This is a genomic window from Verrucomicrobiia bacterium (genome assembly GCA_035574275.1).
GTDB lineage: Bacteria > Zixibacteria > MSB-5A5 > DSPP01 > DSPP01 > DSPP01.
Genome location: DATLYY010000017.1, coordinates 1 through 57,671, shown reverse-complemented (window position 1 = coordinate 57,671; position 57,671 = coordinate 1). Strand labels below are relative to the sequence as shown.

Sequence of the window (57,671 nt, the reverse complement as noted above, 5' to 3'; positions counted from 1 at the left end):
AGACGAAGAAATCCATCACCGGCATCGGTTTTTTTGAGACGACCAAAATATCCAAATCGCCGATGGTTTCCTTGCGGCGGCGCAAAGACCCGGCCAGAGTAACCCGCTCCACCTCCTCCAGCCCCTTCAAGCGCGCCTCGATTTTCCTTCCGATGGGCAGGGCCATTCCCAAAAGAAAGCGGCCCGTGGCTTTTTTCAAAAACTCGAGTCCTTTAAGAATGTTTTCCTCCGATTTGGCGCCGAAGTGTTCTAATTTGGAAATTTTCCCTGCTTTAGCCGCTTTCTCCAAGTCGGCAACCGTTCTGACCCCCAGCTTTTCGTACAATTTTTTGATAGACTTCGGCCCCAGTCCTTCTATTTTGCGCAGGCCCGACAAATCGACCGGAATTTTCTTTTTCAGTTCGTCGTAATATTTGAGACGGCCGGTCTTGAGCAGCTCCTCGATTTTTTTGGCGATTGAGGTCCCCACGCCGGGGATTTGTTCGAGGGCCTTAAGCCCGCCGGTTTGATACAGTTCAGAAAGGGACTGATCTAAATCGCCAACTACCTGGGCCGCTTTTTCGTAGGCCCGGGGTTTAAAGGGAACCCCTTCCATATCCAGATATTCGCCGATTTCGGCGATGATGCGAGCTACTTCCTGATTGGAGATTCGTTTCATCGGCAACGAAATATAAGCAAAGAAACAATTGATTCAGCTCAAAATAATTGCTCATGAAGATAGCCAATAAATCCGCTAAGGGAATCATTTGATAATGTGAAAACACTTACTAATATGATATAAGTCAAATTTTTTCAATAAGTTATATGATTTTAGATTTTTTTCTTGACAAAAGCGAAACTTTCAATAGATTAAAGCGTAATTTATGACTGACGGTCAGTCATTGGTTCTGAAGGGTTGACCTAAATGAAGGAGCTGGAATGGGAATAACCGAACGAAAAGAAAGAGAAAAGCTTCACCGAAAAGAGGAGATTCTGAACGCGGCGGAAACGGTGTTTTTTGAAAAGGGGCTGGCCATATCCACGATGGATGAAATAGCCGAGCGGGCCGAGCTTTCCAAAGGAACCCTCTACCTTTACTACAAAAGCAAAGAGGATTTGTATATGGCCATCATCTGCCGGGGGCATCAAATCCTTTTGAAAATGTTCCAAGAGGCGGCCGCAACCGGCGAAAGTTCCGTCAAGCTTTTGGAAAATTTGGGGCAGGCCTATTACGCCTTCTACAAGCGCCATCACGATTACTTCAAAATGTTTTCCTTTTCCGAAAACACCCAGTTGCACGCCCAGGTTTCGGAGGAGATGAAAAAAGCCTGTGCCGAGTCCGGGCAGTGCTTGGGCGGGGTGGTGCAGGAAGTGATACGCAAAGGAATTGAAGACGGCAGTTTCCGGAGGGAGACAAACCCGGTGGAGATGTCCATCATTCTCTGGGCCCATTGCCGGGGGGTTATGGAAATCATCGACCATCTTTCGAGCCGCGAGGTATCGACCGGCAAGCCGTGGGAAGGTTTGGACTTTGAGAAAATGTACCGGAGATCGACCGCAATGCTGATATCCGCCATTTTGACCGACGAGGCGCGCAAAAACTTCAATCTGGAACTGTAGAGAACAAACCGGGCCAATCAGGGGCAAAAGGAGTGTGGGTAGGTGAAAGACAAAGTTAAGGGACTCTTTATAATACAGACCATAATAATTTTCTCTTTCCTTTTGGGAAGGGAACAGGTCTTGGCCCAGCCGCAGCTTTTGGAAACCAACCCGGACAGCGCGTTGGCTTTGACCTTGGCGCAATTTGAAGGAAGCTTTATCTCGATGGAGGAAGCCAAAGCGGAAGCGATGAAGCACGCCACCTCCCTGCAGGAAGCCAGGGCCGCACTCAAGGCGGCTGGCGGCGTCCATCGCCGCGAAAAAGGGGCTTTCGACCCAGAGCTTTTTGCCGAAGGAGAGAAATCGAGATTTCGTCAGCCCTCCGCCTTCGCCGTGCCCGGCGTCGGTTCTTTTGCCATCGTGCAGGAGGATGAACGGCTTACCGGCTCGGCCGGCCTGCGGTTGAAGTCGCCCCTCGGCACGCAACTGGAGACCTCCGTAAACACCACTCGGCTGGAAAGCAATTCCCCCTACACGGCGCTGAAGTCGCAATACACCAACTTTGGGAAAATTGAAATAACCCAGCCGATTCTTTCCGGCTTCGGCCCGGGGACGGCCTCGAATTTGAGCTCCGCCCGGCGTGGTCTGGAAGCGGCCCAGGCGCGCTATGCGGATGCCGTTTTATCTCTTAATGCCGAAGTGGAGCAAACCTACTGGGATTTGTATGCCGCCGAGCGGGATTTGGCCGTGCAGATTTTAATCCGCGACCGGGCGGCTGCTTTTTTGAAAGAGACGGAGTTGAAAGCCGCCGTCGGCCGCGTCGGGCCGAACCAGGTGGCGAACGCCAAGGTCTTTTTGGCCGAGCAGGAGCAGGCCGTTTTGGATAGGGAAGAAAATTTGGACAAAATTTCCGACCAGCTCGCAACCTTGCTGGGACAGCGTTCCTCTTCTGTACGCTACCGCCCTTCCGATACCCCCCCTTCCGATTTTCCGGTGGAAGACCCGGACAGTTTGGTTCAAAAGGCGCTGGAGGAAAACCGCAATCTTAAAGTGGCGGAAAAAAACTGGGCGGCGGCCCGTTCCTTAGCCAAGGGGGCCGGTTGGAATGCTTTGCCCAAATTGGACCTGTACGGTATCTTGGGAGCCAACGGACTTTCCGGAACAGACACCTTGGGCGGCCCCTTCGCTGGCAGCGCCGACCGCGCCTGGACGCAGGTTTTTCAACGAGATTATCCCACTTGGAACGTCGGTTTCCGTTTCTCCTTGCCGATTGGACTCCGCTCCGGTTTGGGAGAACGCCAGCGTTTGAATGGCGAGGCGGAGCGGGCTTACCAGCAGTATATCGCCGCCAAGAGGGGACTGGAAGAGGATGTGCGCGCCAGTTACCGGGAATTGTTGCATGCCAAAAAACGACTGGAGGCGGCCCGCACGGGCGTGGAGGCCTCCGCCGAGCAGGTCAGAATCGGAATGCTGGAATATCAGGTTGGCCGTACGACGGCTTTCGAGTTGGTTCGCTTGAGCGCGGACTTGGCCACCGCCCAGCAGCGTTATTCGCAGGCCCTGGTGCGGGCGGCCAAGGCGGCGGCGGAATTGAAAAAGCTTACGACAAGTGTAATCGAAACGGAAACCAATAACTGACGCGAGGAAAAGATGAAAATAAATAATCGCTGGGGAATAGATTTGGGCTGGGTGATTGCCCTAATTCTGGTTTTCCTGTTAATCACCGGCTGCGCCAAGAACAAGGGGAACGGTTTTTCCCCGCCGCCGATGCCGGTGGAGGTCGCCACGGTCACGGCCGGGACGGTCTCCGACAAATTTGAGGCGGTCGGCACGTTGGAAGCGTTGGAGGCCATCACCGTGGTGGCCCAAATCGACGCCCAGGTCATCGACATCCCCTACAAGGAAGGTTCGGTGATTGAAAAAGGGGAATTGATTGCCCAACTGGATGATGAGCAGTTGAAAGCCGAAGAAGACCGTGCCGAAGCCCTGCGCGACCAGCGGAAAATCAGCTACGAACGGGTGAAATCAATCGTCGAGCAGAAGGCTGGTGCGCCGCAGGATTTGGACGACGCCGCCGCCGCTTTAAAAATGGCCGAAGCGGATTGGGCCTTGGCCAAGGCCCGCTTGGCCAAAACAAAAATCACCGCCCCCTTTTCCGGCTTGGTCGGCGCACGCCGGATTTCCCCAGGGGCCTTCGTCCGCACCGGGGACGTAATTACCGATTTGGCCAAAATCGACGAACTGCGAATCATCTTCTACGCCCCCGAACGGTATTTATCCGAGCTCAAGTCCGGCGCCTCCGTTACCGTTTCCGCCCCTGCCTTTCCGGGTCATGAGTTGAAAGGCAGAATCAGCGTGATAGAGCCGGTGGTCAACCCGGAATCCCGCACGGTCAAAATTCTGGCGCGGGTCCCCAACCCGGCCCGCAAGTTCCGTCCCGGCATGTCGGCCAACGTATCGGCCGTTTTGAGCGAACGCAAGAACGCCCTCACCGTGCCGGACGAGGCGGTCTTTGCCGAGGGGGATAAAAATTTGGTGTACGTGATCCAAAAAGACAGCACGGTGGTTCCCACGCCGATTGTCTGCGGCACCCGGCAGAAGGCCTCCGTGGAGGTTTTAAGCGGGCTGGCCCCGGGCACGCAGGTGGTCAAAGCCGGGCATCAAAAGCTCTTCCCCGGCGCCAAGGTCTTTCCGGTGCCGGATTCGGGAACGCCGCAAGCGGCGGGAGGTAAATCATGAAGCTAAGCGAACTTTCCATCAAGCGCCCCGTTTTCGCCTCGGTGATGAGCTTGGTCATCCTCCTTTTCGGGGTGATCGCCTTCACCCGGCTGCCGGTGCGGGAATATCCGGATATCGACCCGCCGGTCGTCTCCATCACCACCTTTTACCGCGGTGCCAGCCCGAGCGTGGTGGAAACCGAAATAACGGACATTCTGGAAGAGCAGCTCTCCACGCTCGAAGGGGTGAAAACCATCAAGTCCTCCAGCGTGGAGCAAGGATCGGTTATTTCCGTCGAGTTTGAACTGAACCGGGATGTCAACGAGGCGGCCAATGACGTGCGCGACCGGGTCACCCGCATTCGCGGCGAGCTGCCAGCCGAGGCGGATGATCCCATCATTGAAAAACTGGATGTCAACGCCCAGCCCTTTTTGTGGCTGGCCCTCTCCTCGACCCGCCATTCCGATTTGGAGGTTTCCGAAATCGCCGACCGGATTTTAAAAGAAAAGTTGCAGCGCCTGCCGGGGGTGGGGCTGGTCTTCATCGGCGGGGAACGGAAATACGCCATGCGGGTCTGGCTGGACGCCCAGCGAATGGCCGCCTTTGGGTTGACCACTCAAGATGTGGAAAATGCCATCCGCCGGGGGAACGCCGAAATTCCCGGCGGCCGGGTGGAGGGAGCGGGGCGGGAGTTCGCCGTGCGCACGCTCGGCAAGCTGGCCACCCCGGAGGAGTTCGCCGGACTCATCGTCAAACAGGATGGCGATCAAATCGTCCGACTGGGACAAGTGGCGGAAGTGACCTTGGGGGCCGAGGATGAGCGCACAGTGGTGCGCTACAACGGCCATCCCGCCGTCGGCGTCGGCATTGGCAAACAGAACAAGGCCTCCACCATCGAGGTTTCCAAAACGGTGATGGCCGCCCTCCCCCAACTGGCCAAGGAGCTGCCGAAAGGGATGAATTTGGAGGTCGCCTACAACGCCGCCGACTTCATTCAAGATTCCATAAACGAGGTGCAGGAGACCCTGTTCATTGCCTTCTGTTTGGTAATTTTGGTCATTCTGGCCTTTTTGAAAAGCTTCCGCGCCACCGTGATTCCTACTCTCGCCATCCCGGTTTCCATCTTTGGAAGTTTTGCCGTCGCCTACTTCCTCGGCTTCACACTGAACATTCTGACCCTTTTGGCCTTGGTTTTGGCCATCGGCTTGGTGGTGGATGACGCCATCGTCGTTTTGGAAAACGTTTACCGCCATATGCAGATGGGAAAGGATAGGAGAAAGGCGGCCTTCGACGCCTCCAAGGAGATAGGCTTTGCCGTTATTGCCATCACCATAACGCTGGTGGCGGTTTTCATCCCCCTTTCCTTTTTGACCGGCAACGTCGGCAAGCTCTTCCGGGAGTTCGGCCTTTCCGTGGCCGCCGCCGTTCTGATTTCCGGTTTCACCGCGCTTACGCTGACGCCGATGCTCACCTCCCGGATTCTAAAGCCGCTTTACGGCGTCGGCCACAATTGGGCCACCAAGAGCTTCGATGCTTTCTTTGCCTGGCTGGATTCGACCTACACCCGAATTCTGGCTTGGGCTTTGAAAAATCGGCTGAAGGTGTTTGCCGGCGCAACCGTTCTGGTTTTGCTTTCCCTCTCCCTGTTTAAGTTCCTCCCCTCCGAACTGGTGCCGGTGGAGGACCGCGGCATCGGCTTCGGCGTCGTGATTGCCCCGGAAGGGGCCACGCTGGACTACACGGATCGCTATATGCACCAGGTGGAAAACATCTTGATGAACCTGCCGGAGCGCCAGGGGCTTTTCACCGCGGTCGGCCTGGGGTTCGCCGGGCCGGGGCGGGTGACCAACGGGGTTCTGTTTTTACGTTTGAAACCGCGCGGGGAACGGGACCGCTCCCAGCAGGAAATCGTGCAGTCCCTCTTCCCGCAGTTGATGTCGATTCCCGGCGTTCTGGCCTTTGTCATCAACCCTCCCAGCTTGGGGGCCGATTTCACCTCCAGCCCGGTGGAGTACGTCTTGCAGGGAGACACCTACGAGGAACTGCAGCAAGCGGTCGGAATTATGATGGGCAAGGCCCAGCAGCTGGGCTACCTCTATAACCTTGACACCGATTTGCGCCTGAACAAGCCGCAACTGAACATCCAGATTGACCGCGAGCGCTCCGCCGGGCTCGGCGTTTCCGTGGCAGACATCGGCGCGACGTTGGAAACCTTCCTGGGCGGCCGGGTGGTCACCAATTTCAAGCGGGGGGCCAAGCAGTACGACGTCATTTTGCAGATGAAGCCCGCCGACCGGGCCACCCCCCGGACGATTGAAGACCTCTACGTCCGCACCCGTGGCGGGTTGGTGCAGCTCGCCAACGTGGTGCAGTTGAAGGAGACCGTGGCCCCCAAGGAGCTGAACCATTACAACCGTATCCGCTCCGCCACCATCACCGCCAGCATGCTTCCCGGCGTCAGCTTGGGGAAGGCCTTGGATGATCTCGACCAAATTCGCCAAAACGATCTGCCCCCGGGCATCAAGCGGGAGCTGGCCGGCCAGTCGCGCGAATTCCGCGAATCAAGCAGCGCCCTCTATTTCGTCTTTTTGCTGGCGGTGGTTTTCATTTACCTCGTTCTCTCCGCGCAGTTTGAGAGCTTCATTCATCCCTTGACCATTCTTTTGGCCGTGCCGCTCGCTCTGGTCGGGGCCTTGGTCTCCTTGTTCATCTTCCGCCAGAGCTTGAACATCTATTCCCAAATCGGGCTGGTTATGCTAATCGGTTTGGTGACAAAGAACTCTATTCTGATTGTGGAGTTCGCCAACCAATTGCGGGAACGGGGCGTGGCGCTATTTGACGCCGTGACGCAGGCCGCCCGCACCCGCTTGCGGCCGATTTTGATGACCTCCTTGACCGTGGTATTCGGCGTTTTGCCGATTGCCATCGGCCTCGGCGCGGGAGGCGAAGCCCGCCGCCCGCTCGGGATTTCGGTGGTGGGTGGAATGCTTTTTTCCACGTTTTTGACTTTGGTTCTGGTGCCGGTGGTTTATACCCTAATGGCCCGCTTTACCAAGCAGGAAGAAACTGCCGCGGAGACGGCGGCCGCCGTTGAGGGAGGTGACGGAAAAGAGCCGGTAAGCGCGGAATTTCCGGCCATTGTGCCGGCCACGGTGCGAGGCACGACCGAATAAGTTTACCGTACCAGACGAGAGGGAACCTTTCCTGCGCCTCCCGGTTCCCTCTCGTTTTTTATTTGGCGACAGTCGTATCGGCGATTCAGTCCCGGCCTTGTCACAGTTGACTTAAGTCAGCCCGAAAAGTATAGTGGCCGTGAACCAAAGGAGAAAAAAATGCCCTGGCTGGTAAAAAAGGAAGAAGCGTTTTTCGACATGTTCGAGCGCGCCACCAAAAATCTGTCCGCCTCGGTGGACGTTTTTTTGGAAATGATAAAGGATTTTTCCAAGCTGGAAAAAGGGGTGCAGAAATTGGACGAGCTGGAGCACGAGGGGGACATCATCACCCACGAGATTATGGACCGGCTGAACCGCACATTTATTACCCCCATCGACCGAGATGACATACACGCCATCGCCGCGGGGATCGACGACGTTTTGGATTTGACCGAGGAAGTGGCAGACCGGATTTTCCTGTACAAACTGGAAAAACCGACGCAGAACCTGGTTCAAATGGCCCAGATTCTCCACCAGTCGGTGATGGAGGTTGCCAAGGCCATCACTTCCCTTCGGGACTTAAAGCGTCCGCGCCGGATTCTGGATTATGCCATCGAAATCAACCGGCTGGAAAACGAGGCGGATATGCTTTTGAAAATGACGATGGTAGAGCTTTTTGAGCGCGCCCCCTCGCCTTTGGAAGTCATCAAGTGGAAGGAGGTGTACGAGAGTCTGGAAAAAGCGATCGACAAATGCGAAGATATGGCCGTGGTAATTGAATCGGTGGTGGTGAAAAACGCCTAAGGCCTTCCTTCCGGATGGATAGTTTTTCCCTCTTAATCGTCGTCATCGTCCTGGCGGTAGCTTTCGATTTGATGAACGGCTTCCACGACGCCGCCAACGCCATTGCCACCTCTGTTTCCACCCGGGTTTTGACGCCGCGCGCCGCCATCGCCATGGCCGCCGTTTTGAACTTCGTGGGGGCCTTGACCGGCACGGCTGTCGCCGCCACTGTCGGCAAGGGATTGGTGGATCCGCAGGCGATGTCCCAACTGGCGATTGGCTGCGCCCTCCTTTCCGCCTTTCTTTGGGATTTGCTGACTTGGTATTTCGGGCTTCCCACTTCCTCGAGTCACGCTTTGATGGCTTCCATCATCGGGGCCGGATATGCCATGGGGGGCTCGGAGGTTCTGGTCACTTCGGGGATCACAACCAAAGTGATTTTACCTCTGTTTTTGTCTCCGCTCCTTGCTTTCGGCTTTGGCTGGCTTTTGACCAATCTGCTCTTCTTTTTTTTCCAAAAATCCCATCCGGGGCGGGTCGGCACGCTGTTCAGCCGGCTGCAGATTGTTTCCGCCGCCTGGATGGCCTACAGCCACGGTTCCAACGATGCCCAGAAGACGATGGGAATTATCACGATGGCCTTGGTGAGTTACTATCAGTTCTCCGATTTTCATATCCCCCTCTGGGTGATTTTACTCTGCGCCGTGGCGATGGCGGCGGGCACGGCGATGGGAGGGTGGCGGATTATCAAAACGATGGGGATGCGTATCGTACACTTGACCCCCTTCCACGGTTTTTCGGCGGAAGCAGGCGCCGGGACCTTGATTGAAATCGCCTCGCGCATCGGCGTTCCCCTTTCCACCACACACGTCATCAGCTCGACGATTATGGGAGTGGGGGCTTCACAAAAGTTTTCCGCCGTCCGCTGGGGGGTGGCGGGAAACATCGTTCTGGCCTGGATTTTGACTTTGCCCGGCTGCGCCCTGATGGGGTACGGTTTTGCCCGGTTGGCTCATTTATTGGCGGACTGAACTAAATCCGAAAAAGCGGGACGCTACTCGGCGGCGTGGTGACGGACGTCGCGCCCTTCCACGTAGTAGATGGCGTCTTCGGCGATGTTGGTGGCGTGGTCGGCAATCCGTTCGAGATGGCGAGAGATCAAGATGAGTTCGATGGCCCGCTCAATCGATTTGGGGTCGGAGAACATATAGGTTAAAAGCTCGCGGAAAATCTGATCCTTATAGGCGTCCACTTCGTTGTCCCGCTCCAGCACCTGCCGGGCCAACGCCGGATCTTTTTTCACAAAGGAATCCAAGCTATCCTTCACCATTCCGGCCGCCACTGTGGCCATGCGGGGGATGTCGATAAGCGGTTTTAGCTCCGGCTTTTCAATCAACACCAAGGCCGCCTGAGTGATGTTGACCGCCTGGTCGGCAATCCGTTCCAGCTCTCCGGTGATGCGCAGGGTGGCCACCAGGAAGCGCAAATCGGTGGCCATCGGCTGGTGGAGGGCCAGAAGTTTCAGGCAATCCTCATCAATATCCAGCTGCTTTGAATTCACTTCCTTCTCATCCGGCCAGATTTCTTCCGCCAGTTTCGAATCCCGCTCAACCAAAACTTGCACGGCACGGGAAATCATCCCCTCCGCCAACCCGGCCATCTCGGCCAGCTTTTTTTTGATGAGCCCCAGTTCCTCGTCAAAGTGCCTTTGCATTATCCGAACCTTCCGGTGATGTAATCTTCCGTACGCTTGTCAGCCGGGTTGGTGAACAATTTCCGGGTGTCGTCGAACTCCACCAGTTGTCCAAGGAGGAAAAAGCCGGTAAAGTCGGAAACGCGGGCTGCCTGCTGCATATTGTGGGTGACCAGAACGATGGTGTAGCGGCTCTTTAAATTGAGCAGGAGTTCTTCGATTTTGGCGGTCGAAATCGGATCCAGCTGCGAGCAGGGTTCGTCCAGAAGCAAAACCTCCGGCCGGACGGCCAAAGCCCTTGCGATGCAGAGCCGCTGCTGCTGGCCGCCGGAAAGAGCCAAAGCCGAACGCTCCAACTTATCCTTAACCTCCTCCCACAAAGCCGCCTGCTTCAAGCTCTCTTCCACGGCGGCGGAAAGCTTTTCGGCGTTGCTTTCCCCGGCTATGCGCAGCCCGAAGGCCACGTTTTCAAAAATCGATTTGGGGAAGGGGTTCGATTTCTGGAAAACCATCCCCACCTTCCGGCGGAGCGCGGTAAAATCCGGCTTGGGGCGGGAGATTTCCTCCTCCTCCAAAAAGATTTTTCCCTCCCAGCGGGTGTGGGGAATCAAATCGTTCATCCGGTTCAAACAGCGCAGAAAGGTGGACTTGCCGCAGCCGGAGGGGCCGATATAAGCGGTGATGCGGTGCTCGTAAATTTTGCTGGTGATGTCGTCCAAGGCCTTTGTTTTTCCGTACCAGAAGGAAAAATTCTCTATCCGAATCTTTTCCCGCTCGGCCGGGACGGTTTCCGGCCGGCCGATGGCGTCCAGCCGGAATTGGGGCAGTTTGGTCACCGTTTCAATTTCCTCGTTTACCAGTTCCATCAGCGTCCCTCGGCAAATCGTTTGCGCAGCCGCGCCCGCAAGTATATGGCCAAAAGGTTCAAAAGGAAAGTCAAAGCTAAAAGCACCAACACGGTGGAATACAAAATCGGCTTGGTTGCCTCCACGTCCGGCGACTGGGTGGCCATCACGTAGACGTGGTAGCCGAGTTCCATAAACTGGTCGTTCGGCTTGGTAGGCAGATAGGGAAGAAAATAGGCCGCGCCGGTGAACATAATCGGGGCCACCTCCCCGGCGCCGCGGGAAACCGCCAGAATGCCGCCGGTCAGAATACCGGGGAGGGCGGAGGGTATGATGATGCGTCGGAGGTTCTGAAGGCGGGTGGCGCCGAGCGCCAGGCCCCCTTCTTTTATTTCGCGCGGCACGGCGCGCAGCGCTTCCGAAGTGGTGACGATCACCACCGGCAGAGTCAAAAGGGCCAGCGTAGCGGCCGCCCAGATAATCGCCGGCTGACCGTAGTAGAGTTCGCCACCGAAAAACAACCCATCCACACCCCGGCCGACGAAGTTGACGAAAAACCCCAAACCGAAAAGGCCGAAAACAATGGACGGGACGCCGGCCAGATTGGCGACCGCCTGCTGGACGAGTTTGACCATTTTGGAATCGGCCCGGGCGTACTCTTCAAGGTAAACGGCGGTCAGAACGCCGGCCGGCATCACGGCGATCGACATCAAGAAAACCAGAGCGACCGTGCCGAAGATGGCGGGGAAAATTCCCCCTTCGGTCATTCCCATCGTCGGTTTGGCGGAGATGAATTCCCAGGAGAGCATATCCTTGCCGAACCAGAAAATGTTACCGAGAATGACGGCCAGCATCGCCAAAATGACCAGCATGGCGGCGGCCGAGAGGCCGACGAAAAGCTTGTCTTTCACGCCGCCCCCAAAAGCCGTTTTTTAACCCGCTGGATGTACCAGCTGCCGACCAGATTCAAAACGAAGGTGAAGGAAAAAAGCATCACCCCGAGGCCGAACAGGAGTCGGTAATGCCCGTCGCCGAAGACCACTTCGGCCAGCTCCGCCGCGATGGTTGCGGACAGAGTGCGGATGGAGTCCCCCAAGTTGGCGCTGACAATCGAGGCATTCCCGGAGGCCATCAAGACAATCATCGTCTCCCCCACCGCCCGGCCGAACCCCAAAACCAAGGCGGCGAAAATCCCCGGCAGGGCGGCCGGTAAAACCACTTTGAAGGCGGTCTGCCACGGCGTGGCACCGAGGGACAAGGAGGCCTCGCGAAACGCTTTCGGCACGGTGGCCAAGGCATCTTCCGTCACGGTGTAAATGATGGGGAGTACCGCGAGCCCCAAAGCGATGCCGGCGGCGGTGGCGTTCAACCGCATGGTGAAACCGAAAAGCCCCTGCACCCAGGTAGCCAAAACAACCAAAGCAAAGAATCCCAAAACGACAGACGGAATGCCGGCCAAAAGCTCAACGGCCGGTTTGATGGCCCGTCCCAAACGGGGAGGGGCGAACTCGGAAGTAAAAATGGCGGCCAGAATGGCCAGCGGGGTGGCAAAAAGCATTGCCACGAAAGAGGCTTTCAAAGTGCCGATGAAAAGCGGAATCAGGCCGAACTTCGGTACATCCGAAACCGGCTGCCAGACAGAGGTCCAGAGCTGGGAAAGGTGGACTTCCTCCCGCATCCGGGGGTCGGTTAAAAGGGGAAAGGCCTCCTTGCCGATGAAAATGAATAGGAAGACGATCCCCAAAATGGAAACCCAGGAGGAAAGATAGACCAGAAGCTCCACCCCGAGCTCAACGAGTTTTTTTTTGTCCATCTTTCCTCCAAGGTATATCTTCTCCCGGAGAGAATCAAGCGGAACTATTTTTCCGCATCCGCCGAGGGTTTGGTGCTTTTGACCGGGAAGTAGCCGACTTCGGAAACGACCTTCTGGCCTTCCGGCGATAGTACCCAGTCCACCAGTTTTTTGACGTCGCCGGCCGGCTTGGTGCGGAAATACCAGTACAGGTCGCGGGCCAAAGGATACTTGCCGCTCTGCACGTTTTCGAGCGTCGGGCCGTAGGCCGGGGCACCCGCTTTTTCCGCCAAGGCGCACTCCTTGATCCCCTTGGCGTAAGCGGCACCGCCATAGCCGATGCCATTTTTGTCTTTCGAAACGGCGTTCACGACGGCCGCCGTGCCAGGCAAAGTGGCGGTCTGCGGGGCGAAATCGGCCCCCATCAAAACGTTGTCTTTGAAGAACACATAGGTGCCGGAGTTGTTTTCCCGGCCGTACAGGATGATTTTGGCATCCGGCCCGCCGAGTTCCTTCCAGTTGGTGATTTTGCCGGTGTAAATCAACTTTACCTGCTCTATAGTCAGCTTGTCCACCGGGTTGGACTCGTGCACGTAAACGGCCAACCCGTCCTTAGCCACCGGAATTTCAATTCCCTGCGTGAAGTAGCGCTCCTTCATTTTGTTCTTTTCGGACGGTTTGATGGGGCGGGAGGACTGGCAGATGTCGGTGGTGCCGTTGATGAGGGCTGCAATGCCAGTGCCGCTGCCGCCGCCGGTAACCTGAATCACGGCGCCGGGGGTTTTCTGCATATACTGCTCGGCCCAGCGCTGACCCAAGATCACCATCGTGTCCGAGCCCTTCATCGTGATCATCTTGCCGGCCAGTCCCAGCCCAATCGAGCCGAAACTGAATCCCAGCGCAATCAGAAGGGGTGCGAGTATTCTTTTCATTTCTCCTCCTTTTTGGTTTTGTTTTAGAACGTGTAGACCCATTCCAAAGTCAGAATGTTGTCCTTTTCATCTTCTTTTACCCCGTTCACGGTAACCGTACCGGAGCGGCTGTTGACGAACGATTTGGGCAGTTCGTATACCAGCTTCAGTTTGCTGGCGCCGTCCCAGAAATATATCAGTCCGAAGCCGTAGGTGATGAAGTGATCTTCGTCGATGTCCCGATCCGGGTCGTAAAAGTCCACGCGGGAAATCCACTGGAATTTTTCCTTCAGATTCTGCGCCCAAACGGCGTGGAGGCCGGCGGCGTTGCGGGTGGAGTCCAACGAGCGGAACGGCTTGGACTGGTTTTTCGGCTCCTCGGCCAAAACCCCCTCCGCTTTCAGTACCCCGCCTCCCAAAACCGGCAGCTCATAGAAGAACTGGGCGTCCGCCCCGTAGCGGATTTTGTCAGAGGTAGAAGGACGCTGGACGGGAATGGCCGAGTCGCTTGGGTTGAACTGCTTTCCCCAGTAGCCGGAGAGCCCGAAATCCAGATGCCCCAGACCGAAAGCGGCCCGGGCGATGAAATCCTTCCACTTGTTCGGGTCTCGAACTCCAAAACCGACGTCCTCGATGCCGTTGCCGTTGTACACTCCGGCTTGAAGCGTAAGGTTGTATTTTCCCATCAAAAGAAACGGACGCTCCAGCTTGATGCCCCGATCCCGTTCCCCCGGGAAGAGCGTGCGGGACCAGCGGGCCCGCTCCGGAAACTCCCGCTTGGAAGATGAAAACGAGATTTCATAGCCGAAAAGCCAGTTGAACTGCCCCAGCGTCGCGGTAACTTTGGAACGGGGTTCCGTTACGGCCACGTAGGCCTCTTTGAGCGAAACCCCGGAGGCGGAACCGTCGAAATAAACCACTCCCAAGGCGTTGGGGGTCGCCTGATACGTGGTTTTGACCCGGCCCCGCCGAATAAAGAATCGGTTCAAAAGCTTGCCTTGGTTACTTGACGAGGTTGACACCGTCCCCTGCAGCGGGGCGCTGGACGCGTCATCATGGTACTCGTAGCGGGCCTGCACGTAGCCGGAAATCTTCAGTTTCTTCAACCCGGCGATGTCGGTTTCCGCAATCCCCAAGCGCTCTTCGATCCCGGCGATTTTGTCGGCCGTTTCGCTCATCCGCTCCTTCAGGCTGTCCGTGGCCGCATCCTGCGCCCAAAGACTCGTCGGAGCCAGCAATACCGCTGTTAACACAGCTTTTAGCAGTCCTCTCATATTTTGCTCCTCTCCACTGTCATAGATACACCTTTCATGTTGCCGCCAAATTACTTTAATGTTAAATCGGCGTTAACAAAAAAGCCGGCCCGCAAAGCGGACCGGCTTTACCTTCGACAGGCTCGTCTTGGAGAGGAGCAAGTCGAGAGGCGCCAACCAAAAGGCATTAGATGCAGGGCAGAGGAGACCCGCCGAATACCAGATTGAGTTCGTTAACCACGTCGGCGGGCGTAAGCTGGCCGTCGCAATTTGTGTCCGCCTGGCAGTAATCCTTCAGCAAGCCGCCAAAAACCGTGTTCAACTGGGTCACCACGTCGGCCGGGGAGAAACTGCCGTTGTTGTCCAGATCTCCGCGCCGCAGGGTCAAAAATCCGTACTGGGCCAAGGCGGTCCAGCCGCAGAGCCAGTTACCGTCCGGGTTGGTGGTAACATCGTTGACCGGAAAGGCGCCGGCATAGGTGACCGAAGTAAACCACGGGTCGGAAAGGGACGGGTCCGGATAGCCGCTGGCGGCCGGGCTGCCGATTTGCGGGCGGGGGTCCAGAACCCGGGCGTTATAAACGTGCGGGCGGCCGATGGCGGTCAGCATCGGGTCCACTTCGTCGTTGTTGTTGGCCGGATTGGTCAGATAAGCGGAAATCCCCTGCGCGCCGGGATCGACGACGCAAGAGGCCAACCCTAGGGCTCCCGCCGCGCCGCCGTTGCAGCCGAAGCGCCACCAGATGTTGTCGGTCATTATATAATCGGTCCCCACCACCGGCAGGGTGTTGGTGGCTTCGTACGCCAATGCCAACTCGTCGAATTCTGTGATGATGCTGTTGCGCAACCGGGGGGCGGCGTTGTCGCGGATGTGAAACGCCCGGTCGTTGGCGTTGTTCACCGCCCCCAGCCCCGAACCGATGAAAGTGAAGTTTCGCCAGTCATAATTGGTAAAGGGGGTCGTGGTAATCGGGTTTTCGGCGCCATCGTTTTCGCTGCCGTTGTTCCCCACCAAATCGCTCATATAGCGGAGCCCAAACTGAACCCGTCCCCGATACCCCTCGTCTGTGTCGTACTCATCATCGTCCCCATAGGAAGCGACCATATACTTGATGTTCACTGTGCCGCCAAACCATTCGAAACCGTCGTCGGCGCAGCCGAAGGACTCCACATGGTCGATAACCGTCCGCCGGCCAATCCCGCCGAACATCAAGCCATTAAGCTCAACGTTAGCCAGAAGCACACTTCCGCTGTGGCGTACAGAGATGTAACGCAAAACCCCCGAGCTGTCGTCATCGTTAAAGAGGGTGGTGTCTCCGCCGGGGGCACCGTAGAGGGAGCGGGGGTCGGGCTGGCCGCCTACCAAGGGAAGCCCTTCGACCACGTCTTCAAACTTGCCGTCTGAGATGCGGGCCTGGCCGCAAAGCACCAAGCCGCCCCACAGCCCCCTGTCATCCACCAATAGGTCGGTCTGGGAATCGACCGTGTCTAGTGCAGTAGTGAAGACGATCGGGTTGGCCCGCGTTCCTTGAGCATCAATCTTGGCGCCCCGGCAGATGACCAGGGCCTTCACATTTTCCGCCCGACCCGTATCCCCTTTGATAATCGTTCCTGGGAGGATGGTCAGTTTGCCACCTGACTCCAAGTAAACGAGGTTTTTGAGATTGTAAACCGTATCCGGATACCAAGTAACGTTGCTCGACCCCGTCAAATCCGCATCAAAAACCGGCTTGACCGGTTTGCCGGTGTCGGTGGGACGGGCCCCAGCGGCAGCCGCCAAAAGCGCAACCGCAAAAACCGACAACAGAAATCTGCGAAGCATTTATTCCTCCTTGTGAGTGATTTTAAGTTCACAACAAAACCATGCCTTTTCCTCGGGCTGCCGGCCCGACTTTTTTAGGTGGAAGTGTTTTTCACGGCGGAAAGTCAGGATTGAGCCGAACGGTCCTGACTTTCCAATCTTTCCCCTCCTTTCCTGCAAACATTCATTCCAATCCATCTGTAAACTGCGAGGCAGACCCAACTTAAAAAACCGATGTTTCGTATCTATGGCGATTGTATGACAAATTGGTCATTTTGAGAGAAGTGGAAATCGCCCGTCTTTGACTAAAGAAAAAGCCAACCCCTTGCAGGGGGTTGGCTTGTGGCGAAAACTTAGCGTGCGGTCTTAGGAAAAGCTCCTAATCGATAGCCCAACTGAAGCCAGCGGAAAAGACGCGTCCTTTTTTGTAAACCAAGGCCGGGTATTCCTGGCCTTTGAAGGTGTAGACCTTCTTATACTCCGAATCCAAGAGATTCTTGGCCGAGGCCTTGAAAGTGACAGCATTCCAAATCCGCTGGGAAAGGGTGAAGTCTAACTGTCCGCGGGCCGCCTCGAACACGTTGGGAGCTCCGCCCTTGCTTACTTCCGCCAACCGTTTGCCAAAAACGTTATACAGCGCACTGGCCGTGGTACCCGTTTTGTAGTTGCTGTAGGACACGTCCAAGTTTAAGATGAAGGGGGATTGCCCCTGCAGTTCCCGGGTGGTCTTGGGATTCGGGTCGTATCCCTGAATAATCCTTAACTCCAACGAATCAATATCCACCGTGGAATGAACCAAAGTTAAGTTGGTCCCCACTTGGAAGTGCGCCAGAAACGGAGCTACGTTGTCCAGCCGCTTGCGGACTTCCAATTCCAGTCCGTACACATTCGCTTCCGGAACGTTGCGGGAACTTACCCCCAACTCGCCGGTGACTTTGACCCGCTCAATCGCACCGATGAACCGTTTGTAAAAACCGCTGATTGAATAAAGCTCGCCGGGACGCTCGAACCATTCCCAGCGCAAATCGTAGTTGTGAATCAGCGTCCGTTTGAGGTCTTGGTAGCCGACGTAGACGTAATCCCCCACGAAATCAAAGCTGGAATAGGGGGCCAGCTCCCGGAATTCCGGCCGGGCCAGCGTGCGGGAATAAGAAGCCCGCAAATTCATATCGGGGCGCAATTGATAAATCAAGTTGGCAGAAGGGAGCCAGTCGTTGTTGAAAAGATGGGCTTTGGCCAGGGAGGTGTCCTTGCTGGTCAGATTCATCCGGGTGGCTTCCAAGCGGATGCCGCCGGCAAAGCGGAGCCGGCGCAGAATGGGAAAGTCAAGCATTCCGAAAAGGGCCGAAATTTTTTGGTCTGAATCGTAATTGCTGCGGCCGGTGTTATCCTGAACGATATAGTTTCCAAACCGGGTGATTCCTCCGCCACTGTACTGCTCGTTTATCCCCACCACCGTGTCGGAGAAATAGGTTTCCGGATCCCCCTCATAGAAGGAAATGTCCTGCTCGTAAATAAACCGCCTTTCCCGGAAGGCGCGCTCCTTACTCAGTAGGTATCCTCCCAGTTTAAGCTTGCCGCCGAGGCCCTTCCACTGTTTGAACGGGATGGAAAAATCCATATTGAATTCAGCGTTGTCCTCGTTCAAATTGCGGTAATTGCGGGTCGGCAGGTCATACGCATTGGTGCGGGTGTCGTAGGTCGTATCGGGCGTTCCGGCGCTGCTGTCCACGGTGTAATGGTTGGAAAAATAGCGCAAGTCCGGTTCATCCTGCTTCGATTTAACCAGCGAGCCGCTCCAGTTTAAATCCATTCTCAGAAGGGGTTGCAGGGCGTGGCGCCCGGAAAGCTGAAAGGAACCCAAAGCCCTTTCCGTATACTGCAAAACTCTGGTTTCCATCACGTCGCTTGGACCCAATCCGCCCCCTTGGAGCATCGTGCCGTACAAGTAACGGGCCACCGACTCCCCGCTGCGGTTGTACATATAGGTGGTTTTAAACTCGTGTTTTGGGTGGGGCTGGTAAGTAAGATTGGCCAAAGCCCCCCAGATCACCTCATCGGAGCTTTTGGAGTCATTAAAAATATAATTCGCCGCCAAGGAGTCGGCATTGTTGACATTGTCCAAGAGTTCCCAGCGGGCGGCCGTGCCGCCGGTGTAGGAATTAAAGCCGCGGGTATAGCTCAAACTTCCCAAAAAACCGAGCGGGCGTCCCAAAACCTGCACCTGATCCCCCAGCGAAAAGGCAAAATTCCGGTTCAAGGGAGCCATCTTTTTGATGGGAGCCATATTGGAGTTGAACGATTTGGACAAAAAGTCAAGCCGGTTGGCGGCGGCGGTGTCCCGGCGGGTTGTGGTGATGTGGGGAATCGCCACATTCGGGTCGTTTAAGGGGTCGGGAAGATCCCGAGTGCCGTCATCCATCCCCAGCCAGTCGGTATGGCCGCCCGGATAGGTCAAAAGCCCTTCCTGCAAGCTGAATTGAGTATTGTAGGCGCTGGAAAGGGAAAAGTTGGCATTGAAATGGTCGGGATAGGACTTCGTGACCATGTTGACGCTGCCGCCGGTGAAATTCCCGGGCTTGTCCGGGGTGTAGGATTTCACCGTGACGATGTTTTCAATCAGGTTGGAGGCGAAAAGGTCCAGATGCACGGCCCGTTTGTTCGGGTCGGTGGAGGGGAGTTCGGCGCCGTTCAACTGGGTGGTGCTGTAGCGCTCCCCCAGCCCGCGAACGTAGACGTATTTGCCGTCCACGATGGTGGTGCCGGTCACCTTGCTCATCGCCTGGGCGGCGTTGCCGCTTCCGGTGCGGGACATTTCCTCGGCGCCGATGGCATCCGAGAAGGCAGCCGCTTTTTGCCGGTCCTTCAAAAGCCCCGCCGCGCTGCGGCGGGAGACCTTGGCAATTACTTCCACCACATCCCCCTCGATTTGTTTGATTTCCGGTTTTAAGGAGAAATCCTCCTGCCTGGTTTCATTTTCCCCCAGGGCCAAGCCGGTGATTACCACTTTGGCGTACTCGGGAGAAGTGACCACGATTGTGTGATTGCCGGGCGGGACGTTTCTCAAGGTGTAGTTACCGTTCAAATCGGAAAGGGCGCCGATGGTGGGAGCGCTTCCCTCAATGAAGACCCGCGCGCCGATAATCGGTTCACCGGTTTCCCCGTCCACCACCTTGCCGGAAATCCGGCCGGTGGGGGGGTGTGGGCCGCCGTTTTGGGCCAGGGCCGGGGAATCGGCCGCCGGCAATTCCTGCGAAAAAACAGGCAGGTAAGGCATCATTAAAAGTATCACGAGTGTTGCGAGTATTCGTTTCATTTCATCCTCCCATTGCTTGGTAAAATTTCCGGGCTTCCGTTCCGCAATTCCGATGGGGAACCGAGCGTCCGGGCGCAGGGGAAGTGCAACAGCACATATTCCCCGTTCAAAATTTTGGTCACGACCTTCAAAAACTTTTCCGGCGAGAGTTCCTGCAGCCCATGGGTAAACCAGTAATCCTTGACGGGCCGGACCGGTTTGAGTTCAATCCTTTTCATAACTTTTTTCCTTTCCAGTCCGATTTTTATCAGGAAAGAGAACCGTTCTCCCCTTTTTCCGGAGGAGCCGTGAACCGATACCCCGCACCACGCACGGTTTTGATGTAGCGGTCTTCCCCCAGCACCCGGCGCAGGGTTTGGCGCAGGCGTTTGATTTGGGCATCCACCACCCGGTCGGTCAAAACGGCGTCAAATCCCCAGACCCGGTCCAATAGTTCGCTTCGGGACATCACCCGCCCTTTTTGGCTGGCCAAGACATAGAGCAACCGGAACTGGATGGGGGTCAAAAAGAGCGATTTGCCTCCCCGGGCAACGGAAAGCTGGCGAGAGTCGATTTCCAGGTCGGCCGCCTTCAGTTTTCCGGCGTCGCTCTGGTAGCGGCGGCGGAAAATGGAGCGGACCCGGGCCGAAAGCTCGCGGATGGAAAACGGTTTGGTGACATAATCGTCGGCCCCCAACTCCAACCCTTTCAGCTTGTCCTCTTCCGTCCCCTTGGCGGTAAGCATTAAAATGGGAATGGCCTTGGTCTCCTCCCGGCTTTTCAAATAGCGGCAGACCGAAAAGCCGTCGAGCTTGGGCAAAAGCAGGTCCAGAAGAATCAAATCCGGCGAGAAACGGAAGGTTTTTTCCACCCCTTCCTCCCCGTCAGCGGCGGTTTCCACCAAAAATCCTTCCCGGGTGAAGGAGGAGGACAAAAGACGCGACAGGTCGGCTTCGTCCTCGACGATTAAAAGCTTTTCTTGTCCCACGCTGCTATTCTCGTCAACGGCTGTTTCGGTTGTGTGATCCCAATGTTAAATCGGTGTTACATAACCGTGACAACAAAAACTCTCCCCGGAAGAATAACGGCCAAAATCCTAATAAGCTGCTGTCCGGGAACGGACTATAAATAGTTTGAGCGGGTATTGCTTGAAGCGCAGGCTATATGGGAAGACGGAGCTGAAACGGGAATTTCAGAGATGATTGAATATTCTCGTGAAGGATAAAAGGTTTGCAAATTTAGCGTTCCGGAGGTTTCACATTAAAACAAAAAGGGACCTCGGTGGAGGCGGGTCCCTTTATTAAAACCCCTTTTAACGGCTTGATGCGAAATAAGCGACTCGTTGCCCCAAATGTTAAACCATCGGCGTGGCGTGCCTGTGACCACCTGGTGATATTTTCGTCTTTTTACGGACAGCAAGCGGGATTTCCGATACGTTCCAGTCGAGCTGCCTGCAACAGGGAAGGTGGTTTGATCAACCGGGAATCACCAATGTGAAGCGACTGCCCTTGCCCACTTCGCTTTCCACCTCCACCCGGCCGCCGTGGGCCTCCGCGATGTGTTTGACGATGGACAAGCCCAATCCTGTTCCCCCCTCTTCTTTCGAGCGGGATTTCTCCACCCGGTAGAAACGTTCGAAGATGCGTCCCAAATCCTGCGAAGGGATGCCGATTCCGGTATCGGTGACGGAAATTTCCACCGCACCCTCTTTTTTGGCCGCCGTGGCCGTGATTTCGCCCCCTTCGCCGGTGTAATGGATGGCGTTTTCCAGAATATTTTTCAGCGCCACTTCCAGCTCCTGCCGATCACCCGTCACGTGGAGTCCGGAAGAAATCTTCAGGGAAAGTTGTTGTTTTTTGGCTTCGGCCTGTGGTATTAAAGCGGTGAGCGCCGCCTGAACGACTTCGAGAACGGCAAGTTTTTCCGGTTTCAGAGTGAATTCCGGTGATTCCAGCTTGGAAAGGTGCAGGAGGTCATCGATTAAATTTCCCATCCGGCGGACGTTGTCGTTCAGGGTATGGAAAACCTGTTTTTTTTCCGCTTCCGCCACCAGCCCGTCTTCCAGCGTTTCGAGGTAGCCCCGGATTACCGCAAGGGGGGTGCGCAGTTCGTGGGAGGCGTTGGCCACGAAATCCTTGCGCACCTGCTCCAAGCGGTACGCTTGGGTCGAGTCCTGAAAGACCACCACCACGCGGGCGCGCCGGGTCCGGGGTGGGGCCAACAGATAAACATCCACGACCTTATGGGTGGGAAAGGCCTCTTTGATTTGAACTTTTTCGTTCCCCCCCTCCCGCAGCACTTTTTCAAAGGCGGCCAGGAGTGTCGGCTGGCGGAAAACGAGATGGAAGGGCTGGCCGACCGGCTCGGCGGAAAGGGCGAAAATGGAGCGGATGGTGGGGTTGGCAAAGAGGATTTTTCCCTCGGCGTCGGCCGCCAGAACCCCTTCCGAAAGGGTCTCCATCGTGGCGTTCTGCACCAGTTCTCGTTCTTTCATCTCATCAAACTCTTTTTGCAGCCCCTCGGCCAGTTCGTTTACCTTTTGGCCCAAAGGGGCCAGCCCATCCTCCGCGGGGAGCGAGACCCGCGCGGAAAAATCCCCGCATTTCATTTTTTCGGCGGCGGCGGCAAGAGTCTCGGCCGAGCGGGATTTGGGACGCAGAAACCAAAAACCGATCCCACCGGCGAGAAGGAAAAAAACGCTGAAAAGAAAAAGCCGCCCGCGGGACGCGCCGGCTTCCCCGCCGGCGAAGAGAAGGAGAGTGAAAAGAATAAAAAGCAATACAAGAAACCGAGATCCGAACCTCACGGCGCTTTCTCCTCCAGCCGATAGCCGTACGATTTTACGGTGACGAGGGCTTTTTCCAAAAGGGGTATTTTTTCCCGGAGCCGGCGGATGTGCACATCCACCGTGCGCGGGCCGCCAGAAAAGTCGGCCCCCCAGACCCGCGCCAGAATCCGGTCGCGGGAAAGCAGCTTTCCCCGGTTTTCCAAAAACAGCTTAAGCAACCCGAACTCCTTGGCGGTCAGCTCCAGCTCCTCTTTTTTGTAAAATACCTTGTGTCCCTCGGCATCCAGCCGAAGAGACCCGTAGGCGAGCTCGCCGGCCGCTTCGGCCGGTTTTTCGGAGGGAACCGCACGGCGCAAAAGTGCTTTTACGCGGGCCGCCACCTCGCGCGGGGAGAAGGGCTTGGCAACGTAGTCGTCGGCCCCCAGTTCGAGCCCGACCACCCGGTCGGCCTCGTCCCCTTTGGCCGTCAAGATTAATACCGGAATGGAAGAGAGTTCCTGCTTGCCGCGAAGTTCCTTCAAAACCGAAAGTCCGTCCCGGCGGGGGAGCATCAGATCCAGAATTATCACATCCGGCTTTTGCGCCTCCGCAGCTTCCAACCCTTCCTCGCCATCCTTGGCCAAAATGACTTTGTACTTTTCCTTTTCCAGATAACGCCACAACAGCTGACGGATGTCGGCATCATCCTCCACCACCAAAATCGATTTTGGCTTCACGCCGGAAAGATGGCAGGAAATATTTTTTTTACAAGCGGTTTGAGGGTGGGTGGATTTTTTATTTTGCTTTCGACCCTCAACCCAAAAACCTTTTCCAGGCTTGGTTTGCATTGAGGAACGGGAATCATATATTTCCCAGCATGAAATGCCTTCGACGAATTCTCCCGTGCGAACAGAACTATGATTGAGGAGGAAACCCTATCCGCGCGGTAGTAACAGGGGGGGCAGGTTTTATCGGTTCCCATGTCGTTGATGCCCTGCTCAAAAAGGGGCATTCGGTCGTTATTCTGGACAATTTTTCTTCCGGCCGGAGGGAGAATCTGGCCGGGCTGGAGCCGGTGGAAGTTGTTGAAGGGGACGTGCGGGATTTTGAGAAGCTTTGCGGTCTTTTGGAAGGAACCGGCGTCGTTTTTCATTTGGCCGCCGTGGTTTCAGTTTTGACTTCGCTGGAAGAGCCGCAGACCACCTGGGAAGTGAATTTGAAAGGAACCTACAACGTTTTAGAAGCGACCCGGCGGGCAAAAGTCAAACGAGTGGTTTTCATTTCCTCCTCAGCGGTCTACGGGGAATATCCCAAGCTGCCGTTTAAAGAAAGCTATCCACCCCAGCCGGAATCCCCATATGCTTTGTCCAAGCTTGCCGGGGAGCAGCTCTGTTCGCTTTATTGGCGGTTGTATGGGCTGGAGACGGTGGCTTTGCGCCTTTTCAACGTGTACGGCCCGCGGCAGAATCCTTTTTCGCAGTATGCCAACGCCATCCCGAATTTTACTCGCAAACTTCTTACCGGGCAGACGCCGACGATTTACGGCGATGGCAATCAGACGCGTGATTTCGTTTATGTGGGGGACGTGGTTCGGGCGGCCGAACGGGCCGCCCGTTCGAAAAAAGCGGTCGGCGGCGTTTTCAACGTCGGCTCCGGAAGGCGGGTTTCGGTGAACAAGCTCTTTGCCGAAATTCAGAAGATTCTTAACACCAAATCAACACCGGAGTTCTCTCCGCGCAAACAAGGGGATGTGCTACATACCTGGGCGAATGTCCAGCGGAGCCGGAAGGTGCTGGGCTTTGCACCGAAGGCCGATTTTTCCCGCTCCCTGCGGGAAACCGTGCTCTGGTTCAAGAACTCGGGCATTTTTAATCAATGACCATTCGTTCCAAATTGACGCTAAGTTACCTTCTTTTGTTTTTGGTCGTTTTGGCTATCGGAGCAGCCGCCTTTTGGGCCTCCGGGCGCTGGCGGAGCGCGGCAGCCGAGCTTTCGCGGGCCTACAACCAGGGAATCGCCGCCGAGCGGCTGCGGGCCGACATCTACCGCCAGATTTCATCCGGCAGCGATTTTCTTTCCGGCGACCGGGAGGCCGAGGCGGACTTCTGGGATATTCAAAAACGGGTGGCCGGCCAGATGGGAAAATTGAAAGCAGCCGCCAAAAGCGAAGAAGAAACCGACCATCTCGAGGCGCTGGAGGAGACCCAGCGTGAATTGGTTTACGTGGCGCAAAACGTTTTCCGGCCCTCCGGCGCGGGGATGCGCAATCCGAAGGAGCGGCCGGCGGAAAAGCTGGAGGAAATCGGCGACGAGGTGACCTCCGATGTGGCGGTGTTAAATCAATATTATCAGGGACTGGAAAACGTGGCCCTTGCGGCGGCCGCCGGTTCGGGCAATCTCATCGCCTATCTGGTGGGAGGCGCGGCGCTTTTGGCGTTGGTCCAGCTTGTCGCCACCGTTTTTTTGCTGCAGCATTGGCTGGCGGGCCCGATAGCGGAGGTGGGTCAGGTTACGACCAAAATTAGTCAGGGAAACTTTGAGGCCAGAGTGGCAATCGGCAGCCGGGATGAATGGGGAGAACTGGCAGGTGCCATCAACCGGATGGCGGAAGCGTTGAAAGGGTATGAGCAAAAGTTGCGGGCGCAAGAGCGTCTGGCGGCTTTGGGTGAATTGGCCTCCTTTGCCACCCACAACATCCGCAACCCCTTGGCCAGCATCCGGGCTGCCTCGCAAGTGATGCTGGCGGAAAACGCAGACCAACCGGCCATCAAGGACTCGCTTTCGGACATCATTCAGTCCGTGGACAAGCTCGATATGTGGATACAGCGACTTTTGGGATTCGCCAAGCCGCTCGATCTGCAGCCGACTAAAACAGAGCTGCCGCAGTTGGTATACGAAGCGCTTGGCTTACATGAGGCGCTCTTGGAATCCAAAAGAATCAGCCGAGCCATTCGCCTTGAGCCGCTCCCCCCGATATTGGCTGATCCGGTTTTGTTGGAGCAGGTGCTTTCGGCCTTGATTGTCAACGCTGCCGAAGCGATGGAGACCGGCGGAACTTTGACCATTGAGGCCTCCGCCGGCAGCCGCGAGGCGATCCTGCGGGTCACCGACACCGGCAAGGGAATCTCTCCTGCTTTTATTGAGAAGGTTTTCAAGCCGTTCGTAACCGACAAGCCGGGCGGCACCGGTCTGGGTCTGGCACAAGCCAAAAAAATTCTGGATTTGCACGGCGGTTCCATTAAAGTGGAGAGCACATCTGGGGCCGGAACCACGGTAACCCTCACCTTGCCCTTATTTTGGGAGGAAGGTTAAGTGGCGCAGATTTTAATCATCGATGACGAGATTCTTTTGGGACGTTCCCTTGCGCGCGCCCTGGCCCAACGGGGGCATGAGGCCTCCGCCGTCGGCACCGCCGAAGAGGGACTTTCCCTTCTAGACAAGCTTTTGCCCGACATCGTGCTTTTGGATATGCAGCTGCCCGGGCTTTCCGGCTTGGAGGCCTTGAAAAAAATCCGCGAGTCCGATCCCAACATCTTGGTCATCATTGTCACGGCCTACGGCACCATCGCCTTGGCGGTGGAAGCAATGAAGCTCGGGGCCATTGATTTCCTGCGCAAGCCGTTGGACACGGACGAAGTGGCAATTGCCATCGAGCGGGCCTTGGCGCACGCCCGGCTGGCGCGCACGGTTTCCTTTTACCAAAAACGGGAGGCGGAGCGGCTTTCAGAAGAAGAATTTTTGGGAGAAAGCTCAAAGGCGCGCGAGGTACGGGATTTCATCCAAAAACTTTCCGGCTTATCCGTCGCAAAAGTTTCCGAATTGCCGCCGGTTTTGATTCTGGGGGAAACCGGCACGGGGAAGGATTTGGTCGCCCGGCTCTTGCATTTCAAAAGCGCTTTTGCTGCCGCTCCGTTTATCGAAGTGAACTGCCCCACCCTCCCGCGCGGTTTGGAAGAGGGGGAGCTTTTTGGCTATGAAAAGGGGGCCTTTACCGACGCCCGGCAGTCGAAACGGGGATTGGCGGAGGTGGCGGAAGGCGGAACTCTTTTTTTGAACGAAATTGGGGAGCTGCAACTGGAGTCGCAGGCCAAGCTTTTACGCTTGATTGAGCAGAAAAAACTGCGGCATGTGGGCGGGCTTAGGGATTTGTCCATCGACGTGCGCATCATCGCCGCCACGAACCGGAATTTGGAGCAGACGGTCAAAACCGGCCAGTTCCGGCAGGATCTTTTCTTCCGGCTAAACCACGTCACTCTTACACTGCCCCCTTTGCGGGAAAGAAAAGAAGACATTTTGCTTTTGGCGGAGCATTTTCTGCATAGAACCTCCGGCCAGAAAGCGGGTCCGGAAAAACCGAAAAAATTGGGAGAGGCGGCCCAAAGGGCGCTATTGTCCTACCCCTGGCCGGGGAACGTGCGGGAGCTGCGGCAGCTTTTGGAGCGGGCCGCCCTGTTTACGGCGGGCGAGACGATTGAACCGGCCGAGCTGCGGCTGCAGGCCGAAGCAGCTTCCGCCGTGGCGGTCGGTTCAAACTCCGAAGTGAAAGTGAATTTCGGGCCGGACGGCATCGACATTGAAGCAGTGGAAAAACAGTTGATCATCCGCGCCTTGGAGGAATCGTCCGGCAACGTTTCCGAAGCGGCCCGAAAATTGAAGCTGACCCGCGAAGCGCTGCGTTACCGGGTGCAGAAATTCGGCCTCAAGTATTGATTGGTTGAAATCAACCGACCGGTTGAAATAAACCAGACCTGCGGGGGATTAGAACACCCCGTTTTTTCTCGTAATTGCCTGTCAATCTTCAAGTTGGCAATTTGCCGTTACCCCGGCATCCGATTTGATACTCCTCTCTTGCAATGCGCGGATGCAGGTTGATTTTTCTTCAAAAAACCAAGTGCCCGGCCCTGCTTTGCCCATTGCCTGGTTGACAAACAGCCGAGCGGTTGGTATTCTTTTGACTGTTAGTAGAGTCAATCGCTCCATCGATGAACTAATGTGCGGCCACCCGGTCCTCTTCCCGCGTAGGAAAAGCGGCCCGCCAAGGATGGGAAATTGAAACGCACGCCCGCCAAACCGGCTGAAGTCTTCGAGGAAAAGGGGCTTTCGCACGGGCTGGCGACCGAGTCCGGCCTACCCGTTTATCCCCCCACTGGTCTGCGGGTGGCCGTTGTCGGCGGCGGGTTTGTGGGGCTGGTGGCGGCGGCTGGTTTTGCCCAATTCGGCCATACCGTTTCACTCGTCGAAAAAGATTCGCAAAAATTGGATGAATTGCGCGCCGGGAAGGTGCGCATCTACGAGCGCGGCTTGCCGGAGTTGATTGCCGCGAATTTGCGTCGGCAGCGGTTGTCGTTTCGTTCGGAACTGGCGGAAGCAGTTAAAGGGGCGCAAGCCATCTTCCTGGCTGTGGGAACCCCTTCCCTTTCCTCCGGCGAGGCGGATTTGTCGGCTGTTTTTGAAGTGATTGAAAATTTAATTTCCCTGCTGGAGCCTAGGCAGATAGTTGTTTTGAAATCGACCGTGCCCGTTGGCACCGCTTCGCAGGTGCGAAACTTGTTGTTCCGAAACGGAGCCGAAAAAAAACAAACTGCGGTCGTTTCCAATCCGGAATTCTTGCGGGAGGGGACGGCGGTTTTGGATTTTTTCCGGCCGCAGCGGATTGTCATCGGCGGGGACCGCCCGAAGGCGATCGAGACGGTCGCCCAGCTTTACCGGGTCGGGATGATGGATGCCTGCCCCATCGTGGTCACCAACAACGAAACGGCGGAGATGATCAAGTACGCCTCCAATCTTTTTCTGGCGACCAAGGTGACGTTTACCAACGAACTGGCCAATCTGTGCGACGCGGCCGGAATCAATGTCACCGAGGTGACCCGCGGGATGGGGTTGGATTCCCGCATCAGCCCGGAGTTTTTAAGCCCCGGTCCCGGCTTCGGCGGCTCCTGCCTGCCGAAGGATTTGGAAGCGATTTTGAATTTAGCTCAAAAAAATGGGGTGCAACTTTCCATTGCCGAGGCGGTGAAAGAAGCCAACCGCCGTCAACCGGATAAAGTTGTGGAGAAACTGGAGAGCTTGCTCGGGAACTTGAAAGGAAAAACGATCGGTATTCTGGGTCTGGCTTTTAAGGCCCACACCAACGACTTGCGCAGTTCACCGGCCTTGGAAGTGATGAAACGGCTGGCGGCCAAAGGGGCATTTTTGCAGGCCTATGACCCGGTGGCGGAAGCGGAGGCGAAGAGGCTCTGGCCGGAGTTAAAACTTTCTCCCAAACCGGAAGAGGCGGCCCAAGGAGCGGATGCTTTAGCAATCCTGACCGAATGGCCGGAGTTTATGGCGTTGGACTGGGAAGCCGTCGGGGAGCGGATGAAGGCTAAAAATATTGTGGATGCCCGCAATCTGCTGGTACCTGAAATTTTGACCCGCCATGGGTTTGCCTATCTTGGAATGGGGCAGAAACCGGGAGAAGTATGAAATTTAAGTCCGTCCCCGACGTACCGGTCACCGGCGCCGAAAAAACGGCCGAAACTCCCCGGTTCTTAATCTATTCCCACGACACCTTCGGTTTGGGACATTTCCGGCGCTGTTTGAAAATCGCCCAGGCGTTTGCGTCCTCCTATCTCCAAAGCTCGATTTTAATCGTGACCGGACAGCCGCAGGCAGAGCGCTACCGGCTGCCGGAAAGGACCGATTTTATCAAGCTGCCGGCGGTGGTGAAAGTGGGGGAAAACCGTTATCAACCCCGCTCGCTGGGAAGCTCCTTCCAGAGAATTTTCGAACTGCGACGGAATTTGATTGTTGAGGCGGTTCGCACCTTTCAACCCCACATCTTTCTGGTGGACCATGCTCCCCTCGGGATGAAAGGGGAAATTAGAAGTACCCTCGAGGAACTGAAAAACAGAAGTGATGCTCCGGCGCTAGTTTTGGGCTTACGGGACATTTTGGATGAGCCGGAAAAAGTTTGCGAAACCTGGACAACGGAAGGGGTTTATCCCATTCTGGATGAAGTGTACGACCGCATTTTCATCTACGGCACGCCGAAGTTTTTTGACCCGGTCTCCTCCTATCATTTTGGACAGGCCGCGAAGGATAAAACCAGCTTTTCCGGATTTATCGCCGACTCCGCCCGTCTGTCCGCCTCGGCTAATGTTGCCAACGGCGACACCAGGAAAATTTTGTTGACCATCGGCGGCGGAGAGGATGGGGCCGAAATTGTCGCCGCCTACATTGAAATGCTTCTGGCCTACGGGGAGCGGCTCGCCGTCGAAACCACGGCCGTATTGGGCCCGTTTATGCCTGAGAACAAACGAAAGGCGTTCACCGTCCAGGCCCAGGATCTTTCACTACGCTTTGAGGAATTTGTGCCGGAGCTTCACAGCCGCCTGGCAGAAGCGGACTTGGTGATTTCGATGGGGGGCTACAACACGACAGTTGAAATATTAGGCGCGGCGCGCAGGGCGCTGATTATACCCCGGATTTATCCGCGCAGGGAGCAGCTCCTGCGCGCCCGCCGACTTTTTGAAATGGGGCTCGTGGATTATATTTCACCGGAGGAACTAACGCCGGATCGGCTGTATCAAACGGTTATGTCCAATTTGGCCAACCCCAAAAACCCACTTACCGAAGCCCGAGAAAAAAATCTTTTGCCTTTGGACGGGGCATGCAAACTGGCTGAACTCTGTCGGCCGCTTCTCGCACAAAAAGGGGCCTTGAAATGAATCCACTCAAAGTCGGTTACTTCGTCAAAATGTACCCCCGGCTTTCGGAGACCTTCATTTTGAACGAAATTCTGGAGCTGGAGCGCCGGGGAGTGGAGGTCACCATTTTTTCCTTGAAAAAGCCGAACGAAGGACGGTTTCATCCACAGACCGCCGAAATCAAAGCGCCGGTTTACTATCTGGACGAACTTGAGCCCAAAAAAGGGTGGGCCGTTTTGGCTGAAAACTGGCCCACCCTTTCTCCCTGTCGTGCCGAGCTTTGGAAACTTTTGGAGACGCTGATTCCCCAAAACGATCCCCAGCTTATGGAACTCTTTTTCGGCACCGCCTGGGCGGCCGCTATCGCCGTAAAGAGCGGGCTGGGGCACCTGCACGCCCATTTTGCCAGCCTGCCTTCAACGGCGGCCTACTTTACGAGCCGGATTTCCGGGTTGCCTTTCAGCTTTACCGCCCACGCCAAGGATATTTTTCAGGACTCCGTCAACCAGAAAATGCTGAAGGAAAAGCTTAAAGCCGCCGGTTTTGTAATTACGGTCACAGAGTTCAACCGCCGTTACTTGACATCGACTTATCCTTCGGTTCCGGCGGAAAAAATCAAGGTTTTATACAACGGCATCAATTTGGATTTTTTCAATTATGAACCGGATCTGCAAAGAGAAAAAAATCTTATCCTTTCCATCGGCCGGCTGGTACCCAAAAAGGGCTTTCCCGACCTTTTGGAAGCCTGCGCCATTTTGAAACAAAAGAGAATCCCCTTCCGCTGCGTTATTATCGGCCAGGGGGAACAAGCGAGTTCACTTGAAGCCAGAAACCGTGAATTGGGTTTGGACGGTCTCGTTTGCTTTGCGGGCCCCAAGACCCAGGCCGAGGTGCTTCCCCATTTAAAGCGGGCGTCGCTTTTGGCCCTTCCCTGCACGGTGGATGCCGACGGCAATCAGGATGCTCTGCCGACCGTGCTTTTGGAAGCGCTGGGAACCGGCTGTCCAGTCGTTTCCACCACCGTTTCCGGGATACCGGAAATTGTGAATGACGGAAAAAATGGGCTTTTGGTGCCGCCGAACAATCCGGCGGCTTTGGCCGAAGCCATCGAGAAAACACTTTCCTCTCCTGATTGGGCGGCCCGTTTGGCACGGGAAGGAAGAAAGAAGGCAGAAGAGCGGTTTGATTTGAAAAAAAGCGCGGCGACTTTGGAGAGCTATTACCGGCAGTCAGTGGAAAACAGCTTGCCGGGCATTCACGCCGAAACGCCCGCTGCCTCGCTGGCTGGGAAAGACGTATGAAGATTCTGTACTTGTCATTTGACTCCGGCATTCCATACTGGGGAACGAAGGGGGCTTCCATCCACATCCGGGAATTTACCAAAGCGCTCAAGGAAACGGGGTATAAAGTGACGACGGTTGTAGCTCGACTCGGCGATTCAAATAAGAAGGCCAAAGATATTTTTGAGCTGCCGAAAGTAGAAGCGGACTTTTTCCACCAGGAAAACTCAAAAGAATTTCATCTTCTGGCTGAAAGCAAGGCGTTTGCGCAAAACTTTGGCTTGCGGAAGCTTTTGAAGCAGGTAAAAACCAAAAAGTTTGATTTGGTGTATGAGCGCTATTCGCTTTTCGGCATTGCCGGGCTTTCCTTTTCAAAGGAAAGCCGGCTCCCCTTTGTTCTGGAAGTCAACTCCCCCTTGGTGGAGGAGGCGAAGACCAACCGACAGTTGGCGCTGGAACCGCTGGCCAAGGCGGTAGAGGCATATCTTTTTTCCAACGCCGGCCATCTTGTGGCCGTTTCCGATGCGGTCAAGGATTACATTCATTCCGTTGCGCCCAAGGCGGCTGTTACGGTTGTGCCGAACGGTGTCGACGTCAGGCCCTTTCTTAAAGTTCGGGCCTCGAACGGAAAACCAGAAAAGAGTAGGAAGAAGAAGTTCACTGTCGGATTTGTCGGCAGCTTGAAGCCGTGGCATGGGCTGGAGTTTTTGCTGGAGGCGTTCCGACGGTTGCCGGAAAGCGAGGGTTTTGAACTGAAAATCGTCGGTGAAGGGCCTTTGCGCCCCTCTTTGGAGAAATTGTCCCAAAAGCTGAATCTTCAACGCCGGGTCGCTTTCACCGGCGCGGTCGATTTTGAACAGATTCCAAAAACACTAAAAATGCTGGACGCCTTGGTCGCACCCTATCCGCGGATGGACGGCTTCTATTTCTCCCCGCTCAAGATTTTTGAGTATATGGCGGCGGGACGCCCGATTGTGGCTTCCCGAATCGGGCAGGTGGCAGAAATTTTAGAGGACGGCAAGAACGCCCTTTTGGTTCCGCCGGAAAACCCGGAAGCGTTGGTCTCCGCTCTGCTTCGCTTAAAAAGCGAACGAAAGTTGGGAGAACAGTTGGGAAAACAGGCACAAAAAGCTGCCTGTGAAAAGCATAGCTGGAAAAATCGTTTGAAGAATGTCGAAGCGATTTTCAAATCGCTGGTGGATAAAAGATAATATGGCCTTCAAATTCAAATCCCCATTTGCGCGAGTGGACTGGGCCGGACTTTCCCGGATTTTCCACCATTTCGGCAAACACCTAAAGCCGCATAAAAAAAGCTTGGCGTTGGGCGGACTTTCGCTTTTGGGTCTGGCTTTGGTGGAGCTGGCCCGCCCCTGGCCGCTGAAGATTGTTTTCGACTACATCTTGATTCCTTCCCGTGCGCACAAGGATTGGAGCTTTTTGGCTCCACTTTCCCAATGGGACCCGATGGCGGTTTTGACTCTGGCGGCCGGCGGAGTGATTCTATTGGCCCTCTTGGGGGCGCTTTTCTCCTACGCCCAGAACGTTTTGTTTGCCTCCGTCGGCCAGAAACTCTCCGGTGCCATCCGGCTGGAGCTTTTTTCCCACATCCAGCGCCTGCCGCAAAGCTACCACGATTACCGCCAGACCGGCGAGCTTTTGATGCGGCTGACCGGGGACATCAATCTATTGAAAGAGCTTTTGACTTCGATTTTCATCACCTTGGGGAGCCGGATTTTCATCGTTTTGGGAATGCTTGGGCTGATGGTTTATATGAACTGGAAACTGACGCTTCTGGCCTTTGCCGTGATGCCCTTTCTTTTTTTGACGACTTTCCGCTTTTCTGGAAAAATCAAGGAGGCCTCCCGCCGAGCGCGCAAAAAGGAAGGGCAGCTTTCCGCTGCCGCCTACGAGGGAGTTTCCGGCATCAGCGTGACCAAGGTTTTCGGCCGGGAAAAATGGCACGAAAAATTGTTGGGGAAATCGGTTTCCTCCGACGTCAAAGCGGGGCTCAAGGCGACCAAGCTGGAAGCGGCCTATTCCCGCTGGGTGGATGTTTTGACTGCTTTGGGAACGGTCTTAGTTTTATTTTTCGGTGTCAAGCAGGTTCTGGCCGGACAGCTTACCGCCGGTAATCTATTGATTTTTCTTTCCTATTTACGGACTTCCTACAAGCCGTTACGAGACGTGGCACAGCTTTCAGCCCGCACTGCCAAGGCCACCGTTTGCGGGGAGCGGATTTTGGAAATTCTGCACATTCAGCCGGAAGTCATCGATCGGCCGGAGGGGATTTCCGCCCGGGATATCAGAGGTGAAATTCGCTTCGACAAGGTGCGCTTCGCCTATCAGCCGGGACAACCGGCATTGGAAGAGGTGAGCTTTACATTGCCGGCCGGCAAGACCACCGCCATCATCGGGCCGAGCGGCGCGGGGAAGTCGACCATCGCCAAGCTCATCTTGCGGCTGTACGACCCCTCCAGGGGGAGTATTTATCTGGACGGGCTGCCAATCGGGGAGTACCGCATCAAATCCTTGCGCAAGCAAATCACTTCACTCTCACAGGAGGCGTTTTTATTCCGCACCTCCATTATGGAAAACATCGCCTTCGGTAATCCGAAGGCGGGTTTTGACGAAATCATAGCGGCCGCCCGCAAAGTGGGGGCGGACGAGTTTATCCATAACTTGCCGGAGGGGTATAACACCCTGGTGGGAGAAGGCGGCCAGACCCTTTCCGGCGGGCAGCGCCAGCGCATCACCTTCGCCCGTGCCGCCCTGCGGGATTCGCGCATCATGATTTTTGACGAACCGGCCACCGGGCTGGACCCGCAGGCGGAAAAGGTGGCCCAGGAGGCGCTTTCGGCCTTGAAGGAGGGACGCACCCTGCTTTTGATAACCCACCGACTCAATTTTTTGAATTTAGCCAACCAGGTGGTCTACCTCGAAGCCGGACGGGTTGCGGAACAGGGAACGGTTGAGGAATTGCTTGACAAAAAAGGGAAATTTTTTGCTTTCTACCAGGAATGGCTTGGTCAAAATGAAAAGCGAAATCTATTCGAGTCCGCCGTCGCCGGTGAGTAAAATTCCTCTGCCGCCGGAGGAGGTTTTGACCGGCCTGCCGTTCGTTATGGATGCGGCGAAAGCCCGCGAAGCGCTTGGGGATTCCGGCGTCGAAGTGGAAGGGGGCCGCATTTTCTATGTGCGTTACAAACCGAAAACAAGCTGCCTTGCGGCCTATGAGTTTGAACGAAAAAATCCGGAAACGGGAGGGCGCAAGCCGGTTGTTTTCTACGCCAAGGGGATGACGACCAACGGATATCTTTTGGCCGCCACCAAGGCTGAAAACCACCGCTGGGTGGACGTTCCCTATGCCCCCTCCGTGATGCGCTGGGATGCCGCCGCGGCTTTGCTTTTTGCCTTTCCGAACGACGCCCTCTTGGACGGGTTGCGCATTTTGGAGGAGCCAAAGAAATTTCAACGTTTTTTGTATGAACATCTCACGTCCTATCCTGCCGAAATCTGGCGGCTTTCCGACAAACGGCTGAAGACGGAACTGGTTCGCTATAAGCCGGAGCGCCGGGCGGTTTTCCGTTCGGAAACGAAGGCCATTCATCACCAAACGGAGGAAAAGCGAAAAATCGAAGTGTTTTGGCGAGTGTACGGGGAAAGACAGGGGGAAGAGGTCTTCCGACGGATGCAGTTTTTGAAGAAGAGTTTGTCCAAGGAAACCCTCCTGACCACACCCACTCCCTATGGCTATGAGCCGGAGCACCAAATCTTATTGATGGAAGCACTGCACGGCAAACCGCTTCTTGAGTTGCTCGTAACAGCGGCAACTTCACAGGCCCTTGAGCGAACGGCCGCCGCATTGGCCGCTCTGCACGCACTATCTGATGAAAAGCTCTCCGTTTGGCGGCCCGCAGACTTTTTGGCCGAAGCCAACGAGACCCAAAAAATGCTGGCGGCACTTCTGCCCGAACAAACATCTTTAATCGAAAAAGTATATGTAAAACTCGAGGAACAAACACCGGACTCCCAATTCGCCGCCGCTTTTGTTCACGGTGATTTCCATTACGGGCAGGTGCTCATCGACGGGGAAAAGGTCAGTTTTGTGGATTTCGACCGCAGCCATGCTGGAAACCCCTTGGCCGACGTGGGAAATTTTGCGGCCCATTTGCGATTGCTTGAACTGGAAGGCCGTTTGCAAAACGGTCTGGAGTTGACGCAGCGCTGGGCGGAAGCGTATGCGGACTGGGCCAAGGCCGAAATCGAACCGAAAGAACTTGACTGGTGGACGGCACTTTCGCTTTTCTTCCTGGCCGTTTCCCCCTTCCGCCACCTGGAAGCCGAATGGGCGAAAAAAACAAAGGAGATTTTACGGGCGCTTGAGGAACTTTTATGCTGAAAACAAGCCCGGCCTATTCCTATCTCGCATCCGCCACCAACGAGGCGGAAATGCAATCAATTTTTCAGACCCACCTAACCCGGCTCTGGGGCCGTCCGGTTGCGATAGAAAATTTCCATATTCCCCGGGTCATTCCCAAGCGGGAAGGAAAATTTCTTGTTCAGTATCGTTTCTCGACCGTGGATGAGGACGGCAGCCAACCCCGGATTTTCTTCGGCCGCCTTTTATCCCCTGCCGATATGATTCCGGCCTATGCCAAGGAGCCAAACGCCTTTTTTGTATCTGATATTCGGCTGGTGGTGCCGATCTTTCCTTTCGACTCGAAGTTGAAAATGCTGGCGCAATTCTTTGATTCAGCCTCCGGCCCCCGTCTTTTGCAACCCCTGGCCGGAGCCATTGGCCTGAACGGCACGGCGCAACTGGCGAAAGTGGAGGTTTTGGGCTACCGATTGGAACGGCGCGGGACTCTGAGCGTGAGCGTACAAGAGCGAACTCGAACCGTTTCCTTGGTGGCCAAGCTGGTGCGACCTGAAAAGGCTGCTGGGCTTTTCGAAGAATTGCAAGCGCTCGAGAAAAACGGTTTTGGTGCCACAAGCGACAATAACATCCGAGTTCCGCATCCGCTTGCCGTCACGCCGGAAGGGGTATTGTGGCTGGAGGCAGTTTTTGATCTCTCCCTGCATGATTTGGTCGGGACGGGGCCCTACGTTTCCGCCTGCCGCTCGACCGGGCTCGTGCTGCAACGGCTGCATAGAGCAAAACTACCCAACCTTCCAACGTTTTCGGTTGAGGAGGCGCAGGCACAGTTGAAAACACTCGCCCTGGAAACGGCCCAAATCTATCCGGTCTTGCGCGAGAGTATTGAGGGCGTTTGGCAACAGCTGGAGACCCGCACTCCCGCCGTGGCGGAAAAAGAGACCGTGCTCGTACACCGTGATTTTTACGACAAACAGCTTTTGGTCGGCGCCAACCGCATCACCCTTTTGGATACGGACACGTTGGCTTTGGGCGATCCAGCCGTGGATGTTGGAAATTTTTTGGCCCATCTCGTTTTGCGGGGCAAACAGAACGCCCTTCCCGAAAAGACGACCGGAGAGGCCCGGGCGAATTTTCTTGAAGCATACCGGTCGTGCCAGCAGGTAGGTGTGAGTGAGGCGTTTCAGAAAAGAACTGTCTGGTGGGAGGCCGCCACTCTTCTGCGGCTGGCCTGCCTGTATTCCCTGCGCCCGCGCTGGAAAAAACTGGCGTTACCCCTTTTGGAACAGTCGGAAAAAAACCTGCGAGGAGAAGATTATGCGTAAGAAGTTTTTTGTAGTCCCGTCGCTTTTGCTCTTTTTAATCGCCCCGGCTGCGGCCTCCCCCAAGCCGGAGTATATGAAGCTGAAAGTGGGGGACGCCGTGGAGGTGGACGGCGAATGGGACAAAAAAGCCGGTGTTTTCACAGCCGACGACATTGAAAAGCTGCCGGATCCCCGCCGCCCCAAGCTGCGCGGGGCCATCTTCAAGCTTTTGCCGCAGGAAAAAAGTTTTGTCCTCTTCGGAATGAAAATCAAGGTGGACGACAAAACCGAATTTATGGACAACGGCGGCCAGGCCATGCGTTTCGAAAACTTGAAAGTAAAAATGCGCTTGGAGGTCACCTCGCGGGTGGACGAGAACGGAAACTGGATTGCCCGGAAAATCGAAATCGGCAAACTGAAGGCCTCGGACAAGGTGAAAGGGACAGTGACCCGTCTGGCCTTCGATGGCACCCCGCCGGACACCTTTGAAATTTCGGGCCTTAAAATTTTGGTCGTGGAGGGGACGGACCTTTTCGGGCCGTGGGGAACGGAGTCCCCCACATTTACTCCTGGAGCGGCGGAAAAAGCCGCCGCCGTTTCGACCGGAGTCAAATATCAGGCGGTTAAAAATCTTAACAGGAGGGACTGATGTTGAGTAGAATCTGGATGGTGCCGGGGCTTTTTGCCTTTGCCCTGACGCTTGGGGGAATCAAGAGCACGGAAGCCGGGCCCTATACCAAGCTGAAAGAAGGGGATGGCGTGGAGGTTTCCGGCAGCTGGAACAAGGGCATCTTTGACGCCAAGTCGGTGGAAAAACTGGCGGAAGCCCGCCGGCCCAAGCTGCGCGGCGCCATCGAAAAGTTGAACAAAGCCGATTCCTCCTTCCTTCTCTTCGGATTAAAAATCAAAGTGGATGCCAAAACCCTTTTCCCGGCAAGGGGGGAAAGCGCCGGCGGGCTGGAAAATTTGAAGGAGGGAATGCGGCTGGAAGTTACCTGCAACGTGAGCAAATCTGGCGCTTGGGCGGCGGACAAAATCGACTGGAACGAAATCAAGGCGTCGGACAAAATTAAGGGGACGATAACCCGAATGGCTTTCGACAGCAAACCGCCGGACACCATCGAGATTTCCGGCCTGAAAATTCTGGTGACCGAGGAAACCGACCTGTATGGCTCGGCCCGCTATCTGGAAGAGGAACTTTTCGGCAACCTGACCGCCGACGAAGGGAGCGCCAACGTTCCCCACATTCGCGTGGGGGAACGGATGCTTTTCTCCGGCGATTACCGCCAGACCACGCGCTTGGAAAAAAGTTACACCCTTTCCGACGTGCAGGAGGATGATTATCAGGATACCGAACCGGCCCTGCGGCTGGAGGCGGCAGGCAACTGGGCACCGGAGGTGCAAAGCTTCTTTCAGCTGCGGCTGCGGAAAAAATACACCTTCGGTACCTTTCCGAACCGCCCCTCCACGGCGGAGTCCACCCGGTTTGAATTTCAAGCCATTCAGGCCTACCTGCTCTTGCGCGCCCCGGCGGGACGAAAGGCGGCTTTGATGGTCGGCAAACAGCGCGTGCGGGATAAACGGGAGTGGCTTTTTGACGAATATCTGGATGCCGTACGGCTTTATGTTTATGAAACCCAGCCGGTGGTTTTGGAGGCCTCTTTTCTTCCCTCCCTTTTTCCTTTTAAGAACGAGAAATACCGCACGTGGGATGATTTGCTCTTCCGGGTTCGATTTATTCCTGATGGAAAAAACGAGGCGAACGTGTATATGCTGAAACGCTGGGACTCCGACCTCCGCAACCGGGAGCCGGTCTATTGGGGGCTTTCCTATTACGGCCGCCCGAAGAAATTTGTAACTGGCTGGGTGCAGGCCTCGCTTTTGCGCGGTACCGACAAGCAGCGGGATCAGGAGGCGTATGCCTTTGATGCGGGAGCCACCTTTGCCGCGACGAATTTTTCCTTTCGGCCCAGCTTGACTTTGGGATATGCTTTGGGCTCCGGCGACAAGAGCAGCAGTGATACCATTTCACAGGAGTTTCGCCAGACCGGCTACGAGGACAACTCCGGGCGCTTCGGCGGGTTTGCCAATTTTCAATACTACGGCGAGGTTTTGGACCCCGAGCTGGCCAATTTGCAGGTTCTGACCGCCGCCGCGGGCTTCCGCCCCCACAAGCAGGTCTCAGTCGATGCGGTCTTTCACACCTACCGCCAGCACCGGCTGGACAACAACGTCCGTTCCAATTTAATCACGCCGCCGGTCGTCCCTAACGCCGTGTCCAAGGATCTGGGCTGGGAAATCGATTTTATTATTGGTGTAGAAAAAATTTGGCGGCGCTTTAATATAGGTTACAGTTTTGGGCTGTTCAATCCAGGTGACGCTTTTGCGCCCCGTATTGACAACGCCGTTTTAAACCGGCTCAATGTGCGCGTGGAATTCTGAAAATGTCCAAATTTTGTCCCGTTCTCTTCCTGGGAATGTCCTTCGCCCTACTAACCGTAATCCCCAAGAAAAGCTTTTGCCAGTGTCCGCAGGTTTGTGCTCCCCCTCAACTCACTATACAGGGGCGCGTAGTGGATGCCAATGGCAAACCAGTGCGGAAAGTTGATTTGGATTTCTTCTTACTGGGGTTCAAAATGCCCTACGTTTGCGATAACACCGATTCTTCGGGCTATTATAGCGTTTGCGTCAGCACACCCGGCACATATCGGATTACTTATGATCCGCTCTATCCGTATAACACAAATTTGGTTGCAAAGGAAACTTTAAGCGTCCCACTTTTTTCATCGCGCGTCCTGCCGGACATACGTCTTGGATTTGGCTGGGCCGTCGCTGGACAGGCGACCGACACGGCGGGAAAGCCGATCGACTCCATCAATTTGGCGGTGGACGACTGGGTCAGCAAGAAACGTCTTTTCACCCCCGGCGACAAGACCGACAGTTTGGGCAACTATAGAATCGTCATTCCCAACGGCGCCTACCGCTTCCGCTACGCCCCGGCCCCGGGACGGAGACAGGTGGGGCTACAGTTGGATACGGTGAAAATTTCCGGCCGCGATACGGTCATTAACGTCACCATTCGCTCCGGCTTTTTTGTTTCCGCTACGACTATCGATACGACGTTTAATCCAGCCAGAACGCCGATTGCCGGCGTGGATTTGGATTTAGAAGACACGTTGGGGAACAAAATCTTTCTTCCCCGCAACACGAGCGATTCGCTGGGCAAACTGACCGTGGTAGCCCCAGGCAACATGTATGATTTTCTTTTCGTACCGCCGCGAGATTCTCACTTTGTAGCCAAGAAAGTGCGCTCTTTTGCGCTGACTTCGGATACCTCCATCACCCAAACGCTTAACCGAGGCGTCCTTCTGACCGTGCGTGTCGTTGACTCTCTAAATAAACCGGTGCCTTTTGCTGATTTGGACGTGATTCGCGAATTTCCTCCTCCCTCGAATGAAATGTTCACCCCAACCGACAACGCCGACCAATTTGGGGTAATCAAAGTCGCCGTCCCTCCGGACAGTTACACGATTGTTATCAATCCGCCGGCCGGCGCGACCAACTTCCTCGCCGACACGCTGCCAGGGTTGGTGCAGGTATTGAACGACACCACCATTGACGTTACGCTCCCCGGCCAGCCGGTGCGGATTACCCCCCCCGGCGAGGAGCGGATTCTGGATGCTTATCCCAACCCCTTTCGTCCGGCGGTAAACTCCTTCATATACTTTCCGGTTGATTTGACTGCTCTGTCCGGCAATTGGAAGGCATTGCTCACTATCTTCACCCCAGCGGGGGAAATCGTTTTTAAGGAGGAAAAAAAACTTTCTGGCGGCCAGATAAACGGGCGCGAACTGTTTTGGAACGGACACAACGACAACGGCGAACCGGCCGCATCCGGGGTTTACTTCTGCAAAATAATCCTGCGGGAAACGAGCGGTTTGCAACGAATGGAGAAAGTCTTAAAGGCGGCCTTGATTCGCTGACAACGGGGCTTTTCATCAGAGGAGGCAATATGTTCGGGCGTTTGGTTTGGAGTATCGTTTTGATTTTGGGGCTGGCATCCGGAACGCAGGCCCAGTTTACCCTGTCCGGAAAAATCACCGATCCCAACGGGACAGGGATTGCAAACGTTGATGTAGATTTATATGACATCAATGGCAATCCCGTGGGGATTTTGACTGACAAAACAGACGCTTTGGGAAACTACAATTTGAACCAGCCCTTTGGCCTGCCCGCGGGCACCTACGATGTTGCCTTTACGCCGCCAGCGGTCAGCAATCTGGCACCCGTTTACAACACGGGCTACCTGCTTTCCGGCAACCAGGTGTTCAACGACACCGTGCCGCTCGGCTTCACCCTTTCCGGCTTCGTGCGGGATACGGCCGGGGTGGGTCAGCCGGATATTGATTTGAATGTCACCGATGAGTTGACGGGACAGTTGGTCTACACGCCCAACCCGACCGACAACACCGATCCGTTCGGTTTTTACTCATTGGTGCTTCCCGCGAATGGAGTTTACACGTTGACCTATCGCCCCGTCGCCGCCCAAAAACTGGTGGCAGCAGAATTCAAGGGGATAATCTTCAACTCCAACCAGACACGGGACGTGGTGTTGCAAGCCGGCTTTTTCGTTTCCGGCACGGTCGTCGACAATAACAGCCAGCCGGTTCGGGATGCCGATATGGACTTTGATGTTTCCGCCACCCAGGCCCGCATCCCCACGCCAAACGACAATACAGACAACAACGGTTTTTATCAGGTGGTGGTGGGAGCCGGGACTTACGACATAACCGTGGAGCCCTTGGTGGATGACAAATTGATAGCCGGGCTGAAATTTTCTGTGCCTGTAACCAAGGATACGTCGATTGACTTCGTCTTGCAACCCGGATTGTATCTTTCCGGATTCGTCCGTCGCGCCAGCGACAACGCCGGGGTGGCCAACGTCGATATCGACGTGCACGACACGCTGACCAACACCAAAATCCCCACCCCGTTCGATTTCACGGATGGCACCGGCTTTTATCAAATCGTGGTGCCTGCGGGGGCCTACGATGTCACCTTCCAGCCGCCTGTGGTTTCCGGTCTGGCACCGGTGGAAAGCTTGCACGTGGCAGTAGCCGCCGACCGAACATTAAACGCCACCGTTCTGGCCGGATTCACCCTTTCCGGTAATGTGCAGCGCGCGGGCGGTGGCGGGCTTTCCAACATAAACATAAAATTTGTAAATTCGGCGACCGGCGCCAAGGTGCCTTTAGCCAATCACTTTACCAACGCGTTGGGGAATTACTCGGTGGTGGCCGTGCCAGGCAGCTACACGGTCGAATTCGAACCGCCCAAATCCATCCGCCGGGCGGCCAAAGATTTCCCCAATTTTGCGCTCAATTCCAATATGACCCTGAATGTTACGCTCGATTCCGGGCGGGTTGTTTCGGGATTCATCAGGGATTCGTCGAACATTCCAATCTTCGAGGTGGATTTCGACGCTTTCATCACCTCGTCCGGAAACGAACTATACACTCCTTCCGATAACACCGATTCAACCGGATATTATGAAGTCGTCGTTCCGCCGGGCACACTCGATTTGGCCTACACGCCGCCCTTGGCTTCCCGCTTCGCGGGAGCCTCATTTGCGGGAGCTTCCATTGTAAATGACACGGCAATCAATTTGACCTTGCGCCACGGCGTGGAGCTCTCCGGCACGGTTCGCGATTCGTCCGCCAACCCGATTTCCGGTGTGCGGGTGCGGGCCTTTGGTTCTCCGGAAGTTCCCTTGACCAAGGGTACAACCGATGCCGTCGGTAGTTTTGCTGGCATTCTCGTGCCCGGCACCTACACTCTGCACTTCGTACCGCCGCCCGCCAGTTTGTTCGATTCGCTGGTGGTAAGCGGGGTACAAGTCCGCGTCGATAGCACGATTTTTACGACCCTTCCCCGAAAACCTTTCTCCGGCATCAAGGGGGACCTTTCCAACGATGGACAGCTTTCACCCTCTGATGTCGTGTTGATGTTGAACTGTGTTTTTGCGGGCACGGGCACTTGCCCTCTTTCGGTGGCCGACCTGAACTGCTCCAGCAATTTAACTCCAGCGGATGTGGTTCTTGAGTTGAATCTGGTTTTTTCAGGTACGACGTTACCCTGTTAGGCTGTTGCACCTTTTTACATCCACAAATTCCTATCCAATGTCCGATATTGGATGGCTTCGGAAAGGTGGGATTCTTTGATGTCGGGGCTGGCTTCCAGATCGGCTATGGTGCGAGCTACTTTTAGAATTCTGTCGTAGGCTCGAGCTGACAATCCCAGCCGCGACATAGCTGCCCGCAGGAGTTCTTGCCCTGCAGAAGTTATCTGACAATACTTCTTCAGGTGACGCGTCTGCATGTGCGCATTCGCAAAGACCTTCTTTTCCCTCGAGAAACGCTCCGTTTGAATTTTGCGAGCGGAAATTACCCTTTCGCGAATTTTCGCAGAGGGTTCTGCGCTTTCACTCGCAGCTAATTCTTTAAATTTTACTGCAGGAACTTCTATGTGAATGTCGATGCGATCTAAAAGTGGGCCTGAAATTTTCGAAACGTATCTTTGAATTTCCGCAGGAGAACAATGGCATTTTCCGCTCGGATCACCAGAAAATCCACACTTGCAGGGATTCATCGCGGCCACAAGCTGGAACTGAGAGGGATAGGTCAAAGAGATCTTGGCGCGGGAAATGGTGACCTTGCCATCTTCCATCGGCTGGCGCAAAACCTCCAGCACATCTTTTTTGAACTCCGGCATCTCGTCCAAAAACAAAACGCCATGGTGGGCCAACGAAACCTCGCCCGGGCGGGGGACCGTGCCTCCGCCGATTAAACCGGCGTCTGAAATCGTGTGGTGCGGGCTACGAAACGGGCGGGTGGCCAGAAGGGGCACCCCCGGCTCCAGCTGTCCGGCGACAGAATGAATTTTGGTTGTTTCCAATGCTTCCTCGACGGTCAACGGCGGCAAGATGGTCGGCAGCCGGCGGGAGAGCATCGTCTTGCCCGAACCGGGCGGACCGATTAGCAGAATGTTGTGCGAGCCGGCAGCGGCCACTTCCAAAGCCCGCTTGACAGCTTCCTGTCCCTTCACTTCGGCGAAATCAAGCGGATAATCGAGTGCTTTTTGAAAGACCAAATTGATGTCCAGCGTGAACGGTTCGATGCGCTCGTCTCCTTCCAGAAAACCGGCCGCCTCCCGGAGGGAGGAGATGGGATATACCGGCAGGCCGGTGGCCATGGCTGCCTCGGCGGCGTTTTCCTTTGGCACCAAAAGCGCCCGGCTGCCGTTCTGCTTCAAAGCCATTGCAATCGGCAGGATGCCGGGGACGGGACGGATGTCGCCATTCAAGGAAAGCTCCCCCACCAGCACCACGTCCGAAAAGTCCTCCCGTCCCAATTGTCCCGTGGCGGCTAGGATGCCGACGGCCATCGGCAAATCGAAAGCGCTCCCTTCCTTTTTGATGTCCGCCGGAGCCAGATTGATGGTTACTTTTTGACGGGGGAAGGAGAAGCCGGAATTTTTTACGGCGGAGGCAACCCGCTCCTTGGCTTCCCGCACGGCCCCTTCCGGCAACCCGACCGTGGCGAAATAGGGCATTCCACCGGTGATGTCGGCCTCCACTTCCACCAGATAAGCGTCGATGCCCAAAAGCGAGGAGGAATAAACTTTGGCCAGCCGGTTGCGCATAGGCCGGAAAAGTAAATAGGGGAGATACGGCTGTCAATGGAAAGCAGGGGGGACATATGGCCTTAAGTGCCGCTTCAGAACCCCCCCTCCGGCCTTTGGGTTTCGTTCCCTTTGGCGGGGAAGAGAGGAAATATCGGATCAGCCAACGAAGACAAATGAAAAGGGGCAACCGGAAGGTTGCCCCTGCAGAACTACGACGACAGATGTCCGATTACTTTGCTTCTTCCTCTTCTTCCCCGGCCCGCATACGGCCGTTGGCGGGAGCTTTCTGCTGGTATTTTACCTTATATTTTTCGTACAACTGCGTGTGGCGGGAAGTCAAATCGACTTTTTTCCCTTGGATAAATTCAATCTCCACGTTGGTGGTGATTTCCAAGGGGTCGCCGGTGGTGACGATGAGGGTGGCATCCTTGCCCACTTCCAAGGAGCCGATGCGGTCGGCCACACCGAAGATTTCCGCCGGAAAGAGTGTAATCGCCTTCAAGGCCGCTTCCCTAGGCAAGCCATAGGCCGAGGCCATCGCCGCATGGTAGGGCAGATTCCGCTCGTTGGAGGCCCCGCCGTCGCCGAAGAGGGCGAATTTAACCCCGGCCTGATAGAGCTTGGCTGGAACCGAATAGGCCATATCGTAATCCTCGTATCGACGTGCCGGCTGGCGCAAGGTGCCGCCGACCAGAACCGGGATGTTTTTAGATTTCAGAAGCTCAGCCGCCCGCCAGGCGTCGTAGCCGCCGCCGATGATGATTTTTATTTTTTCCTCATCGGCCCAAGCGATGGCAGCGTGGATTTGCTGGATGTTGTTGGCCATCACCAAAACCGGCAGTTTCCTTTCAAAAACCGGAACCATCGCCTCCCAGCGCATATCGGTGGGAATGCTCTTGCCGCTTCGGGCGGTCGCTTTCTTGGCCGTCCAGTAGGCGCGGGCATCCTTGAACGCTTGGAAAAGTTCCTTCAAGTTCCGCTCCCGGTTTTTCTTCTGCTCCTCCTCCGATTCCGTGACCCACCAGGCCCGCTGGGGGGTCATTTGGGGCCAGTTGACCACCAGAGCGGCCGGGGCTTTGAAAGTCATCTCTTCCCAAGTCCAGCCGTCCAGATTAATGAGGGCGGCCGTTCCTGAAATGATTCCTCCCTCCGGTGCGGTCAGAGCCGTGGTGACACCGTTGGCGCGAGCCACCGGAATCAGTTCCGATTCCGGATTGACCGCCACTTCGGCCCGGGCGTTGGGATTGATGCGCCCGGTTTCGGAAACGTCGTTGGTGGCCCGAACGGCGCCGATTTCGGTCAGCCCCAGATTGGAAAAGGGGTCGATGAGCCCGGGGTAAATATGTCGGCCGGTTACGTCGATTACTTCCGCGCCGGGTGGAAGCGAAATGCCCCGGCCGATGGCGCTGATTTTTCCCCTGTCGAAAAGAACGGTAGCCCCGGCCAGTTCCCCGCCGGTGACAGTATGAACCGTGCCGCCGACCAGGGCGATCGGATGGCTTTGCGGTGGGGCCGGCCGCTGGTCAAAGCCCCAAAGCGCGGCGGCCAGCCCGAAGCCGAGCATCGTCGTCAATCCAAGAATTTTTTTCACGGCTGCACCTCCTCGTCCATACAATTGTGCACTTTTCTTTCACCCGGGCGTTTCCAGCCCCCGCGTTCGCCGGAGCCCTCCTTGCCCGATTTTTTCTCCGCCAGGATTTTCTGAGTCAATACGGCGCGCTGGCGGGTGACTTCGGCACGCAACTTGGCATCTTCGTTCTTATCGAAATACTTCCGCCCATCAATCCAGGTCTGTTCGCAAACCGTATAGGTGGAAAGGGGGCTTTGGCTCCAGAGTACGAAATCGGCATCCTTTCCGGCCTCCAGCGAGCCGACCCGGCCGTCGATGCGTAGCTGCTTGGCCGGGTTCAAGGTCACAAATTTAAGCGCCTCGGCCGGTGGCACGCCGCCGTATTTGACCGCCTTGGCTGCTTCCAGGTTCAACCGGCGGGCCAGTTCGTCCGAATCGGAATTGAAGGAGACCACCACGCCCGCATTATGCATCAAAGTCCCGTTGTAGGGAATGGCGTCGTACACCTCGAATTTATAGGCCCACCAGTCGGAAAAACAGGAGGCGCCGATTCCCAGCCGGGCCATCTCGTCGGCCACTTTGTATCCCTCCAGCACATGCTGAAAGGTGCCGATGGTGAAGCCGAAATCCTGGGCCACCCGCATGAGCATCAGAATCTCATCCTGCCGGTAGGAATGGGAGTGGACGATCCTTTTTTTCTGCAGAATTTCGGAGATGGTCTCCAGCTCCAAATCCCGGCGGGGAGGAATGCGGTTTTTGTTTTTGGCCCAGTCGTCCCAGTCTTTTTGATAATCCAAGCCGGCCTTGAAGGCGTCCCGGATGATTTGTTCCACCCCCATCCGGGTCTGTGGGTAGCGGGTCGTGTACTGGTCCCCCCAGTTCGACTGCTTGGGGTTTTCGCCCAAGGCAAATTTGATTCCCGGTATGGCTCCTTCAAATTTCATCTCTTCCGGGTCGGAGACCCCCCAACGGAGCTTGATGACCTGGTTCTGCCCGCCGATGGCGTTGGCCGAGCCGTGGAGCAAGTTGGCGGCGGTAAGCCCACCCGCCAGCTGGCGGTAGATGGCGATGTCGTCCGGGTCCACCACATCTCCGATGCGCACCTCGGCTGTTATCGTCTGTCCCGATTCGTTGACGTTGCCGGAAATGGCGGAATGGGAATGGCAGTCAATCAGACCGGGGGTAACGTGTTTCCCTTCGGCGTTGATGACCAGCGCGCCGGAGGGGGCGGAAAGGTTTTGGCCGAGGCGGACGACTTTCCCCCGGCGCACCAGCATATCGCCTTCTTCGATTACTCCCTGCGGTCCGGATGTCCAGATGGTGGCGTTTTTCACCAAAACATATTCCGGCTGTTCGGGAAGCTTTGGCCTTCCAAATTCGGCGGCCGGATAAACCGGCGTAAAGGAGGCCATTTCCGGCTTTTTGGCCTTTGAAGTGTCCGGTTCGGGGGTGAACGTCGCCACCCGTTTGGCTTTCCAAGTGAATGTGCTTCCATCCGCCAACTCTCCGGTGCCCAAAATCTCATCGGCGGAAACGTTCCCCCCCATCCGCACCACCCCCTTGAAACCGACCGAATCGCCGGTGAAGGAGAAGGTCAACCGTTTTCCGGAAAGAGTAATTTTTGAAAGCTTGGCTTCCTTATTTATTTTGAAATTTCCTTCCGGCCCGTCCGCTTCCCCTTTCAAATCCAGAACTATCGAATCCTCCGGCTGGGTGCCGGTTGAAAGGGTTAGATCCCACTTGCCGCGCACATCCACCAAGGGGTCTGGCTTGATTTCGTACCGCTTGCCGTCCACCCAGGTTTCCTTGATTTTGGTTTTTTCGGCGAACAGCTCCCCGTCGGTAACCACCAGGTTGGCGGTCTTTCCGGCCGAGAGCGTTCCGACTTTGTTTTCAACGCCGAAGAGCCGGGCTGGCGTGGTGGTCAGGGCGGCCAAGGCAGCTTCTTTTGAAAGCCCTCGTTCCACCGTTTTTTTGACGTTTTTCAAAAAATTGCCGGGGTCTTTCAGGGTGGCCGAGGTGAAGGCGAAAGGAATTTTGGCTTCCGATAGACGTTTCGGGTTCTCGGGCGCTTCATCCCACAAACGCAGCTCGCGCAAAGTTACTTCAACCGCTTCATCCGGGTTTTCCACCGAAGGGGGATCGGGAAAGTTGACCGGCAAAATGACCGGCAGACCGGTTGCCTTGATGGCCTGCAGTCGTAAGTACTCCGTGCCGCTCCCCCGCACGATTAAAGGCAGGGTGAACTCTTTGCCGATTTTTGCCGCCCGCAGAAAATCCAGTTCGTCACCGGCCTCGATTACATAGGCGCCGACCGGCTGGTTCAAGGCCTCGAGTGCTTCATTTACTTCCGGCCGCACCAGTCTGGGATTGCGGCTCCAAGCCGCCTGCGCCTGGCGGTACCAGTCAGCGTCCAGAAGGGTCTGGCGAACCAACGTGATGGCCCCCATCAACGAATTGGGATAATCATCACCCATCGAGTTGGTTTGCAAAGAGATGTGTTGGGCGACGGTGGATTTGACGATTAAATCGTTCGGTTTTCCTTCACCCAGATTGACCAGAGCCGAGGTTCCTTTGAAAAGCCCCCTGGTCGGCACGGCAAGGACCGTGGTGATCCCCTGCTCGCGGAGTTTCCCGGCGGCCTCTTCATCCGCCGAGAATAATTTATCCGCTTTTTGATGGGCCAAAACGTTGGGGTTCCAGTAGCGCGGGCCGCGCGGCTCTTCGGGTTGCTCCGGTTGAGCCCGTTGTCTTCGTCCGGGGCCGCCCGGTGCCCGCTGGGGCGGTTTAGGCAAGCCCCAGTCCGAGTAGGAATCGATAAGCCCGGGGTAGATGGTCTTCCCCTCCATATCCAGCACGACGGCATCCGCCGGGACGGCGGCGTTGGCGCCGACCGCCTCGATTACCCCTTCGCGAATAACCAGCGTTCCCTTTTCAATTGTGTTTCCCGGGGACAAAACCAACCGGGCATTGGTCAAGGCAAAAACCTGCGGGGTGTTTTCCCGCAGCCCATCGGGCGGGGTGGTTTTGGCCTCCGCTCCGACCAAAGCTAAAACGAACAACACAAACGCAAAAAAACCGACCAAAACAGCGCGCGGCATAGGAGCTCCTTTCATATCCGACCTAACATAGAGACGAGAACTGTCCGAGGAAAGTTACGCATTTTTTTAACCGCCCGGGCCGGTCTTTTTCCCCTCGAAAAAAACCAAGCCCCCGGCAAAATCTCCTTTGCAAAAAGCGGGGCCGACGAGACTCGAACTCGCGACCTCCTGCGTGACAGGCAGGCGTTCTAACCAACTGAACTACGACCCCGTTGCCGTATCATTCACAAAACTGCAGACCCCAATAAAACGTATTTGGAAGGGATTTTCAATAGCCGGACTTGTATTGAGAAAAGAAAACTGCTTGGAGGAAGGCTTTCTTAAAGAAAATCAGGATGCGGGAGAAGCCGGTCTATCCGTCGGCTGAAAAGCCGGAGATGCTTCCGGTTCCTTCTTTTTGTCCTTGATGATGATGGCAACCGGGATAATCACGCAATAGCCCAAGACCAGAAGAATCGGCGCAAAGACGGTGTCCCCGGTGCCCAAAAAGATGAAGCCGGCAATTATGACCAACAAGCCAACGGCAAAGAGTATGTAATTCCGCTTGCCGAAAATCGGGCCGGTTTCGGCCTTTATTTTCGGGGCCGGTTTGCCTTTAACGAATTGTTTGGGCTGCGCCATTTTATCCTCCGCAAAGATGAGCTTTTAGTTTTCCAAAATCAAGCCAAAAATCAAATCAAGTATCGGGGTCTAGAGCCTTGAACTCACCGGTTATCTCGATAACCACAGGATACCCTTCCAAAGATGCCGGGACCCTTTTCTCTATTTCGGCTGTTTTTTGGCTTACCAATACCTTGATGCAGGGCCTTCCGCCCGACTCGCCGATGGCCGTACCGACCACGCCGGGAATGGACATCAAATGCTCGGTGTGGGTTTCCTGTACTTGTTCAATAGTCTTGGCGGGCATTTTAATTTCCTTTGGAGCTTGTGCATCGTTTAAATCCGCACATCCGGTCAACAAAACCAGTACAAAAACCGCAGTTGAAACCCACTTCATATTCACTTCATTCTATAATTAACCCCCCCGAAAGAAAAAAACAAGCGGGAGCCCTTTCGGACTCCCGCTTGCGATTAAGCGATTTGACTAATTGCTGCAAATCGTCACGTTGAAAGCCGAAAGCACATCCGCAATCGGATTCACGACAGTGACCGAACTGGAGCCGGCGAACAAAAGCCCAACCGGATTGTTGTTGGCATCGTTGGTCACCACCAGGGAACCGGAATCCCCCGAGCGGGAAATGCTGGTTGTCAGTATCTGTCCTACGAAACGGGCCGTGCCGGCGGAATACCCCACGTTGACCGTGGCGTTGACGGCCGTCACCGAACCGGTGGAAAGCGACGAGGTCCGTCCCACTTTCTTTACCCCCAGTCCAACCGTCGCCGTCACGTTGGTAGTGCCGGGAAAACCGTAGTACGACGGAAGGGTGGCGCAAGTAAAGTCGGAGGTGGACAAAAGCGCGATGGCGGCGTCCACCCGGTTGTTGGCCGAGGTGGAAAAGACAATCGGCACGAAGTCCGACAAATCAGCCACCTTGTCGGTGGAGACCTTGTTGGCGCACCTCGGCTTGTTGTCATAGCGCCCGGGCTGGACAATGTCTTCGCCGATGGAAGCGGCGTTCTGACGGGCCAACACGTGATTGTTGCTCAAGATGTAATGCTGGCCTCCCTTCTCCACCATGCAGCCGATGGTTCCGGCGGCGCATTCGCCGTTATTGCCGACCGAAACCCCAATCGGCACGGGGCGGTACCGCTTGGTCAAAGCCTGGGCGTAAATCTTCCCCGTGACCATCACCTCGACGGGGATGCCGTCAACGGTTGATGGAATACCGGCCACCCCTTCCCGCTCGAGCAAAATCTTGACCACCGGCCGGCCAGCGGCGGAAAGCCCGGTGGCCGTGCCGACCACGCCGTCAATTTCCATCAGCCGGTCGGTATGGCGGCTTTGAACGGCCATAACACGACCCAAATCACCGGCCGACAAGGCCACGGCCTGTTCCGGACGGGTGGAGGCAGGCTGCTTTTCGCTGCAACTCACCCACAAAAGAGCGGAAGCCAAAAGCACCACGCCCACCAAAAAGACCCAGCCGCGTGCCGGTTTGGACAGATACTTGTGCATTAAGCACCTCCCATTGGTTAATGGTTTATGGTCTAATTTCCAAGAGCAGGGTTAAGTTAATTCCGGCTACCTTTATGTCAAGAAAAAAAACAATGAATTATGATTTTCGTCACCCGGCGGGCTATTTCTTTTCCAATCCAACAGGATGTTTGCTTCAACCGCCTTGACTTGCGGGCCGTTCCGGCTACTTTCCGGCCAACCCGAAAGGAGGAAGCATGTTAAAAGAGTTCAAGGCGTTCGCGATGCAGGGAAATGTGATGGACATGGCAATCGGCATCATCATCGGCGCGGCCTTCGGTAAAATCGTAAGCTCCTTGGTGGGGGATGTGTTGATGCCGCCGATTGGGCTATTGATGGGGAACGTCGATTTTTCCAATTTATTCATCAATCTGTCGGGACGATCCTTCACCTCCCTGGCGGAAGCCAAAGCGGCTGGGGTGCCGGTGATGAGCTACGGTGTGTTTATAAACACTGTAATCGACTTCATCATCGTCGCCTTTGTAATTTTTCTTTTGGTCAAGCAGATAAACCGGTTGAAAAGCCATCCCCCGCCGGCCGCTCCGAACACCAAGGAGTGCCCCCACTGTCTGTCGAACATTCCGATCAAAGCCGCTCGCTGTGCTTTCTGCACGGCCGAACTTAAGCCGGCATAGTTCAAAAAAAAGGGCGTCCCGAAGGACGCCCTTTTTCGTTCTCCTTTTAGAGACCTACTGCACCCGCTTCAACTCCACCCGGCGATTCTGGGCCCGGCCGGCGGCGGTCTTGTTATCCGCAATCGGCGTGGTCTCGCCGTACCCTTTGACGAACAGGTTTTCGGCTTTCACACCCTTTTCCGCCAGATAGTTCCGGACGGAAGTGGCCCGCTGCTCGGAAAGGTTCATATTGTGCGCATCCGAACCGGTGGCATCCGTATGCCCCCCGACCTCCACTTTCACTTCCGGATGGGCCATCAAGCTGATGGCCACTTCATCCAGAATCTTTTTGGATTCCTCCAGCAAAACCGCCTTGCCGGTTTGGAAGTTGACCCCTTTCAAAACCAACGGCTTGTCCGGTTCAGGAATGTATTCGACCGTGGGCAGCACGCAGCCGATGGCGTTCACCTTGCTTCCGGCCGGGGTGTTCGGGCACTGGTCAACCCCGTCGCAAACGCCGTCGCCGTCCGAATCGGTCGGGCAGCCGGTGGCGTCCACCGTGCAGCCCCTGGGAGTGTCGGCACATTTGTCCAGACCATCGCAAACGCCGTCGCCATCCGCATCCGTCGGACAGCCGGTGGCGTCCACAGAACATCCCTTGGGGGTGTTGTCGCACTTGTCGGTGCCGTCCGAAACGCCGTCCCCGTCGGAATCCATCGGGCAGCCCTTGGCATCCACCTTGGCCCCCTTGGGTGTGTTGGCGCAGACGTCAATGCCGTCGCAAACCCCGTCACCGTCCGAATCGACCGGACAGCCGGTTTCGTCCACCCGGCAGCCGATTTTGGTGCCGGGGCATTTATCCTTTTTATCCGAAACGCCATCCAAGTCCTCGTCCTTGGCCCCTCCGCCGAAGTAGAAGGAGAACCCGGTGTACACTTCCGCCGTAAGCTTGGGCAAGTCCAATTCGCCGGCGCCCGTTCCCACGATATCCAAATTGTCCTTGAAGTCGGTCAGGAAATGGGAAAGATAGCGGCCGCGGGCCCCCAGTTCCCAGCTGAAATTTTCACTGAAATAATAGGCAAAGCCCAACCCGAGCATCCCGTAGAGCTCCTGGTCCTTCAACTCGTACGGCTGGCCGTTCAAATCCGTGGCGGGAATCCCCGTTTGCGAAAGCGACGGGTCGTTGGACATCAGGGTGTTGCCGGAGGAATCCTGCCACTTCCACATGTAAAGCCCGGCGCCCAAGGAAACGTACGGAGAAAATTTCTTCTCCGGCGTGAAATGGTATTCTCCCAAAAGCCCGACGGAAAAGGCCTTTTGCTTGGGCCCCCCGTCCAGGTTGCTGAAGGTGAAACCGGCCCCATCCGTCCACTTGGAGGTGTCCGCCATCCAGGTCATGCGGCCTGTTCCTTCCACGCCCAAAACCCATTTGGGGGTAAGCCCGTATTTCAGGCCGGCCCCCACCACCCCGCCCATTGTCCAATAATCGGAATGGTCGGTCAACCCCAGCTTGTAAAGCCCGCCGTTGGCCGATAACCCCAGCTTCCCCTTCAATTCCACGCCGAAAGCGGCGGTGGAAGCAAAAACGAGTGTTGCGAGCGTTAAAATCAACGCCCAACCGAACCTTTTCATCGCTCCCTCCTGTCTCCTATGCGTTACGTTCAAGGTAAGGGAGAATAATCAATCCGTTGCCTCTACTTGTCAAGGGAATTTTTTGACTTTTCGCTTTTTTTCGAAGGCCCGGCCCGCTATTGGAAAAGGGGATTGGAAAATGTATATTAAACCGGAAGGGAATTCCTAAGGAAGGCGAGCGATTATGACCAGAGAAGAGAACTGGAAAGTTAAAGTCGGGTTGGCGGAAATGCTGAAGGGTGGGGTAATTATGGATGTCACCACCGCCCAGCAGGCCAAAATCGCCGAGGAGGCGGGGGCCTGCGCCGTGATGGCCTTGGAACGGGTGCCGGCGGACATCCGCAAGGAGGGGGGGGTGGCCCGGATGGCCGACCCCAAGATCATTGAAGAAATTCAGAACGCCGTGACCATCCCGGTTATGGCCAAATGCCGCATCGGGCATTTTGCCGAAGCACAGGTTCTGGAGGCCTTGGAAGTGGACTACATCGACGAGAGCGAAGTTTTAACGCCAGCCGACGAGAAAAACCATATCGACAAGCATGACTTCAAAGTCCCTTTCGTTTGCGGGGCGCGCAACTTAGGAGAGGCCCTGCGGCGGATTGGCGAAGGGGCGGCGATGATTCGCACCAAGGGAGAGGCCGGCTCCGGCAACATCGTGGAGGCCGTGCGACATATCCGGGAAGTTATTGGCGCCATCAAACGGCTGACCACGCTCGGTGAGGAAGAACTCATGTCCGAATCGAAAAATCTGGGTGCCCCGTATGAACTGGTTAAAGAAGTGGCCAAAACCGGCAAACTGCCGGTGCCCAACTTTGCCGCCGGCGGCATTGCCACCCCGGCTGACGCCGCCTTGGTGATGCAACTGGGGTCGGAAGCGGTTTTCGTCGGCTCCGGCATTTTCAAATCAGAAGACCCGGCCAAGCGGGCCAAAGCGATTGTAATGGCTACCACCCACTACAAAGACCCCAAAAAGGTGGCCGAGGCCTGCAAGGGACTGGGGGAGCCGATGAAGGGGCTGGATATCAAGCTGATTCCGGAAAGCCAGCTTTTGCAGATTCGATGAGAGTATCGGAACGCTCCCCAATCGGCGTTTTGGCCCTGCAGGGGGATTTCGCAAAACACCGGCAGGCCCTGGCAGAAATCAATTTGCCCGCCAAAGAGGTTCGCACGGCCGAGGATTTGAACTCCTGTTCGGCTTTGATAATGCCCGGCGGGGAATCGACCACCATCCGCAAAATGATGGTCGCGGAAGGGCTGGATACTGCTATCAAAAAATTCACCGGAACCCGGCCAATCATGGGCACCTGCGCGGGGATGATTCTGCTTTCGACAAAAGTGGAGGATTCCACCGTCGAGCCGTTGAAGCTGATTGACATCACCGTCCGGCGCAACGCCTACGGCCGGCAGATTCATTCCTTCGTCGACTTCGGCCGGGTGCCGATGTGGGACGACAACCCGAAGCTGGAAATGGTCTTCATCCGCGCCCCGCAGCTGGTCTCCTGCGGCCCGGCCGTGCTCCCGCTCGCCACCTTGGGGGAGGAAGTGGTGATGGCCCGCTCGGAGAAGATTCTGGTTTTGGCTTTTCATCCGGAATTGACCGCCGACCGGCGGGTGCACAAATTTTTCGTGGAGGAGTTTATCGAGGAACACCGAGGCATTCCGGTCGCTTTGTAATTCGCCACATAGGAGAAACAAAAACCGAGGAAAGGGAGGTACGATGCCCAGAAAAGCTAAAAAGAAGTCCAAAAAGCCTGCCAGAAAGAAAGTTTTAAAAGCGAGAAAACCGAAAAAACCCAAAGCCAAGGCCAGAAAGCCGGCCAAGAAGGCCAAACGGGTCGTCAAGCGTGCCAAGAAAGCGGCTCCCCGTCGCCCCCGCGCTCCAAAGCCACCGGCTGTTCCAACGCCGCCGACCGAGCCCTCTCCGGTCTTGATGGAGGGGATGCGGGCCCCCGACTTTCGCCTGCGGGCCTATCCGGACGGAGAGCATACGCTGGCCGATTTCCGCGGCAAAAAAGTGGTGCTCTACTTTTATCCCAAAGACGACACCCCCGGCTGCACAATGGAGGCCTGTTCATTCCGGGACACCAAGTCGGAATGGGAAAACGCGGGGGCCGTCGTTTTGGGCGTTTCCAACGACGACTGGGCCAGCCACCAGAACTTTGCCCAGAAATACAACTTGAACTTCACCCTTCTTTCCGACCCGGACGCCTCGGTTTCCAAAGCATACGGTGTCTATAAGGAAAAGAATATGTACGGCAAGAAATTCTGGGGGATCGAGCGCACCACGTTCATTATCGATTCTGAAGGAAAAATTGCCAAGGTTTTTCCCCGCGTTCAGGTGGACGGCCACTCCGCCGAGGTTTTGGAAACCCTCCGCCGGATTTAACTTATTGCACCAACAAAAAGCCCCCGAAGCACGGGGGCTTTTTTTGTTATGTGCTTTTTCACCTACTTTTTCTCTGACTCCGTGTATTGTATCTCCAATTCGGCCACGCTTCCATCGGTCAAGTTGCGAAGTTGGAAAGTTGATGCGGATGTCTTCGCCGGATAAACAAGTATCCCGAAGTTGGGTAATTCTCCTTGTTGCCAAGCGCGAACTATGTACGTGAGCCGCACTTCTGCTGTTCCGCTATTGAACCCGACCCGCCCAAAGTTAACGTGGAACGGAGAAGCGGCCGATTCGGACATTGCGGCCAGCCGAATCCCGGACGTCCACGGGGCCAGCATAGGCCGAACGAGTATGCCGAGGGGTTCCCGGCTAGTATCCGTTTGAACCTGAAACCGCAGGTTGGCCATATTAACCCTGACATTTTGCAGGACAGCTGGTAGGTCGAATTTGAAGAGCAAGCCCGGTCGGTCGGCATCACCCACCTTATCCGTTGAACCGGAAACGGTTGTGGTCAGTTTGACGCTTTCGGCCCAAACCATAGAAAAAAGTGCCAAACCTATCATCATTCCGAAAATTAGCTTTTTCATTTTTTCCTCCACTTGTGGTGAGCTTGTCGAATCCATCACTTTAAAAAGATCATCCGTTTGACTTCTTTGAAGCTGGCCGTCTCAAGTTTGTAGAAGTAAATCCCACTGGCCACGGCAGTCCCGTTTTCATCCCGGCCATTCCAGACGATTTGATGGGTTCCGGCCGGTTTCTCACCGTCCACCAAAGTCAAAACTTCCTGCCCAAGGAGGTTGTAAATTTTCAGTTTGACTTTCTCCGCTTTGGGCAAAGAAAAGCTGATGGTTGTAGTCGGGTTGAAGGGATTGGGATAATTTTGGCCGAGTGAGAATGCCAAAGGCCGTGTGGTTTTCTCCTCTTTGGTACCCAGTCTCCAATACGGCCCCGGGTCGGAAGTGAGGTAGGGATTCCAATCGACCGATCCTTCAAAAAAGCTGGCACTGGGCGAGGAAGTCCCCCACCAATTCTGCTCCGCTTTGACCTGATAGCTTGTCGTATTTTTTACCGCCTTGGAGGAAGTCCCCGCCCGATAGATCCGGTTGCTGGGAGGCACATCCGGGCAAGGAGCTTGTGTGCACCCGGCGTTGATATCCAAAACCGGCGTTGTTCTGTACTGCTCCCCTTTAGTCAAGCGGCCTGATATGGAGTCATCGGGCTGAGGTTATAGGTTTTCTCGAACCTGTTCGGCGGCTGGTAGCCCAGGGCCGAGTGCAGGTAGGTTTCGTTGTACGTTTCGATCCAGCCGTTCA

The 57,671-nt window shown here is 55.7% G+C and carries 46 protein-coding genes and 1 tRNA gene (1 of these 47 running past the window's edge); 24 read left to right on the top strand and 23 right to left on the bottom strand.

Features of this window, described 5'->3' with window-relative positions; genetic code table 11:
• On the bottom strand, nt 1–658 hold the beginning of the coding sequence (gene polX / locus VNL73_03020; protein HXF48383.1) for a DNA polymerase/3'-5' exonuclease PolX. The gene continues 1,070 nt to the left of window position 1, outside the view; the window shows 658 of its 1,728 coding nt (coding positions 1–658); the start codon lies at nt 656–658; its stop codon lies beyond the left edge, outside the window.
• A gap of 260 nt (nt 659–918) precedes the next feature.
• Between polX and VNL73_03015 the strand changes: the two genes are divergently transcribed.
• The 6 genes from VNL73_03015 to VNL73_02990 all read left to right on the top strand — a co-directional run bounded on the left by VNL73_03015 (nt 919) and on the right by VNL73_02990 (nt 9,262).
• A complete protein-coding gene (locus tag VNL73_03015; GenBank protein HXF48382.1) occupies nt 919–1,599 on the top strand; it encodes a TetR/AcrR family transcriptional regulator in 681 nt (226 codons plus the stop codon).
• A gap of 42 nt (nt 1,600–1,641) precedes the next feature.
• Nucleotides 1,642–3,216 (top strand): TolC family protein, encoded by a 1,575-nt coding sequence (locus tag VNL73_03010; protein ID HXF48381.1) that lies wholly within the window; start codon nt 1,642–1,644, stop codon nt 3,214–3,216.
• Between the two features lie 12 nt (nt 3,217–3,228).
• A complete protein-coding gene (locus VNL73_03005; GenBank protein ID HXF48380.1) occupies nt 3,229–4,317 on the top strand; it encodes an efflux RND transporter periplasmic adaptor subunit in 1,089 nt (362 codons plus the stop codon).
• Nucleotides 4,314–7,469 carry an efflux RND transporter permease subunit gene (locus VNL73_03000; protein HXF48379.1) on the top strand — a complete coding sequence of 1,052 codons (3,156 nt, stop codon included), beginning with the start codon at nt 4,314–4,316 and terminating at the stop codon, nt 7,467–7,469. The genes VNL73_03005 and VNL73_03000 overlap by 4 nt, the downstream gene beginning before the upstream one ends.
• 159 nt (nt 7,470–7,628) lie before the next feature.
• Entirely contained in the window at nt 7,629–8,252 is a 624-nt protein-coding gene (locus VNL73_02995; GenBank protein ID HXF48378.1) for a DUF47 family protein, read from the top strand.
• Between the two features lie 14 nt (nt 8,253–8,266).
• Nucleotides 8,267–9,262, top strand: a complete 996-nt coding sequence (locus VNL73_02990; protein HXF48377.1) for an inorganic phosphate transporter — start codon at nt 8,267–8,269, stop codon at nt 9,260–9,262.
• Nucleotides 9,263–9,285: 23 nt separating this feature from the next.
• Here VNL73_02990 and phoU read toward each other — a convergent pair whose 3' ends face one another.
• From phoU to VNL73_02930, 12 genes are all read right to left on the bottom strand, one after another.
• Nucleotides 9,286–9,945 (bottom strand): phosphate signaling complex protein PhoU, encoded by a 660-nt coding sequence (phoU, locus tag VNL73_02985; GenBank protein HXF48376.1) that lies wholly within the window; start codon nt 9,943–9,945, stop codon nt 9,286–9,288.
• Nucleotides 9,945–10,790, bottom strand: coding sequence for a phosphate ABC transporter ATP-binding protein PstB (pstB, locus tag VNL73_02980; protein ID HXF48375.1), 846 nt, complete (start codon nt 10,788–10,790; stop codon nt 9,945–9,947). Before pstB ends, phoU begins: the two co-directional genes overlap by 1 nt.
• A complete protein-coding gene (gene pstA, locus VNL73_02975; protein ID HXF48374.1) occupies nt 10,790–11,680 on the bottom strand; it encodes a phosphate ABC transporter permease PstA in 891 nt (296 codons plus the stop codon). The genes pstB and pstA overlap by 1 nt, the downstream gene beginning before the upstream one ends.
• Nucleotides 11,677–12,582: a phosphate ABC transporter permease subunit PstC gene (pstC, locus tag VNL73_02970; protein ID HXF48373.1), complete on the bottom strand. Its 906-nt coding sequence runs from the start codon at nt 12,580–12,582 to the stop codon at nt 11,677–11,679. The genes pstA and pstC overlap by 4 nt, the downstream gene beginning before the upstream one ends.
• 44 nt (nt 12,583–12,626) lie before the next feature.
• On the bottom strand, nt 12,627–13,493 hold the full coding sequence (locus VNL73_02965) for a phosphate ABC transporter substrate-binding protein (GenBank protein HXF48372.1): 867 nt from the start codon (nt 13,491–13,493) through the stop codon (nt 12,627–12,629).
• Nucleotides 13,494–13,516: 23 nt separating this feature from the next.
• On the bottom strand, nt 13,517–14,746 hold the full coding sequence (locus VNL73_02960) for a hypothetical protein (protein HXF48371.1): 1,230 nt from the start codon (nt 14,744–14,746) through the stop codon (nt 13,517–13,519).
• A 166-nt stretch (nt 14,747–14,912) separates the two neighbouring features.
• The gene (locus VNL73_02955) at nt 14,913–16,547 is read right to left on the bottom strand and encodes a hypothetical protein (GenBank protein HXF48370.1); all 1,635 of its coding nucleotides are present in this window, start codon (nt 16,545–16,547) and stop codon (nt 14,913–14,915) included.
• Nucleotides 16,548–16,905: 358 nt separating this feature from the next.
• Nucleotides 16,906–19,842, bottom strand: coding sequence for a TonB-dependent receptor (locus VNL73_02950; GenBank protein ID HXF48369.1), 2,937 nt, complete (start codon nt 19,840–19,842; stop codon nt 16,906–16,908).
• Nucleotides 19,839–20,060: a hypothetical protein gene (locus VNL73_02945; GenBank protein HXF48368.1), complete on the bottom strand. Its 222-nt coding sequence runs from the start codon at nt 20,058–20,060 to the stop codon at nt 19,839–19,841. Before VNL73_02945 ends, VNL73_02950 begins: the two co-directional genes overlap by 4 nt.
• Nucleotides 20,061–20,089: 29 nt before the next feature.
• Complete coding sequence (locus tag VNL73_02940; protein ID HXF48367.1) at nt 20,090–20,809, bottom strand: response regulator transcription factor; 720 nt, start codon at nt 20,807–20,809, stop codon at nt 20,090–20,092.
• A gap of 486 nt (nt 20,810–21,295) precedes the next feature.
• Nucleotides 21,296–22,627 carry an ATP-binding protein gene (locus VNL73_02935; protein HXF48366.1) on the bottom strand — a complete coding sequence of 444 codons (1,332 nt, stop codon included), beginning with the start codon at nt 22,625–22,627 and terminating at the stop codon, nt 21,296–21,298.
• The gene (locus tag VNL73_02930) at nt 22,624–23,325 is read right to left on the bottom strand and encodes a response regulator transcription factor (GenBank protein HXF48365.1); all 702 of its coding nucleotides are present in this window, start codon (nt 23,323–23,325) and stop codon (nt 22,624–22,626) included. The genes VNL73_02935 and VNL73_02930 overlap by 4 nt, the downstream gene beginning before the upstream one ends.
• Nucleotides 23,326–23,525: 200 nt before the next feature.
• Here VNL73_02930 and VNL73_02925 point away from each other — a divergent pair, with 200 nt between their 5' ends.
• The 14 genes from VNL73_02925 (at nt 23,526) to VNL73_02860 (ending at nt 43,377) form a co-directional block, all read left to right on the top strand.
• Nucleotides 23,526–24,467, top strand: a complete 942-nt coding sequence (locus tag VNL73_02925) for an SDR family oxidoreductase (GenBank protein HXF48364.1) — start codon at nt 23,526–23,528, stop codon at nt 24,465–24,467.
• Nucleotides 24,464–25,900: an ATP-binding protein gene (locus tag VNL73_02920; GenBank protein ID HXF48363.1), complete on the top strand. Its 1,437-nt coding sequence runs from the start codon at nt 24,464–24,466 to the stop codon at nt 25,898–25,900. The genes VNL73_02925 and VNL73_02920 overlap by 4 nt, the downstream gene beginning before the upstream one ends.
• On the top strand, nt 25,901–27,298 hold the full coding sequence (locus VNL73_02915; GenBank protein HXF48362.1) for a sigma-54 dependent transcriptional regulator: 1,398 nt from the start codon (nt 25,901–25,903) through the stop codon (nt 27,296–27,298).
• Between the two features lie 339 nt (nt 27,299–27,637).
• Nucleotides 27,638–29,053 carry a UDP-glucose/GDP-mannose dehydrogenase family protein gene (locus VNL73_02910; GenBank protein HXF48361.1) on the top strand — a complete coding sequence of 472 codons (1,416 nt, stop codon included), beginning with the start codon at nt 27,638–27,640 and terminating at the stop codon, nt 29,051–29,053.
• Nucleotides 29,050–30,297, top strand: a complete 1,248-nt coding sequence (locus VNL73_02905; protein ID HXF48360.1) for a glycosyltransferase — start codon at nt 29,050–29,052, stop codon at nt 30,295–30,297. Before VNL73_02910 ends, VNL73_02905 begins: the two co-directional genes overlap by 4 nt.
• Nucleotides 30,294–31,577, top strand: a complete 1,284-nt coding sequence (locus VNL73_02900) for a glycosyltransferase family 4 protein (protein ID HXF48359.1) — start codon at nt 30,294–30,296, stop codon at nt 31,575–31,577. Before VNL73_02905 ends, VNL73_02900 begins: the two co-directional genes overlap by 4 nt.
• The gene (locus tag VNL73_02895; protein ID HXF48358.1) at nt 31,574–32,767 is read left to right on the top strand and encodes a glycosyltransferase family 4 protein; all 1,194 of its coding nucleotides are present in this window, start codon (nt 31,574–31,576) and stop codon (nt 32,765–32,767) included. Before VNL73_02900 ends, VNL73_02895 begins: the two co-directional genes overlap by 4 nt.
• Nucleotides 32,727–34,631, top strand: coding sequence for an ABC transporter ATP-binding protein (locus VNL73_02890; GenBank protein ID HXF48357.1), 1,905 nt, complete (start codon nt 32,727–32,729; stop codon nt 34,629–34,631). Before VNL73_02895 ends, VNL73_02890 begins: the two co-directional genes overlap by 41 nt.
• Entirely contained in the window at nt 34,588–35,955 is a 1,368-nt protein-coding gene (locus VNL73_02885) for a phosphotransferase (protein ID HXF48356.1), read from the top strand. The genes VNL73_02890 and VNL73_02885 overlap by 44 nt, the downstream gene beginning before the upstream one ends.
• Nucleotides 35,949–37,256 (top strand): phosphotransferase, encoded by a 1,308-nt coding sequence (locus VNL73_02880; protein HXF48355.1) that lies wholly within the window; start codon nt 35,949–35,951, stop codon nt 37,254–37,256. The genes VNL73_02885 and VNL73_02880 overlap by 7 nt, the downstream gene beginning before the upstream one ends.
• Nucleotides 37,249–37,884 (top strand): DUF5666 domain-containing protein, encoded by a 636-nt coding sequence (locus tag VNL73_02875; GenBank protein HXF48354.1) that lies wholly within the window; start codon nt 37,249–37,251, stop codon nt 37,882–37,884. The genes VNL73_02880 and VNL73_02875 overlap by 8 nt, the downstream gene beginning before the upstream one ends.
• Entirely contained in the window at nt 37,884–39,677 is a 1,794-nt protein-coding gene (locus tag VNL73_02870; protein HXF48353.1) for an alginate export family protein, read from the top strand. Before VNL73_02875 ends, VNL73_02870 begins: the two co-directional genes overlap by 1 nt.
• Before the next feature lie 152 nt (nt 39,678–39,829).
• Nucleotides 39,830–41,218 carry a hypothetical protein gene (locus VNL73_02865; GenBank protein ID HXF48352.1) on the top strand — a complete coding sequence of 463 codons (1,389 nt, stop codon included), beginning with the start codon at nt 39,830–39,832 and terminating at the stop codon, nt 41,216–41,218.
• 29 nt (nt 41,219–41,247) lie between these two features.
• On the top strand, nt 41,248–43,377 hold the full coding sequence (locus VNL73_02860; protein HXF48351.1) for a carboxypeptidase regulatory-like domain-containing protein: 2,130 nt from the start codon (nt 41,248–41,250) through the stop codon (nt 43,375–43,377).
• A 14-nt stretch (nt 43,378–43,391) separates the two neighbouring features.
• Here VNL73_02860 and VNL73_02855 read toward each other — a convergent pair whose 3' ends face one another.
• From VNL73_02855 to VNL73_02825, 7 genes are all read right to left on the bottom strand, one after another.
• Nucleotides 43,392–44,936 carry a YifB family Mg chelatase-like AAA ATPase gene (locus tag VNL73_02855; protein ID HXF48350.1) on the bottom strand — a complete coding sequence of 515 codons (1,545 nt, stop codon included), beginning with the start codon at nt 44,934–44,936 and terminating at the stop codon, nt 43,392–43,394.
• A 211-nt stretch (nt 44,937–45,147) separates the two neighbouring features.
• Nucleotides 45,148–46,509 carry an amidohydrolase family protein gene (locus VNL73_02850; protein HXF48349.1) on the bottom strand — a complete coding sequence of 454 codons (1,362 nt, stop codon included), beginning with the start codon at nt 46,507–46,509 and terminating at the stop codon, nt 45,148–45,150.
• Nucleotides 46,506–49,589 carry an amidohydrolase family protein gene (locus VNL73_02845; protein HXF48348.1) on the bottom strand — a complete coding sequence of 1,028 codons (3,084 nt, stop codon included), beginning with the start codon at nt 49,587–49,589 and terminating at the stop codon, nt 46,506–46,508. The genes VNL73_02850 and VNL73_02845 overlap by 4 nt, the downstream gene beginning before the upstream one ends.
• 137 nt (nt 49,590–49,726) lie before the next feature.
• A tRNA-Asp gene (locus tag VNL73_02840) sits at nt 49,727–49,800 on the bottom strand.
• Nucleotides 49,801–49,919: 119 nt separating this feature from the next.
• The gene (locus tag VNL73_02835) at nt 49,920–50,210 is read right to left on the bottom strand and encodes a hypothetical protein (protein ID HXF48347.1); all 291 of its coding nucleotides are present in this window, start codon (nt 50,208–50,210) and stop codon (nt 49,920–49,922) included.
• A 55-nt stretch (nt 50,211–50,265) separates the two neighbouring features.
• On the bottom strand, nt 50,266–50,586 hold the full coding sequence (locus tag VNL73_02830) for a hypothetical protein (GenBank protein ID HXF48346.1): 321 nt from the start codon (nt 50,584–50,586) through the stop codon (nt 50,266–50,268).
• 87 nt (nt 50,587–50,673) lie between these two features.
• Nucleotides 50,674–51,705, bottom strand: a complete 1,032-nt coding sequence (locus VNL73_02825) for a serine protease (protein HXF48345.1) — start codon at nt 51,703–51,705, stop codon at nt 50,674–50,676.
• Between the two features lie 215 nt (nt 51,706–51,920).
• Between VNL73_02825 and mscL the strand changes: the two genes are divergently transcribed.
• Entirely contained in the window at nt 51,921–52,358 is a 438-nt protein-coding gene (gene mscL, locus VNL73_02820; protein HXF48344.1) for a large conductance mechanosensitive channel protein MscL, read from the top strand.
• A 54-nt stretch (nt 52,359–52,412) separates the two neighbouring features.
• On the opposite strand, the gene VNL73_02815 is transcribed toward mscL, so the two are convergent.
• Nucleotides 52,413–53,969, bottom strand: coding sequence for an OmpA family protein (locus VNL73_02815; GenBank protein HXF48343.1), 1,557 nt, complete (start codon nt 53,967–53,969; stop codon nt 52,413–52,415).
• Nucleotides 53,970–54,153: 184 nt separating this feature from the next.
• Here VNL73_02815 and pdxS point away from each other — a divergent pair, with 184 nt between their 5' ends.
• The 3 genes from pdxS (at nt 54,154) to bcp (ending at nt 56,355) form a co-directional block, all read left to right on the top strand.
• Nucleotides 54,154–55,032, top strand: a complete 879-nt coding sequence (gene pdxS, locus VNL73_02810) for a pyridoxal 5'-phosphate synthase lyase subunit PdxS (protein ID HXF48342.1) — start codon at nt 54,154–54,156, stop codon at nt 55,030–55,032.
• Nucleotides 55,029–55,643, top strand: a complete 615-nt coding sequence (pdxT, locus tag VNL73_02805; GenBank protein ID HXF48341.1) for a pyridoxal 5'-phosphate synthase glutaminase subunit PdxT — start codon at nt 55,029–55,031, stop codon at nt 55,641–55,643. Before pdxS ends, pdxT begins: the two co-directional genes overlap by 4 nt.
• A 256-nt stretch (nt 55,644–55,899) precedes the next feature.
• Nucleotides 55,900–56,355: a thioredoxin-dependent thiol peroxidase gene (bcp, locus tag VNL73_02800; protein HXF48340.1), complete on the top strand. Its 456-nt coding sequence runs from the start codon at nt 55,900–55,902 to the stop codon at nt 56,353–56,355.
• A 62-nt stretch (nt 56,356–56,417) separates the two neighbouring features.
• Here the strand turns inward: bcp and VNL73_02795 are convergent, their stop codons facing one another.
• Together VNL73_02795 and VNL73_02790 are read right to left on the bottom strand one after the other, a co-directional pair.
• Complete coding sequence (locus VNL73_02795) at nt 56,418–56,945, bottom strand: hypothetical protein (GenBank protein HXF48339.1); 528 nt, start codon at nt 56,943–56,945, stop codon at nt 56,418–56,420.
• 35 nt (nt 56,946–56,980) lie between these two features.
• Complete coding sequence (locus VNL73_02790) at nt 56,981–57,553, bottom strand: FlgD immunoglobulin-like domain containing protein (protein ID HXF48338.1); 573 nt, start codon at nt 57,551–57,553, stop codon at nt 56,981–56,983.
• Nucleotides 57,554–57,671: the final 118 nt, after the last annotated feature.

What these genes read in the sequence shown, in the direction of transcription:
- VNL73_02960 (HXF48371.1), bottom strand. Translation starts at nt 14,746, where the DNA reads ATGAGAGGACTGCTAAAAGCTGTGTTAACAGCGGTATTGCTGGCTCCG.
- VNL73_02830 (HXF48346.1), bottom strand. Translation starts at nt 50,586, where the DNA reads ATGAAGTGGGTTTCAACTGCGGTTTTTGTACTGGTTTTGTTGACCGGA.
- VNL73_02875 (HXF48354.1), top strand. Translation starts at nt 37,249, where the DNA reads ATGCGTAAGAAGTTTTTTGTAGTCCCGTCGCTTTTGCTCTTTTTAATC.
- bcp (HXF48340.1), top strand. Translation starts at nt 55,900, where the DNA reads ATGGAGGGGATGCGGGCCCCCGACTTTCGCCTGCGGGCCTATCCGGAC.
- VNL73_02855 (HXF48350.1), bottom strand. Translation starts at nt 44,936, where the DNA reads ATGCGCAACCGGCTGGCCAAAGTTTATTCCTCCTCGCTTTTGGGCATC.
- VNL73_02920 (HXF48363.1), top strand. Translation starts at nt 24,464, where the DNA reads ATGACCATTCGTTCCAAATTGACGCTAAGTTACCTTCTTTTGTTTTTG.
- pstB (HXF48375.1), bottom strand. Translation starts at nt 10,790, where the DNA reads ATGGAACTGGTAAACGAGGAAATTGAAACGGTGACCAAACTGCCCCAA.
- VNL73_02815 (HXF48343.1), bottom strand. Translation starts at nt 53,969, where the DNA reads ATGAAAAGGTTCGGTTGGGCGTTGATTTTAACGCTCGCAACACTCGTT.
- pdxS (HXF48342.1), top strand. Translation starts at nt 54,154, where the DNA reads ATGACCAGAGAAGAGAACTGGAAAGTTAAAGTCGGGTTGGCGGAAATG.
- VNL73_02860 (HXF48351.1), top strand. Translation starts at nt 41,248, where the DNA reads ATGTTCGGGCGTTTGGTTTGGAGTATCGTTTTGATTTTGGGGCTGGCA.
- VNL73_03000 (HXF48379.1), top strand. Translation starts at nt 4,314, where the DNA reads ATGAAGCTAAGCGAACTTTCCATCAAGCGCCCCGTTTTCGCCTCGGTG.
- VNL73_02825 (HXF48345.1), bottom strand. Translation starts at nt 51,705, where the DNA reads ATGCACAAGTATCTGTCCAAACCGGCACGCGGCTGGGTCTTTTTGGTG.
- VNL73_02880 (HXF48355.1), top strand. Translation starts at nt 35,949, where the DNA reads ATGCTGAAAACAAGCCCGGCCTATTCCTATCTCGCATCCGCCACCAAC.
- VNL73_02885 (HXF48356.1), top strand. Translation starts at nt 34,588, where the DNA reads ATGAAAAGCGAAATCTATTCGAGTCCGCCGTCGCCGGTGAGTAAAATT.
- VNL73_03005 (HXF48380.1), top strand. Translation starts at nt 3,229, where the DNA reads ATGAAAATAAATAATCGCTGGGGAATAGATTTGGGCTGGGTGATTGCC.
- phoU (HXF48376.1), bottom strand. Translation starts at nt 9,945, where the DNA reads ATGCAAAGGCACTTTGACGAGGAACTGGGGCTCATCAAAAAAAAGCTG.
- VNL73_02995 (HXF48378.1), top strand. Translation starts at nt 7,629, where the DNA reads ATGCCCTGGCTGGTAAAAAAGGAAGAAGCGTTTTTCGACATGTTCGAG.
- pdxT (HXF48341.1), top strand. Translation starts at nt 55,029, where the DNA reads ATGAGAGTATCGGAACGCTCCCCAATCGGCGTTTTGGCCCTGCAGGGG.
- VNL73_02965 (HXF48372.1), bottom strand. Translation starts at nt 13,493, where the DNA reads ATGAAAAGAATACTCGCACCCCTTCTGATTGCGCTGGGATTCAGTTTC.
- VNL73_02945 (HXF48368.1), bottom strand. Translation starts at nt 20,060, where the DNA reads ATGAAAAGGATTGAACTCAAACCGGTCCGGCCCGTCAAGGATTACTGG.
- VNL73_02870 (HXF48353.1), top strand. Translation starts at nt 37,884, where the DNA reads ATGTTGAGTAGAATCTGGATGGTGCCGGGGCTTTTTGCCTTTGCCCTG.
- VNL73_02905 (HXF48360.1), top strand. Translation starts at nt 29,050, where the DNA reads ATGAAATTTAAGTCCGTCCCCGACGTACCGGTCACCGGCGCCGAAAAA.
- VNL73_02895 (HXF48358.1), top strand. Translation starts at nt 31,574, where the DNA reads ATGAAGATTCTGTACTTGTCATTTGACTCCGGCATTCCATACTGGGGA.
- VNL73_02900 (HXF48359.1), top strand. Translation starts at nt 30,294, where the DNA reads ATGAATCCACTCAAAGTCGGTTACTTCGTCAAAATGTACCCCCGGCTT.
- VNL73_02795 (HXF48339.1), bottom strand. Translation starts at nt 56,945, where the DNA reads ATGAAAAAGCTAATTTTCGGAATGATGATAGGTTTGGCACTTTTTTCT.
- VNL73_02990 (HXF48377.1), top strand. Translation starts at nt 8,267, where the DNA reads ATGGATAGTTTTTCCCTCTTAATCGTCGTCATCGTCCTGGCGGTAGCT.
- VNL73_02890 (HXF48357.1), top strand. Translation starts at nt 32,727, where the DNA reads ATGTCGAAGCGATTTTCAAATCGCTGGTGGATAAAAGATAATATGGCC.
- VNL73_02950 (HXF48369.1), bottom strand. Translation starts at nt 19,842, where the DNA reads ATGAAACGAATACTCGCAACACTCGTGATACTTTTAATGATGCCTTAC.
- pstC (HXF48373.1), bottom strand. Translation starts at nt 12,582, where the DNA reads ATGGACAAAAAAAAACTCGTTGAGCTCGGGGTGGAGCTTCTGGTCTAT.
- VNL73_03015 (HXF48382.1), top strand. Translation starts at nt 919, where the DNA reads ATGGGAATAACCGAACGAAAAGAAAGAGAAAAGCTTCACCGAAAAGAG.
- VNL73_02955 (HXF48370.1), bottom strand. Translation starts at nt 16,547, where the DNA reads ATGCTTCGCAGATTTCTGTTGTCGGTTTTTGCGGTTGCGCTTTTGGCG.
- mscL (HXF48344.1), top strand. Translation starts at nt 51,921, where the DNA reads ATGTTAAAAGAGTTCAAGGCGTTCGCGATGCAGGGAAATGTGATGGAC.
- VNL73_02835 (HXF48347.1), bottom strand. Translation starts at nt 50,210, where the DNA reads ATGGCGCAGCCCAAACAATTCGTTAAAGGCAAACCGGCCCCGAAAATA.
- VNL73_02845 (HXF48348.1), bottom strand. Translation starts at nt 49,589, where the DNA reads ATGCCGCGCGCTGTTTTGGTCGGTTTTTTTGCGTTTGTGTTGTTCGTT.